We start from the raw sequence: 57,671 nt of genomic DNA, 5'->3' as shown, positions 1-57,671 counted from the left end.
GCCAGGAGGGCAACGCCTTCCCGGGCATGGGCGCGCCGTTCCAGGACCCGACGACCGTCTACCAGGCGAGCCTGCCGGGCCAGTACGCGAACCCGTGGAACACCTCCACGCCGGAGTTCCAGCAGGCATGGATGGATGCACTGTCCGGATCGGACAGACAGGCCCGGCTGCCTGCGATGCACCGGATGATCGAAGAGGAGAAGAAGATCCTCAAGAGCTTCCCGCTGCACGCGCACTTCCCACCCAGCGCGTGGACCGACACGGCCGTCTTCCCGGAGGGCTACCAGCCCGCCTACGCGCCCACGTTCCGCGGCGTCGGGGTCACCGGGTAGCCGCCGTGACGCATGGAGCACTGCACACAGCATGACGGGCAGGGGTGGACAGCGTTCCGTTGTCCACCCCGCCCCCGCTCACCAGACTCGGGAGCAGCGCACGCTCCGCCGCACCCACCTCTTCCAGCAGAAAGGACGAGACATGCGTCTCGACGGCAAGGTCGCCGTGATCACCGGGGGCGGCTCCGGGATCGGCGCGGCCACCGCACGCGCCTTCACCCGCGAGGGCGCCCGTGTCGTGATCGCCGACATCAACGAGAAGTCGGGGGACGCGGTCGCGCGGGAGATCCGCGAGAACGGCGGAGTGGTCGACTTCCTGCACGCCGACGCATCCGACCCCGCCGAGATCGAGCGCGTTGTCACCTTCGCGACCGACACCCACGGCACCCTGGACGTGCTGCACAACAACCACGTCGCCTTCGAGTCAGGCCGCATCGGCGATCTCACCCTCGACGGCTTCCGCCGCTCGCTCGACGTCGGGCTCACCGCGTACTGGTACGCGATCAAGTGCGCGCTCGTGCCGATGCTGGCCCAGGGCCGCGGCGCGATCGTCAACACGGCGTCGGTCTCGGGCCTGGCAGGCGACTACGGGCTCGGCGCCTACAACGTGCTCAAGGCCGGCGTGGTGAACCTGTCGCGGGTCACCGGGATCGAGTACGCCCGCAAGGGCATCCGCTGCAACGCCGTGTGCCCCGGCCCGATCGGCACCCCGCCGATCGACCGCCTGCACGACGCCGCCCCGCAGATCTGGGAGGACATCCGCGACGCCATCCCGATGGGCCGCTACGGGCGGGCCGAGGAGATCGCGAACGTGGTGCTGTTCCTGGCCTCCGACGAGGCCGCGTTCGTCACCGGGACGCACGTGGTGGCCGACGGCGGGCTGTGGGCCCACTCCGGGATGCCGCCCATCGGCGGGCTCGGCCCGGACTTCTGAGGGGCCGAGGTGAAATACCACTGGTTCGCCGAGGCGACCTACGACGGTCTCCCGGAGACATACCCGCAGAAACATCCGAGCGGCAGCGTCGACGTCCCGGCGTCGCTCGTCGACTCCCTGCACGTCGGCGCCCACTACCGGATGTTCATCCGGCTCATGCAGCAGGCCGACCGCCTCGGCTGGGACGGCCTGGCGGTCAACGAGCACCACCAGACCACGTTCGCGATGACACCGTCGCCGAACCTGCTGGCCGCAAGCCTGGCCTCCAGCACGGAGAACGCCGCGCTGCTGGTCATCGGCAACTCGCTCGCGCTCTACAACCCGCCGATCCGGGTCGCTGAGGAGATGGCCTACCTCGACTGCCTGTCCGAGGGCCGGCTCATCGCGGGGTTCGTCTTCGGCACCCCGATGGACACCGCGTTCGCCTACGGCGTGCCGCCCGCGGAGCTGCGGGCGCGCTTCCACGAGGCGCGGGAGCTGATCACCCGCGCGTGGACCGAGCCCGAGCCGTTCACGTTCAACGGCACGTACACGAAGCTGCGCTACGTCAACGTACTCCCGCGACCGGTGCAGACGCCGCCGCCGATCTGGGTGCCCGGCACCGGCAGCATCGAGACCTGGGACCTCGTGCTCGACGAGGACTACTGCTACGGCTACCTGTCCTTCTTCGGGCTGGCCAACGCCCGTCCGATCGTCCGGGGGTTCTGGGACCGCGTCGAGCAGCGCGGGCTGGACGTCAACCCCAACCGGATGGCGTTCACCCAGATCATCTGCGTGGCCGACACCGAGGCGGAGGCGGAGCGGCAGTACGGCGACGCCGTGCGCTACTTCTTCACCCGCCAGCGCGCCCCGCTGCACTTCGCCGCCCCGCCCGGCTACACCTCGATCGCCTCGCAGCGCGAGATGCTCGAGCGGGCCCGCGGCGTCAGCACCGAGGACCGGCTGCGCGCCACCCGCGGCGAGCTGTCCTTCTGGGAGTACGACGACCTCGGCTTCATCATCGCCGGCACCCCGGAGCGGGTGCGGCAGCGCCTGCGTGAGCTGGCCGTCGAGCTGCGGGTCGGGCAGCTGATCACCTGCATGCACATAGGTGACCTCCCGGAGGAGACCGCGGCGATGAACAACGAGCTCTTCGGCCTGCAGGTGGCACCGCACCTGCGCGATCTGTGGGCCGATCACGAGGACCCCTGGACCCCGTCCGTGAGCAAGGCACGCGTCGCCGCCAACGCCGCGGCCGTCCCCGTTACGACCCGCTAGGAGGAGGCACGTGACCACCCTGGAGATCCCTCACGTCGGCCGGTTCGACGTCGAGCTGTGGGAGTCGGGCAGCGGCGATCCGCTGCTCTACCTGCACGGCTACGAGCGTCACCCCGGCGGCGCCGGATTCCTCGAGCGCCTGGCACAGAGCCGTCGCGTCCTCGCCCCCGAGCAGCCCGGCTACGGCCGGTCGACCGGGTTCGAGTCGTTCACCGACGTGCTCGACGTGACGCTGTACCACCGCGAGCTCGTCGAGTCGTGGGGCATCGAACGCATCGACGTCGTGGGCCACTCCCTCGGCGGCATGTTCGCCGCTGAGCTCGCCGCCGTCGCCCCGCAGATCGTGCGCAAGCTCGTCCTGGTCAACGCTTACGGCCTGTGGCTGGACGACCAGCCCACGCTCGACCCGTTCGGCCCGGCCGACGAGGTGAAGAAGGCGAAGTGGCACGGCGAGCCGCCGAAGTCCGAGCCGACGAACTTCGTGCCCGACCCCGACAACCCGCACGCGGCGATCCTGTTCGCCGCGCAGAACCTCGGCTCGGCGACCAAGTTCATGTGGCCGATCGCCGACCGCGGGCTGCGCAGGCGGCTGCCGCTGATCGACGCGCCGACGCTCGTCGTGCACGGCACGTCCGACGGTCTGCTGCCGCTGTCCTACGCCGAGGAGTTCGTGCGGCTGATCCCCGACGCGAAGCTCGCGCCGATCGAGGCGGCGGGCCACTACCCGATGATCGAGCAGGAGGACGCGTTCGTGTCCGCCGTGACGACGTTCCTGGAGGCGTGATGGGCAGGGTCGAGGGCAAGATCGCACTGGTCACCGGCGGCGCGGCCGGTATCGGGCGCCAGACGGCGATCACGCTGGCCCGTGAGGGCGCGCAGGTGGTGATCGCCGACATCAACCTCGACGGGGCCAAGAAGGTCGCCGAGGGTATCGGCGGCGGTGCCACGGCGATCCACTTCGACGCCACCGACCAGCAGTCCATACAGGACCTGGTTGCCGCGGTGATCGCCCAGCACGGCCGCGTCGACGTGATCCACAACAACGCCGCGCTGGTGGGTCCGGACGCGTGGTTCACCGACGGCTCGGTGATCGACACCTCGATCGAGATGTGGGACCGGGCCTTCGCCACCAACGTCCGCAGCATCTTCCTGATGTGCAAGTACGCGCTGCCGCACATGGTGGAGAACGGGGGCGGCTCGATCGTCAACATGGCGTCCATCGGCGGTTTGAAGGGCAGCTCGGCGCTCACCGCCTACGGCAGCACCAAGGCCGCCGTGATCGGACTGACCCGCTACGTCGCCGCACAGCACGGCAAGCAGGGCGTGCGATGCAACGCCATCGCACCGGGGGTGATCCGGACGCAGCAACTGCTCGACGCCGTCCCGGACCTTCCGCAGCAGGCGCTCGCCGGGGTCGCGTCGCCGCGGGTCGGCGAGCCGAGCGACATCGCCAACATGGTGCTGTTCCTCGCCTCGGACGAGTCGGCGTTCGTCAACGGCGAGGTCTACCGCGTTGACGGCGGCGGCATGGCCGCCGGACGCTGACGGAGGAGATCATGATGAAGCTGACCGTGCTGTACGACACTCCCGCCGACGTCGAGGCGTTCGACGCCCACTACATGGGCACGCACATCCCCCTCGCCAAAGCGGTGCCAGGCATCCAACGCGTCGAGGTCACCCGGTTCTCCCCCGGCGCGGACGGCTCGGCGCCCCGCTACCACCTGATGGCCGAGCTCTACTTCGCCGACGCGGCAGCCATGCAGGCCGCCCTCGGCACGCCCGAGGGCAAGGAGCTCGGCGCCGACGTCGTCAACCTCGGCGGCACCCCGGCCACACACCTCGTCGGCACTGTCGCCTGAGCGGCACGACACCCCCGCGGAGAGGAATCCCGTGAAGTTCCACTGGTTCGCCCAGCAGTACTACACCAAGCTGCCCTCGGACTACGGCGACACCGTCCACAGCTCCTGGGTCACACCGCCGGCGGCTGTGGCCGACCCGGTCCAGGTCGGCGAGGACTACCACATGTACATCCGGCTGATGCAGCAGGCGGACGGCCTGGGCTGGGACTCCCTGCTGCTCAACGAGCACCACCAGACGTCACTGGCGATGACGCCGTCGCCGAACCTGATCGCCTCCGTGCTGGCGGCCACCACCGAGAACTCCGCGATCGCGTTGTGCGGCAACTCGCTGGCTCTCTACAACCCGCCGATCCGCGTGGCCGAGGAGATCGCGATGCTCGACTGCCTGTCGGGCGGGCGGGTCATCGCCGGGATCGTGTTCGGCACCCCCATGGACACGGCGTTCTCCTACGGCGTGCCCCCGATCGAGCTGCGTGACCGGTTCCACGAGGCGCGCGAGCTGATCACGAGGTCGTGGAAGGCGCAGGAGCCGTTCGCGTTCAACGGCAAGTACACGCAGCTGCGCTACGTCAACCCGTGGCCGCGGCCGGTGCAGCAGGAGATCCCGGTCTGGATCCCCGGCAGCGGGAGCCCGGAGACCTGGGACGTGGTCAACGACCTCGACTACTGCTACGGCTACCTGTCGTTCTCCGGCAGGCAGAGCGCGGCGCCGATCGTCGGCGGGTTCTGGGACTACACCGAGAGCCAGGGCGCCAACATGAACCCGAACCGCATGGCGTTCACGCAGATCATCTGCTGCGCCGACTCGGACGCGGAGGCCGAGCGGCAGTACTCCGACGCGGTGAAGTACTTCTACCGGCAGAACCCGATCGGTCTCGAGTTCGCCACACCGCCCGGCTACAACACGCTGCCGTCCATCCAGGCGAACCTCACCCGGGCCAAGACGCAGTCGGCCGAGGAGCGGATGAAGGCCCAGCGCGGCGAGCTCTCGTTCTGGGAGTACGACGAGCTCGGCTACATCATCGCCGGCACCCCGGAGCGAGTGGAGCAGCGCGTCCGCGCACTCGCGACGGATCTCCGGATCGGCCAGCTCATCACCTGCATGCACGTCGGTGACCTGCCCGAGGAGGTGGCCGCGCAGAACAACCACCTCTTCGGGTCGGCGGTGATCCCGAAGCTCCGCGACGTGTGGGCCGACGAGGAGGACCGCTGGACGCCGAAGGTCAGCCAGGAACGCGTCGCGGCGAAGTTCGGCAGCGCGGCCGGGCTTCCGGCGTGACGGCCCGCGGGACGGTGCGGTGCATCAGCACCGTCCCGCGCGGCGGAAAGTGACACTCCCGCAGGCGCCACCGCGTCGCCTAGCGTTTCGACGATCAATGAGTGATGACCTGCCGGACAACGGCGTACCGGACGGGAGACGTGAGCTCGATGATCCTGGGCGGAATGGGGATCCCGGCAGCGGACCAGACGATCGCCCGGCTGCTGCACCTGCTGGCCACGGAGGCACCGGGCGAGGCGTTCGACCAGCTCGCCGAGATCGTGGAGGCGAGCGCCCCGGGCCCCGAGCGCGACGAGATGCTCATCGCGATCGCCCGCTCGGGTCGCATCCGCGACCTCCTCGCACACCGCAAGCGGCGGGAGAAGGAGACCCACGCGCTGATCGAGACCGCCCGGGACCTGGCGTCGCTGCGTGACGTGGACGAGGTGCTCGACGCGATCGTGCACCGCGCCCGCCAGCTGCTCGGCACCGACGCCACGTACCTCGCCCTGCTCGATCCCGTTCGCGGCGACGTCTACATGCGCATCACCCTCGGCACCGTCACCCGGGCCATCGAGTCGATCCGGCAGCCGGTCGGGCGCGGCATCGGGGGCCGGATCATCGCGACCGGCGAGCCCTTCGCGACGTCGGACTACGTGAACGACGCACGGCTGAACCGCTACCCGTCCGTCACGGACGCCGTGGTCGAGGACGGGATCGTCAGCATCGCGGGCGTGCCGTTGCGAATCGGCGACGCCGTGATCGGTGCGCTGTTCGTGGCCAACCGGTACGAGCGGTCCTACGACCGCACCGAGATCGAGCTGCTCAGCTCGCTGGCCGACCACGCCTCGATCGTGATCGAGAACGCCCGGCTGTTCGCGCACGCCGAGGTGGCAGCGGGGCGGCTCAGGGAGACCAACGCGGAGCTCTCCCGGCAGGGCGAGGGCCTGGAACGGGCGAGCATCGCCCACGAACAGCTGATCCCGCTGGTGCTGCGCCGGGCGGATCTCGGCGAGCTCGTCGATGCCGTCGCAGCGATGCTCGACGGCACGGTCGCCGCGGTGGGGGTCGACGGTTCCGTGCTCGTGACCGGCGGACGCGGGACGCTGCCCGATACCCTGCCGGCGCCCGCCCGCGGGGCGGTCGCCGCTGCACGGGTAACGGGTACGTCCCGCACCTGGACGGTGCCGGTGCAGGCAGGCGAAGAACGCTTCGGGCACCTCGTGCTCGTCGCGACCACACAGCTGCTCGACCCGGACGTCCGCACGCTCGAGCGCGCTGCGCAGACCGCGGCGCTGCTGATGTTGATGGACCGGCAGGTGTCGACGGCGGAGCAGCAGGTCCGTGGCGAGCTGATCGACGACCTGCTGGCCGAGCGGGAGCCGGACTGGACCGCGTTCGAGCGGCGTGCGCGCCGCGCGGGCGCCGTCGACCTCCGCGCCGCGCACACCGTGCTCGTGCTGTCGGCCACCGGCGTGCCGCGGCGGCACCTCCTGCGTGCGGCGGCGGACCTCGCCTCCCGCCACGGCGGCCTGGCCACCGAACACGCGGCCCAGGTGGTGCTCCTGCTCCCGCACATCGACCCCGGCGAGGCGGCGCGCACGGTGCCGGCGACGCTCGGCCGGTCGGCGGGCGGGGTGGTGACCGCAGGCGTCGCCGGTCCGGCGCGGTCCGCGCAGGAGGTCCGCCGGATGCATCGTGAAGCCGAGCGGTGCCTGCGCCTGCTGCTCGCGCTGGGACGGGAGGGCGAGGGAGCCGGGCTGGCGGAGGTCGGGGTGCTGGGACTGGTGCTCGAGTCGACCTCGCAGAAGCAGGTGCGTGCGCTCCTCGCGCAGACCGTCGCACCACTGCAGCGCTACGACGAGGAGCACAACACGCTCCTCCTGGAGACCATCGACGCCTACTTCGCCGCCGGAGGGAACCCGCGCGCCACCGCGAAGGCGATGCAGGTGCATCCCAACACGATCTACCAGCGGCTGGAGCGCATCGACAACGTGCTCGGACACCGCGGCTGGCGCGAGCCGGACGGCGCGCTGAGCATGCAGCTCGGCCTGCAGCTGCAGCGCATCCTCGAGCAGATTCCCGTCGAGGAGCTCTTGCCGGCGGCCGGTGGCTAGCCCCCTCCCGCTGGATCACCTGGCGGATTGACCACCGCACGGCCCGTACTTAGTGTCGACTAACGAACGATCATTTGCCCCGGGAGGGCCAGAAATGACAGCGATGTTGAACCGGTTCTCGCTTGCGGGGCGCGTCGCGATCGTCACCGGGGCGTCCTCCGGCCTCGGCGTCGCGTTCGCGCAGGGCCTCGCCGAGGCGGGCGCCGATCTCGTCCTGGGCGCGCGCCGCGCGGACCGGCTGGACATCACCCGCAAGCTCGTCGAGGCCGCCGGACGGCGCGCGATCACCGTGCCGACGGATGTGTCGAGCCCGAGCGACTGCCAGGCGCTCGTCGACGCGGCGATGGCCGAGTTCGGACGGGTCGACGTCCTGGTCAACAACGCCGGCATCGGCACCGCCGTGCCGGCGGTACGGGAGACCCCCGAGGAGTTCGAGCAGGTCCTCGACGTCAACCTCAACGGTTGCTACTGGATGGCCCAGGCCTGCGGGCGCGTCATGGCCCCGGGCAGCAGCATCATCAACATCTCGAGCGTCCTCGGGCTCACCACAGCCGGCCTGCCCCAGGCCGCGTACTCGGCGAGCAAGGCGGGGCTGATCGGCCTCACGCGCGATCTCGCCCAGCAGTGGAGCGGGCGCCGCGGGATCCGGGTGAACGCCCTGGCCCCGGGCTTCTTCGACTCGGAGATGACCGAGCAGTACAGGCCCGGCTACCTCGAGCAGCAGATCCAGCGGGTGCCGATGGGGCGCATGGGCGACCCGGCCGAGCTCGCCGCTGCCGTTGTGTTCCTCGCGAGCGACGCCGGTGGCTACGTCACCGGGCAGACGCTGGCCGTGGACGGCGGGATGACGATCACCTGAGTCCGCGGTCCGGCCGCGCCCGTGCGACAGGAGGTCACCGATGTCCCTCACCGCCGACGCACCCGCCGGGAGCTCCACCGTCACCGGCGTGCTGTCCCGCGTCATGCAGTTCCTCTCCGAGGAAGCGCCGATCGAGGAGCTCGAGGCGCTGGTTCGCGACGCGACCCCGGACGGGCCCGACGGTGACCTGCTCGCGCGGGCGGTCACCGACGCCCGGCGGATCCGCACCCTGCTCGACCGGCGGGCCCGTCAGGAACGGGAGGCGCAGGTCCTCTACGAGACCGCCCGCGACCTCACCTCACTGCGCGGCAGCGACACCGTGCTCACCACGATCGTCGAGCGCTCCCGCACGCTGCTGGCCTGCGACTCCACCTACATCGCGCTGATCGACCAGACCACCGGCGACGCCTACATGCGTGTCACGTCCGGCACCCGGACCCGCCCGATCGAGTCGGTGCGCCAGGGCCCGGGCTTCGGTGTCGGCGGCTACGTCATCCAGTCCGGCCAGCCCCTCGCCACCGCGAACTACCGGACCGACCCGAGGATCCGGCGCGACCCGCTCGTCGCGGCGGCGGTCGCGGAGGACGACATCGTCGCCATCGCGGGCGTTCCCATCAAGCTCGGCACAACGGTCGTCGGGGCGCTGTTCGCCGCCAACCGCCATGAGCGCACCTTCGACCTGGCCGAGATCTCGATGCTCACCTCGCTCGCCGCCCACGCGTCCATCGTGATCGAGAACGCCCGCCTGTTCGAGCGGGTGGAGGCCGCATCAGCGGAGCTGCGCGCTGCGAACGCGCAGCTGCGATCGCAGCGGCAGGCATTGGAACGCGCCGGACGAGTACACGAGCAGCTGATGCCGATGGCGCTCACCCGCGTCGGCATGCCGGAGTTCACCCGCACCCTGGCCCGCATCCTCGACGGCGCGGTCGCCGTCGTGTCGAGCTCGGGCGCCGTGCTCGCGACGGCGAGCGTTCCCGGCGCGCCACGCTCGGAGGACGTGCTCGCCGGACGCGTCGAGCCACCCATGGAGATCCGGGACGTCCCGGTCCGCGCCGGAACCGAGACGTTCGGCCGGCTGGTGTTCGGCCGTTGCGGGCCACTCGCCGAGGCCGATACACGCACGCTCGAACGTGCCTCCCAGACCGCCGCGCTGCTGCTCCTGATGGAGCGCCAGACCGCTCTCGTCACGCAGGAGCTGCGGGCCGAGCTGGTCGAGGACCTCCTCGCCGAGCGGGCCCCGGACTGGACGGCGTTCCGGCGGAGGGCCGACCGGCTGGGCGGGATCGACTTCACCCGCCCGCACGCCGTCGTGGTGGCCGCCGCCCCCGGCGTCCAGCGACGGGCCATGGCCACCGCGGCCGCCGAGTTCGCGGCAGCACGCGGCGGGATCGCCGGAGAGCACGGCGGCCACACGGTGCTACTCCTACCGGACATGACCCCCGGCGCCGCGGCACGCGAGGCGGCGGCCGAGCTCGGCCGGGCCACCGGATGCACGGTGACCGCCGGTGGAGCGGGTCCGGCCGACTCCGCTCCCGCTGTCCGCAGCCTGCACCGCGACGCCGCGCGCTGCCAGCTTCTGCTGCTCGCGCTGGGGCGCGAGGGCGGCGCCGCGGACATCGCGGAGCTCGGAGTGCTCGGCACGGTGCTGGAGGATCCCGAGCCCGCGCAGGTGCAGGAGCTGCTGGCACGCACCCTGGGACCACTCCGGCACTACGACCACGAACACCACGCGCAGCTCGTCGAGACGGTCCGGCAGTACTTCGCGTGCGGCCAGAACCCACCCGCGGCCGCCCGGCGTCTCGGGGTGCACGTCAACACCGCCTACCAGCGGCTGGACCGCGTCGACCACGTGCTCGGCGGCTCCGCCTGGCGGTCGCCGAGGGGCGCTCTGGAGATGCAGGTGGCGCTGCAGCTGCATCGGCTCCTGGAGTGCATCCCCGATGTGCCCCTCGATCAGAAGATCGAGTAGCCCCCGTCGACGACTATGGAGTCACCGGTGTGGAAACCACCGGTGCCCGACGCGAGGTAGACGGCCAGCCGGGCGAAGTCCCGCGGCTCGCCCCAGCGCCGGTGCGGCATCCGCTTCATCACGTTGCGCTCGAACGTCTCGTCGTGCAGCTTCGGCGAGGCCAGCGGGGTCTCGGTCCAGCCCGCGACGATCGAGTGCGCGTTGATGCCGTACCGCGCGAGCTCGACAGCGCATGCCTTGATCATCGCGGTGAGGCCCGACTTGCTCGCGGCGTAGGCCTGGCCGCGGGGCGCCCCGTGGATCGCCGACACGCTCGAGGTACCGACGAGCACTCCCCCGCCGCCGCGCTCGACCATGTGCGCGGCCGCTGCCCGCAGCGTGAGGAACGCACCGTCGAGATTGACGCGGGTGACCGCGCGGAAGTCCGCCAGGCTCGTCTCGACGAACCTCGTGCCCGAACCGCCCACGCCCGCGTTGGCGAAGCACGAGTCGACGCGGCCGAAGTGCTCGATCGTCTCGGTGAAGCCTGACTGCACGTCCGTCTCGTCACCGACGTCGCACCGGATCGCCCGCACCCGCGTGCCGTGCTTCTCCAACTCCTGCACAGCGGCCTCGTTGCGTTCGGCGTTCGTGCCCCAGATGCAGACGTCGGCGCCGGTCTGGGCGAGCCCGTGCGCCATGCCGAGCCCGATCCCCGAGTTGCCTCCGGTGACCAGCGCGACGTGCCCGGTCAGATCGAACAGCGGCGCGGTCACGGCATGTCCGCCGGACGGGCCGGCCACGCCGGCACGACGTCGAGGTAGTCGCCGACCCGGCCCGGGAACTTCGGCGGGCGCTTCTCCAGGAACGACGTGACGCCCTCCACGGCGTCCGGGGCCTGGCCGAGCCGGAAGATCGCCGCCGAGTCGACACGGTGCGCCTCCCACGGCGTCGACGCGCCGAGCATCGACCACAGCATCTGCCGCGACAGCGCCACCGACACCGCGGAGGTGTTCTCCGCGATCTCCGCGGCGATCGAGCGGGCGGTCGCCAACAGCTCGGCGTCCGGCACCACCTGGGAGACCAGTCCCCCGGCCAGCGCCTCGGCCGCCGGGAACACCCGGCCGGTGGCCACCCACTCCATCGCCTTCGAGATCCCGACCACCCGCGGCAGGAACCAGCTCGACGCGGCCTCCGGCACCAGGCCGCGGCGGGCGAACACGAACCCGAACCTCGCCGACTCCGCTGCCAGCCGGATGTCGGCCGGAAGGATCATCGTGGCGCCCACGCCGACGGCCGGGCCGTTGACCGCCACGATCACCGGCTTGCGCGACGCCGCGATGCGCAGCGACACGATCCCACCGCCGTCGCGCGGCACGCCGTCGACCGTCTCGAAGTCGGCCCGCTCGGCAGCCCTGGCCTCGTCGGTGGCGTCGAAGGTGCTCCCCCCGCGCCCCAGGTCGGCACCGGCGCAGAAGCCGCGGCCCGCGCCCGTGATGATGACGACCCGGACCTCGTCGTCGGTGTCGGTGGCGTCGAACGCCGCCACGAGCTCGCGGAGCATCGTGGTGGTGAACGCGTTGAGCCGGTCCGGCCGGTTCAGGGTGATCGTGGCGACGCCGTCGGCCACGTCGAGCAGGATCTCGCTGTACTCCGTCATCGGACCGCCCACTCCCCGGTGAACACCGGGTCCGTCTTCGCCTTGAAGGCCTCGAAGGCCGCGGGCGCGTCCGCGGTGGCGAAGTTGATCGTCTGGGTGCGCGCCTCGCTGGAGAGCGCGTCGCGCATCGTGCGGTCGGCGCCCTCGTTGAGCAGCGCCTTGGACTGGGCGATCGCCACCGGCGGAGCGGCGGCCAGCCGCTCGCCGAGATCGGTGACGAAGGCGTCGATCTCCTCCGGCTCGACCACCCAGGTCACCAGTCCCAGCCGCTGCGCCTCCGCGGCGTCGATCATCTCGGCGAGCAGCGCGAGCCGCTTCGCCTGCTGCAACCCGACCAGCTTCGGCAGGAGCCAGGAGCCGCCGAAGTCCAGGGAGAGCCCGCGCCGGGCGAAGATCTGCGAGAACCGCGCGCGAGGGGTGGCGACCACGAGGTCGCAGCCCAGCGCGAGGTTCCAGCCGGCGCCGACCGCGACCCCGTCGACCTTCGCGACCGACGGGATGGGCAGCTCGTGCAGCAGCAGGGCCACCTCGTTGATCCCGCGCATCCGGTCCAGCGGGTGCCCGGCGCTGACCCCGCCGGAGAGGTCCGCCCCGGAGCAGAAGTCCCCGCCCGCTCCGGTGATCACGATCGCGCGCACGCCGGGGTCGTTGCCTGCGGCGGTGAGGTTCTCGCGCAGAGCGGTCCACAGGTCGGCGTTGATCGCGTTCTTGCGTTCCGGCCTGTTCAGCGTGAGGGTCAGCACGCTGCCGTCGCGGCTGGTGAGCAGGACCTCGTCGCTCATTCGATCTCCTCCCTCACACGCCGAGCCGGTCGGCGAGCCGGGTGCGGTGCAGCGCCGGGCCCCCGAACAGCAGCTCGGAGCTCTTGGCCCGCTTGTAGTAGAGGTGGGCGTCGTGCTCCCAGGTGTAGCCGACCCCGCCGTGGTACTGCACCATCCCGGTCGCCGTCGCGAAGTAGGCCGGACCGACGTAGGTCTGGGCGAGCGCGGCAGCCAGCGGCAGCTCGGGGCGGTCGTGGTCGGCCACCCACGTCGCATACCGCACCACCGACACGGCGTGCTCCCACGCGCTGTACATGTCGGCGCAGCCGTGCTTCACCGCCTGGTAGGAGCCGATGAGCCTGCCGAACTGCACCCGCACCTTCGCGTAGTCGACGGTCAGCTCCATCGCCCGCCGCATTCCGCCGACCTGCTCGGCGGCCAGTGCGACGGCGGCGAGGTCGGCCACGAGATCGAGCGCCGCCGCCGGGTCGGCGCAGGCCAGCGGGCGTGCCGGGGTGGCGACGAACGTGAGCCGGGCGAGCCGCCTGGTCGGGTCGAGGCCGGTCAGGGCCGTGCGGGTGAGGCCTCCGGCATCGCCCTCGACGGCGAACCAGCCCGGGCCGCCCGGCGTGCGTGCGTAGACGAGCACCAGGTCGGCGGTGTCGCCGGCGAGGACGGGCGCCTTGGTGCCGTCGATCTCCCAGCGACCGCCGCGCTCGGTAGCGGTGGTGGCGCCGCCCTCGCGATCCCAACCGGCTCCGCCTTCGGCAACCGCGACCGTGGCCACGAGCTCGCCCGCAGCGAGGAGCGGCAGCAGCTCGGTGCGGGCGGCGTCGTCATCGAGCGCGAGCAGGGCGTCGGTGGCGAGCACCGCCGAGGCGAGGAACGGCGACGGCGTCAGCGCCCGTCCCAGTTCCTCCAGCACCACGGACCGCTCGACGTGCCCTGCCCCTGCGCCGCCGAGCTCGTCGGGAACGACCAGCCCGAGCACTCCCAGCCCGGCCATCCGGTTCCACAGGTCCGCGTCGTAGCCGCGGTCCGACACCATCGCCTCACGCACCTTCGCCGACGGCGACCGGTCGGCGAGGAACCTGCGGACGGTGGAGCGCAGCTCCTGCTGCTCCGGTTCGAGGACGAGCTTCACCGCACACCGCCCTGTCGTTGCGTGCCGACCTTGAGTTCCGCGAAGGGGACGTCCCGATCGACCTGCGGCTCCTTCGGCAGGCCGAGGATCCGCTCACCGATGATGTTGCGCTGCACCTCGTTGGTGCCGCCCGCGATGCTCGACGCCGGCGCGGAGTTGATCCCCAGCGCCAGCTCGGCCGCGCGCGGGTCGTCGGGATCCCAGGCAATTGCGTCGGCGCCGGCGAGCTCGCTCGCGGTCTCGATCGCGCGGCGCAGCAGCAACGCGCCCGCCAGCTTGGCGACCGAGCCACGGGCGCCCGGCGGGTTGCCGGCCGCGGCCTCCTGCCGCATCCGCGCGTTGAACAGCTCCAACGCACGCTCGTGCGCGTACAGCTCCGCGAGCCGCTCGCGCTGCGCAGGATCGCCGGCGACGCCCTCGTGCCGGGCGAGCTCGACGAGCGAGGCGAACTCCAGCGGGTTGCTCCGCGGTCTGCGGGTGGCCCCGATCGAGACCCGCTCGTGGCCGAGCATCGTCACCGCGGCCTGCCAGCCCCGGTTGACCTCGCCGATCACCGCGTCGCCGGGGATCCGGACGTCGTCGAAGTAGACCTCGTTGAACGGCGCACGCCCGGACATGTCCTTCAGGGGCCGCACGGTGACGCCCGGCGCGTGCATGTCGACGATGAACATCGTCAGGCCCGCGTGCTTCGGCCGCTCGGGATCGGTGCGGGCGAGCAGCGCACCGAAATCGGCCCACTGCGCGTTCGTCGTCCACACCTTCTGCCCGTTGACCACCCAGCCGTCCACGTCCCGCACCGCGCGCGTCTGCAGGCTCGCGACGTCCGACCCCGCGCCGGGCTCGGAGAACAGCTGGCACCAGATCTCCTCGCCGATCAGCAGCTTGGGCAGGTACCGCTGCTTCTGCTCCGGCGTCCCGAGGTCGACGAGGGTGGGGCCGCACATACCCATGCCGATGATGAACGGGTACGTCGGCAGATCGAACTCGGCGGCCTCCTCGCTGAAGATCTGCTGCTCCGCGGTACCCAGCCCCTGCCCGCCGGCCTCCGTCGGCCAGGTGATGCCGGCGTACCCGGCGCCGTAGAGCGCGGCCTGGAACTCCCGGGCCCGGCGCAGCTGCTCGTCGGGCGGGAGTCCGGCGGCCGAACCGGGGGCGTGGTCCCTGAGCCAGGCACGCACGCTGCTGCGGTAGCTCTGGGTCGCGTCGACCACGGTCATGCGCGCATCCCTCCACGACGTCGAGAGGCAGAGATCCTGAACCTACCGATCACTCGTTAAGTTGACAACGGGCCAGGAAGGCGCCCAGCGCACGTCCCGCCCATATGCTGACGCCCGTGAGCACCGCTTCCGACCTGCCACCCGGCGCCGTCGACACCCGCGCGGGCCCGGTCATCCCCCGCGGTGGCGGCCGCGACGCCATCACCGGCGCCGCCCGCGAGATCTTCGCCGAACGCGGCTACCACGGCACCTCGATCCGTGACATCGCCAAGCGTGCCGGGCTCAGCCTCTCCGCCATGTACTACTGGCATCCCAGCAAGCAGCACCTCCTCGCGGCGCTGATCGAGGAGAGCACCTACGACTACTTCCACCGGTGCGACGAGGCACTGCGCGAGGTGGGCGACGACCCGGCCGACCGCTTGCGCGCGCTCGTCCGGGCCACTGTGGAGTACCGGGTGCAGCGCCGCATCGAGAGCAACATCGGCGCACAGGAGTGGCGCAACCTGGAGCCCGACAACCGGGAGCGCCTCGCCGGGCTGCGCCGCTCCGCCACCCAGCTGTGGGCCGACATCATCAACGACGGCGCGGCGCGCGGCACGTTCCGATGCGCGCACCCCGAGGACGCACGACGGTCCATCGTGGCGGCCTGCAACGCGATCGCGCAGTGGTACGAGCCCGCGGGCGAGATCGGCCTGCCCGACCTCGTGGAGCGCTACACGGAGATCGCGCTGCGGATCGCCGACCACCGCGGCTGAGCTCACAACCAGCCGCGCAGCTGCTCCAGGTCGGCGAGCGGGTCGGGCCCGACGGGCCGGACGTTGAGCATCGTCACCCCGGCCGCGCGGTAGGCCTCCACGCGCTCCTTCACGTAGCTCGCGGGCCCGATCAGCGACGTCCGCTCGAGCAGGTCGGCGGGCACCGCGGCGGCGGCCTCGTCCTTGCGGCCGGCGAGGTAGTGCTCCTGGATGCGGAGAGCGGCGTCGGTGTAGCCGTAGCGGCAAGCAGTGTTGAAGTAGAAGTTCCGCTCGCGCGCGCCCATGCCGCCGATGTAGAGGGCGTAGTAGCCGCGCGCCAGATCGCGCAGGTGCTCCACGTCGTCGCCGATCGCGAGCGGGCCGCCCGCCACGACCTGCAGCGGTCCCAGTTCGGCCGGGCGCTTCGCCGCGCCCGCGGCCCGCGCGTCGCCCCAGATCTCGCCCGCCTGGTCGGGGACGAACATCGCGGGGATCCAGCCGTCCGCGATCTCGGCGGTGAGAGCGACGTTCTTGGCGCCGAGCGCGGCGACGTAGATCGGGATGCTCGACCGGACGGGGTGGGTGATGAGCTTGAGCGGTTTGCCGAGACCGGTGCCCTGCCCGTCCGGCAATGGGATCGGGTAGAGCCCGTCGTTCACCAGCCGCTCGCGCCGCCACACCCGCCGGCAGATCTCGATCACCTCGCGGGTGCGGGCGATGGGCTTGTCGAAGGGAACGCCGTGCCAGCCCTCCACCACCTGCGGACCGGACGAGCCGATGCCGAGGATCGCGCGACCTCCGGAGACGTGATCGAGGCCCGCCGCGGTCTGGGCGAGCAGCGCCGGTGTCCGGGAGTAGAACGGCAGGATCGATGAGCCGATCCGCACCCGCTCGGTACGCCCGGCGAGATATCCCATCACCGTCGGCGCGTCGTAGCCGTAGGCCTCGGCCACCCAGACGGCATCGAGACCGGCCCGCTCCCAGGAGCGCACCTGTTCCGCGGTCTCGCGGACGTCTCCCGCGTAGCCCACTGCCGAGCTCAGCTGCATCAGACCCTCCCGGTCCTGCGTGATCTGACTGTACGATCGTTAAGTTACCGTCGAATCCGCGACGAAGGGGAGATCCGGTGGCTGAGGCCTACATCGTCGGAGCCGTCCGCACGCTCGTCGGCACGCGCAAGGGGGCGCTCGCCGGCGTCCATCCCGCCGACCTCGGAGCGCACGTCCTGCGTGAGCTCGTCGACCGCACCGGGATCGACCCATCCGCGGTCGAGGACGTGATCATGGGTTGCGTGGTGCAGCTCGGCCCGCAGGCAGGCGACATCGCCCGCACCGCGTGGCTCTCCGCGGGCCTTCCGCAGAGCGTGCCCGGGGTGACGATCGACCGGCAGTGCGGCTCGTCCCAGCAGGCGCTGCACTTCGCCGCGCAGGGCGTGATGTCCGGCACGCAGGATCTCGTCATCGCGGCAGGCGTCGAGAACATGGCGATGGTGCCGATGGGAGCCAACGCCGCCGTCGTCAAGGAGCTCGGGGTCTCGACGAAGGGCGGCGGGTGGGTCGAGCGGTACGGAGACCAGGAGATCTCGCAGTTCCGCGGCGCACAACTGATGTGCGAGAAGTGGGGCTACGGCCGCGCCGACCTGGAGCGATTCGCCCTCGAGAGCCACCGGCGGGCGATCCGGGCGATCGACGAGGGCCGCTTCGCCGGGCAGATCACCCCGGTCGCCGGTGCCGACACCGACGAGGGCGCGCGCCGCGACACGTCGCTGGAGCAGATGGCGAAGCTCAAGGTCCTGCGCGAAGGCTGGGAGATCACCGCAGCCGTCGCGAGCCAGATGTCGGTGGGCGCGGCTGCGCTGCTGATCGCCTCCGAGGAGGCGCTGCGCACGCACAACCTCACCCCGCTGGCCCGGGTGCACACCCTCACGGTCGTCGGCGACGACCCGGTCTACATGCTCACCGGCCCCATCCCCGCCACTCAGGCCGCGTTGAACCGGTCGCGCCTCGGCATCGACGACATCGACCTGTTCGAGGTCAACGAGGCGTTCGCCCCCGTCGTGCTGGCCTGGGCGCACGAGACCGGCGCCTCGCTGGAGAAGACCAACGTCAACGGCGGCGCGATCGCGCTCGGCCACCCGCTCGGGGCCACCGGCGCGATCCTCGCCACGAAGCTGGTACACGAGCTGCAGCGCACCGGCGGACGCTATGGCCTGCAGACCATGTGCGAGGGCGGCGGCCAGGCCAACGCCACGATCATCGAGCGCGTCTGACCGGAGACCTGGACCGGCCCGTTCACCCCTCGAACGGGCCGGTCCCTTCAACGGCCTCCGCTCAGCGCGGTGCCATGCGCAGCGCGCCGTCGAGCCGGATCGTCTCGCCGTTGAGCATGGGGTTCTCGATGATCTGCACGGCGAGGCGGCCGTACTCGTCGGGCTGTCCGAGCCGGTGCGGGTGGGGCACCTGCGCGCCCAGCGCCGCCTTCTTCTCGTCGTCCATCCGGCCGAGCAACGGCGTGTCGAACAGGCCGGGCGCGATCGTGCACACGCGGATCCCGCGGCTGGCGAGGTCACGGGCCGCCACCAGCGTCATGCCCACCACCCCTGCCTTCGACGCCGAGTAGGACGCCTGACCGATCTGGCCGTCGAACGCGGCGATCGACGCCGTCATGACGACCACGCCACGCTCCTCACCGACCGGCTCGAGCCGGGCCATCCGGGCCGCGGCGAGCCGGAGCACGTTGAACGAGCCGATCAGGTTGAGCTCCACGATCTGGCGGAACCAGTCGACGTTCGCCGGGTTGCCGTCCCGGTCGACGATCCGCTGGGCACGGCCGCTGCCCGCCGTGTGCACCACGGCGCGCAGCTCCCCCACCTCCGCGACGGCGTCGAGCGCAGCCTCGATCTGCTCGGGCTCGGTGACGTCCGCGGCGACGAACGTGGCGGCGGCGCCGAGCTCCTTGGCCAGCTCCGCGCCCGACGACGTCGGCAGGTCCGCGATCACCACCCGGCCGCCACCCTCGACGAGCCGCCGGGCGGTGGCCTGGCCGAGGCCGGAGGCCCCACCGGTCAGCAGGGTGGTCGTGTCCGCGATCTCCATGGTCAGCTCCTCATGCGACAGTGGACGGTGCCGCCTCGCGGCAGTCGTGCGTGGCAGGTGGACTTACCTGCCCGCCAGCTCCGCGGCCACGGGGCCGCGCAGGTCACGCTTGAGCACCTTCCCGCTGGACGTGCGTGGCAGCGGCTCGTCGCGGAACAGGACGTGCGCCGGCACCTTGAACGACGCGAGCCGCTCTCCGACGTGCGCACGCAGGTCCGCCGCCGTCGCCGGCCCGGGCCGGCCACCCGGGCGCAGGTGCACCACGGCGACCGCCTCCTCGCCCAGGGACGCGTGGGGCACCCCGACGATCGCCACATCGGCCACCGCGGGGTGCTCGAACAGCGCGGCTTCGACCTCCGCGCAGTAGATGTTCTCCCCTCCGCGGATCACCACGTCCTTCATGCGGTCGACAACGTAGATCCAACCGTCTTGGATCCGGCCCAGGTCACCGGTGTGGAACCAGCCGTCGGTAAATGCCGCCGCGGTGGCTTCCGGGTTGTTCCAGTAGCCGCGCACGACGTTCGGCCCGCGGAACCACAGCTCCCCGACCTCGCCCTCGGGCAGGTCCTGCCCGTCGACCGGGTCGACCACCCGCACATCCGCCCCGGGCATGCACCGCCCGACGCTGTCGGGACGGGCCACGTAGTCGGCCCCGCTGTTGGACACGACCGCGGACGTCGTCTCGGTCAGGCCGTACCCGTTGGCCGAGCCCACCAGCGAGGAGAAGCCCGTGTCGATACTCCCGATCAGGTCCGGCGGCACCGGCGTGCCGCCCATGCTGATCCCGGTCAGCGTCGGGACCCGGCCGGGGTCGGCCGCGGCGTCCTCGGCGAACTCCCGCATGACGGTCGGCACCCCGGACACGTTGGTGAGCTTCTCGCGCTGCACGAGATCGAGGGCCTCGGCCCGATCCCACTTGTACTGCGTGGCGAGCTTCTCGCCGGTCAGCACCGAGTAGCAGATCCGGGTGATCCCCGCGATGTGGAACAGCGGGAAGGCACACAGCGCGCCCTGCTGCGGCGCGTCCGGGCGGCGTGGGGCCGGTTCGCCGCCGCCCGCGATCGCGGCGGCGACGTAGGCGCCGAGCTGGATGTTGCGGATGTTCGTGCAGTGGTTGCGGTGGCTGCCGATCGCGCCCTTGGGCCGTCCGGTGGTGCCCGAGGTGTAGAGGATCGTCGCGTCGTCGTCGGGCGCCACCTCGACGTCCGGGGCGCTCGCGTTCAGATCGAGCGAGTCGAGCAGCTCGGACCACCGGCGCACCCCCGGCGCCGTCCTGGCCTCGCCGCGCACCTCCACCAGGGGGATGCCCCCGAGGTCGGTCAGCTGAGGCGCGATCAGCGCGGTGCGCTCGGCGTCGGCCACGACGAACCGCGCGCCCGAGTCGACGAGCGCGTACCGCAGTTCCGGCGCCGTCCACCAGGCGTTGAGCGGGACCAGCACGAGACCGGCCAGGTGAGCGGCGTAGAAGATCGCCGACCACTCCGGATAGTTGCGCATGGTCACCGCGACCCGGTCGCCCCGGCGCAGGCCGTACTCCTCGATCAGGCACCGCGCGAGCCCGGTGGCCTGCCGTAGGTGCTCCGCGAAGGTCCACCGCTGCGAGCCGTAGACGAGATAGTCGCGATCACCGAACGCCGCGCTCGCGAGCACGAGCTCGCGCAGCGTCTGCGGACCACCGGAGAACACCCGCATGGGAATTCCCCAGACGGTCTTCTCCACGATCTCGAACTCCGCCCCCTCGGCGGTGAACCGGGCCACCAGCTCGGCCCGTCGAGCAACAGCGCTACTGGCGGTGGTCATGCCGAGAATGCGAGGTCGATACCTGTGGTGTGCCACTGGGTGGCGTAGAGGAGCCCGCGCCCGGAGGAGGTGACGTACGCGGTGCGCGAGCCGGCTCCCGCGAAGCAGATGTTGGTGACGAACGGGTCGGGGTCGGGCACCGGCACCTGCCGCACGAGCGTGCCGTCCGGGGCGATCACGCTGACCGCCCCGGTGATCAGGGTGGCGACACACACGTTGCCGTCGCCGTCGACGGCGAGCGAGTCGAGCAGCTGATATCCGGCGAAGCCGTGCAGCAGGGTGGCACCGCCGGGGCCGATGCCCCCGTTCGCGGGCCGCACCTCGGCAGGCCCTGCGACGTCCCAGCACCAGACCCGGCCTGGCCCGGTCTCGGCCACGTAGACCCGGGAGCCGTCGGGCGAGAGGCCCACGCCGTTCGGCTGCGTCAGAGGGTGCACCACCTCCGTGATCGACGAGCCGTCGGGCAGGGCGTAGTAGAGCGAACCGGTGTCGTTGTCACGGGCGCGGCTCTTGCCGAGGTCGGTGAACCAGAACCCGCCCTGGGCGTCGAACACGATGTCGTTGGGGCCACGAAGCGGCCGGCCGTCGCACTCGGTGTACAGGTCGGTGACGGTGCCGGCGTCCGGTCCGTCGAGGACCACACGCTGGATGCGCCCACCGATGTAGCCGGCGGGCTGGTGCCCGGGCGCGGTGATCCCGCCCCGGTCGTGCCACTCGAAGCCGCCGTTGTTGCAGACGTACGCGGCACCGTCGGGGCCGATCGCCGCGCCGTTGGGGCCGCCGCCGAGCTCCGCCACGACGGTGACCTTGCCGTCCGGGGCGACCCGCGAGAGGGTGCCCCTCTTGATCTCGACGAGCAGGACGCTCCCGTCCCGCAACGCGATGGGGCCCTCGGGGAATTGCAACCCGGAGGCGACCACGCGCAGCTCAGCGGCTCGGGGATCAACGCTGACCATGTTCCAGCCCTTCGTCGGAGGAAACGATTTACTGGCTGAACGTTCGTTAAGACGCTACGAAGGGGCCAGTGCGTTGTCAATGTCGTCGCGGACCAGCTCCCGCAGCTCCCGCTTGAGCACCTTGCCCACGGTGTTGCGCGGCAGCTCGGGCACGAACATCACCTGCCGCGGGCACTTGTAGCCGGCGAGCCGCGGCCGGCAGAACGCGCGGATCTCCGCCTCGGTCGGCTCCTGGCCGGCGACGGGCTCGATCACGGCGACCACCCGCTCGCCCCACATCTCGTCCGGTGCCCCGACCACGGCCGCGGCGGCGACCCCCGGGTGGTGGTGCAGCACCTCCTCGACCTCGCGGGAGTACACGTTCTCCCCGCCCGTGAGGATCATGTCCTTCAACCGGTCGACGATGTAGAAGTAGCCGTCGGCGTCCCTGCGGGCGAGGTCGCCGCTGTGGAACCAGCCGTCACGGAACGCGTCGCCGGTGGCGTCGGGCCGGTCCCAGTATCCCGAGCACACCTGCTCGCCCCGGATCACCAGCTCGCCGACGACGCCGGGGGCGCACTCGGCGCCGGTGTCGTCGACCACGCGCACCGCGGACAGCGCCATCGGCCTGCCGACCGAGGCCAGCAGGTCGGTGCGGCCCTCGACGGCGGCGACGTGGTCCTCGGCGCTGTGCACGAGCACGTTGCCCGCCAGCTCGGTCATCCCGAAGCCGGTCTGGAACATCGCGTTCGGAAAGTGCGTCATCGCCTCCCTCAGCGTCGCCACCGGCATCGGGGCCGACCCGTACCCGATCCGCGTGATCGACGACGTGTCGTAGCGGGCGAGCGAGGGATGGCGCAGGAGCATCGCCAGCATCGTCGGCGCCACCGTGGTGGCGGTGACCCGGTGCTGCTGCACGGCGGCGAGGAAGCCGTCCGGGTCGTAGCGGCGCAGCAGCACCACGGTGTCGGCGTGCAGGTGCGAGACGACCACCGCGTAGCCTGCGATGTGGCACAGCGGCCACGGACACAGCGACACCGCGGGCCACTCGTCGCCGGTCTCCCAGCTCACGCCCGCGTTCGTCACGGCGGCCGTGACGTTGCGATGGGTGAGCACCGCGCCCTTCGCCCGTCCCGTCGTGCCGGAGGTGTAGAGCAGCCAGGCCGGGGCGTCCTGGTCCGGGGCCGCGGGCTCGCTCACCGGCCGTCCGTCCATGAGGGACGCGAGGGACACCGTCCCCGGCGCCGCGGAGTCGACGCTGACGATCGTGGTGACCGACTCGACGGCCTCGGCCGCCGCCCGCGCCGTCCGCAGGAACTTCTCCTCGGTGATGAGCACGGCCGGGCGCGAGTCCAACAGGACGTCGACGACCTCCCGCGGCGAGAGCCGGTAGTTCACGAAGACGAGGGCCATCCCGGCGAGCGGCACTCCGTAGTAGGCCAGGACGTACTCCGGGTTGTTCTCCGTCAGCACCGCCACCCTGTCGCCGGGGCCGGCGAGCTCGCCGAGGCCGTGCGCGAAGCGGCACACGTCCGCGTAGAGCTCCCGGTAGCTCCACGAACGGTTCTCGAACGTCAGCGCGGTCACCTCAGGGGCGCGCTCCGCGGAGAACGCCAGCACGTCGGAGATCCTCATCGATCCACTCCGCTTGTTCGGTCGGTGTTTCGGCCGTCCCTCCCGATCAGCCCGGGTGGGACAGGTAACGCGGGTTCGCCACGGCGAGCCGGTCGGTCACCGCAGCCCGGACGGCGGCGAGCAGCGCCGGATCGTCCGCGTCGATCTCGCCGGAACGGATGGCCGCGGCCAGCCCGCCTGGTCGGTGACCCCGAACCGGGCGAGCCGCTCGGCGTGACGGCGCTCCTGCTCCGGCCCGAGCCGCAGCTCACGGCCGACACCGTCGAGCACGTTGGCGGCCACGCGCGCCAGGAAGTTCAGCCGGCCCTCGGTGCCCGGCATCAGCTCCTCACGCAGGAAGTGCACGACGGCGCCGACCAGGTCGGCGGAGGTGGGGCTGCCGTGCAGATCGGACTCGACGGCAGGCGGCCCGTACTCCGCGGGTTCGGCAGGCAGCCCGAGGGCGAGCAGCAGGTCGTGCTCCTGCTCGCAGACCCGCCTGCCGATGGCTGCCATCTCCACCGAGGGCGTCCGGCCGGACAGGTGCCGCTCGGCCATCGCCCGGCAGCCCACGGCCCAGCGTGCGGTGCCGTAGATCTGCCACCACAGCACGGCCTGCGGGTCGGGCCGCGTGCCCGCGACCTCCGCGTAGCCGTCGAGCAGTTGGTCGACGGTGCCGAACCCACCCACCGGCAGCTCCGATCCGAACCGCCAGCACTTCACGCACAGCCAGCCGAGGTCCTCGCGTGGGTCACCGCGATGCACCAACTCCCAGTCGAGCACGGCGCGCAGCCCGTCGGGGCCGATGATCAGGTTTCCGGTGCGGAAGTCGCCGTGCACCACGGTCTCCGCCACCGGCTCCGGCCGGTGCCGGTCGAGCCACCGCAACGCGATCTCGATGGTCGGCAGCGGCTCGCCCACCGCGTCGTAGCTCGCCAGCAGGTGCTCCAGAGGGTCGTGGGACTCCAGGTCCGGCACGGCATCGAGGGGCACGCTGTGGATCCGGGCGAGGGTCCGGCCGAGCTCGGCGGCCATCGACTTCCGCGCGCTCGCGTACTGCGGTTCGCGCAGCAGCCTGCGCGCGATCGTCTCGCCGTCGACGTACTCGGTGACCAAGTAGGGCGAGCCGAACACGGCCGGGTCGGTGCCGGAGTCGACGAGCAGCGGCACGGGCACGGCCGCGGTCTGCGCGGCGGCGATGGCGGCGGCCTCCCATGCCATCCCGTCCGGATGCCCGCCCAGGAATCGTCCGGCACCGGGCGGGTCACGACGCAGCACGAGCCTGCGGCGCGCGTGGCCGGTGCGTGCGGTGAACGACCACGTCTCCCGGCTCGCTCCGCCGGTGAGGCGGGTGAGCTGCTCGACCGCGACGTCGGCACCCAGCACCGCGGTGAGCCGGCGCGCGAGCAGGCAGGCGAGCACGTCCGGGTCGCACGCGTCGACGGGACGCCCGTCGAGGATCGCGGCGGCCGTCATCGCGGCCACCCCGACCCGGGCGTCAGGACTCGTGCGCTCCCACCATGTCGAGCGCGAGCCGCTGGTAGCGGCGCACCACCTCGGCGCGGCTCATCCGGCCTCTCGGGGAGAACCAGCTCGCCACACCGGTGCACATCACGACGATCGCCCGGGCGGCCTCCAGCGGGATCGGCGTCGTGAACACACCGCGTTCCACGCCCTCGGTGACCACCCCGTCGAACAGGCGCTGCTGCTGCTGGCGCTTGGCGATGTGCCGGCTGCGCACCGGCTCCTCCAGCGCTCGCAGCTCGCTCGTGCCGAGCAACGTGCCACGCTGGTCCTGGAGGTGGAACAGCACCTGCACGTCGACGAGCGCCCGCAGTCTGGCCGCGGGCTCGTCGCCCGCGTCCGCCAGCGCCGCATGGGTGCGCTCCAGCAGCGCCTTGATCCCGCGCTCCATGATCGTGGCGAGCACCTGCTGCTTCGACGTGAAGTGGTGGTAGAGCGCCGCCGGGCTCACCCCGGCGCGCTCGGCGATGTCCCGCACCGACGTGCCGTGGTAGCCGTGCTCCGCCATCACCGCGAGAGCTGCGTCCAGGATCCCCGCCTCGCCCACCGGGCGTGCCGGCGTGGGCGCGGCCCCGCGCGCGCCGGGTCGCTCCGGCAGAGCTGGGCTCGCCACGCGGCCACCTCCTCTGCACCGCCCCGGTGGGGCGGGTCGACCAGGTTACCCGCACGTAGGTCCCCTTACTTGATCGCCAGCGGGTTGATGGGTGAGCCGACCGCGCGCCGGAACTTGATGGGCGGCGCCGTCAGGAGGAACTCGTAGCGCCCGTCGGCCGCGCAGTCCTCGGAGAGCTCCTCGAAGTCGAGGATCTCGCCGAGCGTCATTCCCATGTCCCGGATCAGCACCATGTGCACGGGAAGCATCTCTCCCTCGACCTCACCGGGGAGCACCTCGATCGCCCAGTTGTCCGAGCACACCGCGGCGACGTCGTGGCCGTGCAGCCACTCGCAGCACGCCAGGCCGAGCCCGGGCTCCCCCGCCATGAACGACGCGGCGTCGCCGTCGGAGAGGAACTTCCGCCGCCACCCCGTGCGCACCGCAACGATGTCGCCACCACGCAGTTCGGTGCCCTGCGCGGCCAGCGTCGCGTCGAGCTCTTCGGGCGTTATCACCTCACCCGCCTCGAGCCACTCGACGCCGCGCCTGCGCGCGACATCCACCAGCACCCCGCGCCCCACGAGGCCCTTGGCCTGGTTCTCGATGGACAGGTGCTTCGCGCCGTGCGGCGAGACGTCGGATGCGGGAAACCCGTTGTAGAGCAGGTCGTCGTAGAAGACGTGTGCGAGCCCGTCCCACTGCGACGCGCTCTGCAGCGGCATGAAGACGTAGTCGTCGGCGTAGTGGAAGGCGCCCGGGTAGTTCTGGTCGGCGCCGGTCTCGGAGAACAGCAGTACCGGGTTGATGCGCCCGCCGCCGGGCTGCGGGCCGCCCGGCCCGAACGGGATGCCGAGGTCGAACACCTTGCCGTCACGCACCAGGCCGGTGGCGGCGGCGATCCGCTCCGGCGTCAGCAGGTTCGTCGTGCCCCGCTCGTCACGGCGCCCGTCGACGTCCCAGCGGCCCCAGTTCGACAGCCGGCGTCCGATCTCACGAAAGTCCTCCACCGTTCTCAGCCCTGTCCCTTCCGTGGTCCTGCGAAGCCGAACAGATAACCCGCGACCTTGCGCATCTGGACCTCCTCCGCGCCCTCGGTGATCCGGTACCGGCGGTGGTGGCGATAGATGTGTTCGAAGGGCGTGTGCCGCGTGTAGCCGAGCCCGCCGTGCACCTGCATCGCGCGGTCGGCGGCGTCGCACACGAACCGGTTCGCCCGGTAGTTGCACATCGAGACCTTGTCGCTGATCTGCATGTGCGGCACCCGGTCGAGCTCCCACGCGGTCTTGCGCACGAGGCCGCGGAGCATCTCGGCCTCGGTCTGCAACTCCACGAGCGGCCACTGAATCGCCTGCCGGGTCGCGAGCGGCTGCCCGAACGTGATGCGCTTGCGCGCGTACTCGACGCTGCGGTCGACGCAGTACTGCCCGGCGCCGACGCCCGATGCCGCCTGCCGGATCCGGTTCTCGTGCACGAAGGTCTGCGCCACCGCGAGCCCCTGGCCCTCCTCGCCGAAGATCGCGGAGTTCGGCACCCGCACGTCCCGGATGGTGACCTCGGCGTGGTCGGTGGGCATGTTGAAGGTCCACCAGTGGAAGTCGACGGAGAAGCCGGGAGCGTCGACGGGCGTGAAGAACGCGGTGATCCCCCGCGCGTCACCGGGCTTGCCCGACGTCCGCGCGAAGATCACGTCATGGGTGGCCGAGTGCATTCCTGAGTTGAACCGCTTGCCGCCGTTGAGGATCCAGTCGTCCCCGTCGCGCACCGCCGTGGTCTCCATCCACGTCGCGTCGCTGCCGTGCTCGGGTTCGGTGAGCCCGAACCCGATGCGCTTCGTGCGCGCGAGCATCGGCTCGAGGAACTCCTCCTTCTGCTCACGCGTGCCGTACTCGAGCATCATGTGGACGAAGGGGAAGTTGCCGACCACGGACGACTCGTTCTGCAGGTCGTTGTGCAGCCCGAGGCCCTTGTGCGCCAGGTGCTCGCGGATCACCGCCATGTCGAGGTTGGTCCCGTCGGAGCCGCCCACCTCCTTCGGCAGCCCGAAGCGCAGCCATCCGGCGGCGTCGGCCCGGCGGAACATCTCGCCGAGCAACTCCTCCCACTCGCGCCGCGGCACGCCCCCGTTCTCGAAGTCGGTGCGGGAGTACTCACGGCGGTGGTCGAAGAATCGCTCGTTGTCGTCCTGCGCCTGCAGCGGCACGATCTCCCGCTCGATGAAGTCATCGAGGTCGGCGAGGCGCTGGGTCAGCTCGACGGGCAGTTCGAAATCCACAGGCCCTCCTTAACGATCGTTCAGCTAGCATGGCACCGCCGCCAGCGTCGGGGGAAGAGGGAGACGGCACGTGCGCGAGATCCGCTACGAGGTCGCCGACGGAGTAGCCACGCTGACCATCGACCGGCCCGAGAAGCGCGGCGCCATGACCTACGCGATGCTCGACGAGTTCTCCGCGGGGGTGTCCCGGGCGGGCGCCGATCCGGACGTGGCGGTGCTGCTGGTCACCGGCGTGCCCGGCAGCTTCTGCGCCGGGATCGACCTCGCCGACCTCGCCTCGCGCTCCCCGGCGGACCGGGGCAGCCGCCACGGGGACGACCCCGGCGACCCCCTGCTCATGGCCTGTCCGAAGCCGGTCGTCGCCGCCGTCGACGGCATGGCCGTGGGCATGGGGGCGGAGTTCGCCACCCAGGCCGACCTGCGCGTGATCTCCACCCGGGCGCGGTTCCGCTGGAACTTCGTACATCGCGGCCTGGTCTCCGACACCGGCGCGGGCACATGGCTGCTCCCCCGCCAGATCGGCATGACCCACGCGATGCGGCTGCTGTACACGGGTGCGGACCTCGGGGCCGACGAGGCGCTCGCGCTCGGGTTCGCCACGGCGGTCGTCGAGCCCGAGGCTGTGCCGCTGGCGGCGCTCGACCTGGCAGAGGCGATCGCTGCCGCGTCTCCGTTCGCGCTGGTCAGGACGAAGAAACTGATGTTGGACGGCGCGGGCGCTCCGCTGCGGGCGCACGTCCACGCCACGCGCACGGCCCTGGCCGAGTGCTTCGCGTCGGCCGATCATGCAGAGGGCGTCGCCGCCTTCCTGGAGCGGCGTCCCGCTCGATTCACCGGACGTTGAGATCAGGGAGGAACTGCATGCCCGACGAGGAGCAGCGGGTGTCCGTCAGCGTGACGGACGGGATCGCCGACGTACGCCTGAACCGTCCGGAGAAACGCAACGCGCTCGATCCCGCGATGTTCGCGGCGCTCGTCGAGGCGGGTGAGCGGCTCAGGTCCGACGCCGGGGTGCGGGTTGTCGTGCTCTCCGGCGAGGGACCCGACTTCTGCGCCGGCCTCGATTTCACCTCGTTCCGTGCGATGACGGCGGGAGAGCGGCTCTCGGCCTCCGCCCAGCTCCCGCCGTCGGACGGGCCGGCCAAGGCGACAGGCCAGCGGGCGGCGTACGTGTGGGCGGAGCTGCCGGTCCCGGTGATCGCCGCCGTGCACGGGAACGCGCTGGGCGGCGGCCTGCAGATCACCCTCGGCGCCGACATCCGCATCGTGGCGCCCGACGCGCGGCTGTCGGTGATGGAGATCAACTGGGGGCTCGTCCCCGACATGACAGGCAGCCAGCTGCTGCCCGAGCTCGTCGGCCGCGACGTCGCCAAGGAGCTGACGTACACCGGCCGCGTGGTCAGCGGGGAGGAGGCCGCCGCGCTCGGGTTGTGCACGCGCACCGACCCCGATCCGCGCACTGCCGCCCTCGCCCTGGCTGCCGAGATCGCCGCACGCAGCCCGCACGCCGTCCGCGCATCGAAGCGGCTGCTCGACCTGGCCGGACGGGTGGACCTGGAGGCCGGGTTCGCCGCGGAGCAGAAGGAGATCGGTGCCCTGATCGGCAGCCCCAACCAGGTGGAGGCCGTCACCGCCCGGTTCGAGAAGCGCGCCCCGAACTTCGAGGACGGACGATGACCGCGGCGCAGGACGGCGCGGTCATCGCCGCGGCCCGGCGGATGTCCCACGGCGAGCAGCTCGCACGCACCGCGCGCCTGTATCCCGGCCGGGTCGCGTTCCAGTTCGAGGAGCAGCACCGCACGTACGCCGAGCTGGACGAGCGCGTGACCCGCCTGGCCAGGGCACTCGCGGCCCGCGGTGTCGGCCGCGGCGACCGGGTGGCGGTGTTCATGCAGAACCGCCTCGAGCTCGTCGAGGCCTACTTCGCCGCGTGCCGCCTCGGGGCGATCGCGGTGCCGGTGAACTTCCGGCTGGTCGCCGACGAGGTCGCCTACATCCTCGGCGACGCCGAGGTCGCTGCGCTGCTCGTCGACCACGAGCTCGCCGCCACCGCGGCGGCCGTACGCCCGAGGGTGCCCGGCCTCCGCACCGTCGTCGCCACCGGAGACGCCGAGACGACACCCGGCCTGGATGCCGAGCCGTACGAGCAGCTGATCGCAGGCGCGAGCGCGGAACCCCTGGTGATCGACGTGCCGGAGTCCGACGCGGCCTTCCTGATGTACACCTCCGGCACCACGGGCCGCCCGAAGGGCGCCGTGCTCACCCACCACAACCTGGTGACCAACAGCGTCAACTGCGCCATGACGCAAGGCATCCGCGACCCCGACGAGGTATGGCTCTCGGGGCTCCCGCTGTTCCACATCGGCGGGCTCAACGGAATCCTGTTCCACCTCCTCGTGGGCGGGCGGTCGATCATCACGCGCTCGGGCAGCTTCGACGCCCGCGAGGTCGTCGACCTCATCGAGCGCGAGCGGGTCACCGGCTGCTACTTCGTGCCGACCCAGTGGAAGGCGATCTGCGAGCTGCCCGGCCTGAAACAGCGTGACCTCGCGCTGCGGCGCATCTCGTGGGGTGCGTCCGTGGCACCGCCGTCGGTGCTGCAGGCCATGGCCGCCTCGTTCCCCGGGGTGCCCAACTTCAACATGTTCGGCCAGACCGAGATGAGCTCCGTGACCTGCGTGCTCCGCGGGGAGGACGCGATCCGCAAGATGGGCTCGGTCGGTACGCCGATCATCAACGTCGAGGCACGCATCGTGGACACGGAGATGAACGACGTCCCGGTCGGCGAGATCGGCGAGATCGTCTACCGGGGCCCCACGGTGATGCGCGAGTACTGGCGCAATCCGGAGGCCACCGCGGAGGCGTTCGCCGGCGGGTGGTTCCACTCGGGCGACCTGTGCCGGATGGACGACGACGGGTTCATCACGGTCGTCGACCGCGCGAAGGACATGATCGTCTCGGGTGGGGAGAACATCTACTGCGCCGAGGTCGAGGCCGCGATCGACGCGCACCCGAAGGTCGCCGAGGTCGCCGTGGTGGGCGTCCCGCACAAGACGTGGGTCGAGACACCCCGTGCGGTCGTCGTTCCCGTCGACCCGGCCGACCCTCCCACGCTGGAGGAGATCGTCGAGCACTGCCGCACGCGGCTGGCGTCGTACAAGAAGCCCACCTCGCTGGTGGTCCTCGACGAACTGCCACGCACGGCGTCCGGGAAGGTGCAGAAGTTCCGGCTACGGACCGCGCATACGGCCGTGTCGGATGCCTGAGCCCGTCATGGCGAGGCCCGCCGTCGAGATGCCACCGCAGCCGTCACAGTGGAAGGAGTGTCGATGAGTCGACCCAGCTCTCCTGATGTGGTCGTGGTCGGGGCCGGAGTCGCCGGTCTCTATCAGCTCCATCGCCTGCGTGACCTGGGACTGAGCTATCGGGTCTTCGAAGCCGGAAGCGGCATCGGCGGCACGTGGTTCTGGAACCGCTACCCCGGCGCCCGTTGCGACGTGGAGAGTCTGGAGTACTCCTACTCGTTCTCCGAGGAGCTCGAGCAGGAATGGGAATGGACCGAGCGTTATCCCGCGCAGGCGGAGATCCTCGAATACATCGAGCACGTCGCGAAGCGGTTCGATCTCGACCGGGACGTCGAGCTGGACACGCGCGTGATGTCGGCGGTGTGGGACGGCGCGCGCTGGGCGGTCACGACGGACCGGCCCGAGACCGTCTCGGCCCGCTACGTCATCTTCGCCACCGGCTGTCTGTCGCAGCCGAAGGAGATCGACATCCCCGGGATGGAGGGCTTCCGCGGAGATGTCTGGTCGACAGCCCGCTGGCCGCACGACGGCGTCGACTTCACCGGCCGGCGGGTGGCGGTGATCGGCACAGGTTCGTCCGGCGTGCAGTCGATCCCGGTGATCGCGCAGCAGGCCGCCGAGCTGACCGTCTTCCAACGCACGGCCAACTACATCCTCCCGGCGCGCAACGCACCGCACTCCCCGCAAGCGCAGCAGGAGCACAAGGCGAACTACCCCACCCACCGCCGGCTCGCCCGCGAATCACCAGCCGGCCTCCTGGGTGTGCAGGGCGAAGCCTCGGCCATGGACGCGACCGCCGAGGAGCGCCGCGAGGTGTACGAGCAGGCCTGGAACATCGGAGGCCTGGGAGCGCTGCGCCGCGCCTACAACGACATCTCGCTGAACCTCGACGCCAACCGCACGGTCACCGACTTCCTCGCCGACAAGATCCGCAGCATCGTGCGCGACCCGGAGACCGCGCAGGCGCTGGCCCCGTCGGACCACCCGTTCGGCACCAAACGACCCTGCCTGGACACCGGCTACTTCGAGACCTACAACCTCGACCACGTCCGCCTCATCGACCTCCGCACGACCCCGATCACCACGATCACCGCCGAGGGCATCCGGACGACGGACCGGCTCGTCGAGGTCGACGACCTCGTACTCGCCACCGGCTTCGACGCCATGACCGGAGCCCTCCTCGCCATCGACATCCGCGGAACGAACGGACTGCGGCTGGCCGACGCCTGGGCCGACGGCCCCACGACCTACCTCGGACTGCAGGTCGCCGGCTTCCCGAACATGTTCACCATCACCGGCCCCGGCAGCCCCTCCGTACTCAGCAACATGATCGTCTCGATCGAACAACACGTCGACTGGATCAGCGACTGCCTCGCCCGCATCGACAGTCAGGTGATCGAGGCCTCCCCCGACGCCCAACAGCGGTGGGTCGCCCACGTCACCGAGGCGGCGGACCAGACCCTGATGAACCACGCCAACTCCTGGTACGTCGGCGCCAACATCCCCGGCAAGCCACGGGTCGTCATGCCCTACGTCGGCGGGGTGGGCCGGTACCGGGAGATCTGCGACGGCGTGTCCGCCGCAGGGTACGAAGGCTTCGTGCTGACCCGGGGGATCAGCCCCGGAGCGTGATCACGGCTGGCGGCGCGTGAGCCGGACGGTGGTGCTCACGTGCCGCTCCACACCGGCGGGCGCTTCTCGGCGAACGCCGTTGCGCCCTCGATCGCGTCCTTCGAGGTCGAGACCGGGCCGGCGATCTCGGCCTGCCGCTCCCACGCCTCGTCGTCCGACCAGGAAGCGGCCGACGCCACGATCTTCTTGCTGGCCGCCACGGCGAGCGGACCGTTCGCGCTGATCTCCGCGCCGAGCGCCAGCGCGGCGTCGAGGGCTGTGCCGTTCGGCACGAGGCGGTTGACCAGGCCCAGTTCGCGCGCACGCGCGGCGGGAATGTGACTTCCCAGCAGCGCCAGCTCCATCGCCTGGTGGTACGGGATGCGCTTCGGCAGCCGCAGCAGCCCACCGGCCGCGGCGACGAGGCCGCGCTTGACCTCGGGAATGCCGAACACTGCGCCCTCCGCGGCCACCACGAGGTCGCAGGCCAGCACGATCTCGAAGCCCCCGGCGAGCGCGTAGCCCTCGACGGCGGCGATCAGCGGCTTGGCCGGCGGCCGCACGGTCACCCCGGCGAACCCCCGGCCGGCCACGATCGGCCGCTCGCCGCGCACGAAGGCCTTGAGGTCCATGCCTGCGCAGAACGTGCCGCCCGCGCCGGTGAGCACCCCGACACGGAGGTCGTCGTCGGCGTCGAGTCGGTCCATCGCCTCGGCGATCCCCTGCGCAACGGCCGCATTGACGGCGTTGCGCGCCTGCGGACGGTCGATGGTCACGACGAGTACGCCGTCGGCGGGCGTGCTCATGAGCACCTCGGACAACACATCTCCTGTCGGTCGGTGGATCCGGTCGGTATCGGTCGTCATCCTCGCGGCGCGGGCGCGGGCCCGCGCACGAGCCTGCCCGGCAGCGCGTCGGTCGGCTCGCCGTCCCGGTAGGTCTCCAGCCCGGCGACGACGGTGTGCCGGTAACCGTCGGCGCGCTGGAGGAGCCGCCGCCCACCCGCGGGCAGGTCGTAGCGCACCTCGGGCCGGTGCAGCCGCAGCGCGTCCATGTCGATCACGTTGAGGTCGGCCCGGTACCCGGGTGCGAGAACCCCGCGGTCGAGCAGCCCCACCGCCCGGGCCGTGTCGCGCGCCTGGCGCTGCACAACGAACGGCACGTCGAGGCGCGCGCCGTCGCGGTCACGGGTCCAGTGCTGCAGCAGCGTGGTCGGGAAGCTGCCGTCGCAGATCGTGCCGACGTGCGCCCCACCGTCGGAGAGTCCGGGCACGGTGTGCTGGTGGGTGAGCATCTCGTGCGCGGCATCGAGGTTGCCGTCGGCGTAGTTGAGGCTGGTCAGGTAGAGCATCCCGCCGCCCGCCACCACGTCGTAGGCGATCTCGACGGGTGACACACCAGCCCGCTCCGCCCGGGCAGCGATGGAGTCCGACGCGGACGGTTCGTAGTTCGGCGGGTCGGTCAGCTCGTACATCAGCTCGTACCTGTGGATCAGGGTGCCGCCGAGACGGCTGCGGTCCTTTTCCCCCGTCTGCGCGGCGACGATCTCCGATCGCACCCGCGGCTGCGCCATCCGCGCGGCCTGCTCCTCCGGAGACAGGTCGGCCAGCTGCCGCCAGACCGGGTTGGTCATGAACGGGTTGAGCGTGTTGTGCAGGCCAAGCAGCATCCCGACCGGACGGGCCGCGACCTGCGCCAGGATCGCTAGCCCGTCGGCCTGCGCGGCGTCGATCAGGCGCAGCACCTCACGGTGCATCGCAGGCGCGACCGGCGACTGCACGAGCGACGCGGAGAGCGGCCGCCCCGACCGCGCCACCATCGCCCGGATCAGCGCGAACTCCGCTTCGGGATCCGGGAAGTCGCTGACCAGCTGGAACACCCCGCGGCCGGTCTCCCCGACCGCCGTGGCGATCGCGACCAGCTCGTCGGCGCCCACGGCGTAGGACGGCGTGAGCTCACCGCTGATGCTCTTGTGGTTGAGCGTGCGCGACGTCGAGAAGCCGAGCGCGCCTGCCTCCACGCCCTCCCGCGCCAGCCGCGCCATCAGCGCGATCTCCTCCGGCGTGGCCTCCTCGTGCGCGGCGGCCCGCTCCCCCATCGCCTGCACCCGGAGCGCGGCGTGCGGCACCTGGGCGGCCATGTCGACGTCGTGGGGCAGCGCGTCGAGCGCGTCGAGGTACTCGGGGAACGTCCGCCAGTCCCAGCGAAGGCCCTCGTGCAGGGCGATGCCGGGGATATCCTCCACGCCTTCCATCAGCTCGATCAAGCGGTCGTGGTGCACCGGTTCGACGGGTGCGAAACCGACCCCGCAGTTGCCCATGACGACGGTGGTGACCCCGTGCCACGACGACGGCTGCAGTCGCGACTCCCATGTCGCCTGCCCGTCGTAGTGCGTGTGGATGTCGACGAACCCCGGCGCCACCACCGCACCGTCGGCGGTGATCTCCCGGCGCCCGCGCCCGCTCACCCTGCCGACCTCGGTGATCCGGCCGTCCCGTACGGCGACGTCCGCGGTACGCGGTGGGCTCCCCGTCCCGTCCACGACGGTGCCCGCCCGGACCACCAGGTCGTGCTCAGCCATGCCGTCCTCCTTCGTACGTCGGCTCAGGGTTTGTCGCTCATCGACCGGTATGGAGCACGTCGTCACGGAGCCTGATCCGGCTGAGCTTGCCGGTGGAGGTCCGTGGAAGCTCCCGGAACTCGACGGAGGTGGGGCACTTGAAGCCGGCGAGCCGGCCCCGGCAGTGCTCGATCAGCTCGGCAGCCAGCCTGTCCGCGGACTCCCCTGTGAGGTCACCGCCTGAGCGCGGCTCGATCATCGCCACCGGGCGCTGTCCCCACTCCTCGTCCGGCATCCCGATCACGGCGGCGTCCGCCACCGCGGGGTGGGTGAGCAGCACCGACTCGATCTCGGCGGGATAGATGTTCACCCCGCCCGAGATGATCAGGTCCGACCGCCGGTCGCTCAGGTAGAGCCGGCCCTCGTCGTCGAGGTGGCCCAGGTCGCCGACCGTGAACATGTCACCGCGGCGGGCGGCAGCCGTCTTCTCCGGTGCCTTGAAGTACTCGAACCGGTCGCCGCTGCGGAAGTAGATGTTCCCGATCTCGCCTGCGGGCAGTGCGTTGCCGTCGTCGTCGAGGATCACCACCTCGCTGCCTGCCCAGGCGCGCCCGACCGTGCCCGGATGTTGCAGCCAGTCCTGCGGGCCGACGTAGGTGCCGCCGCCCTCGGTGGCCGCGTAGTACTCGTGCAGCACCGGACCCAGCCAGTCGATCATCCGTTGCTTGACGGCCACCGGGCACGGCGCTCCGGCGTGCACCACCCGCGTCAGGGACGAGACGTCATGGGCGGCCCGCTCGTCTGCGTGCAACTGCAGCAGCCGGTGGAACATGATCGGCACCATGTGCGTCGCGGTCACCCGATGCCGTTCCACGATCTCCAGGAACAGCTGCGGGGTCCACTTGTCCATCAGCACCACGGTGTGCCCGATCTGCAGGGCCAGGCTCCCGTAGGCGTTCGGCGCCGCGTGGTAGAGCGGCGCCACCACCAGGTGCACTCCGGAACCCGCGGTGCGGCCGAGCATCCGCGGAATCACGGGCACCCGCGCCGCGTGGCTCTGTTCGGGAGTCAGGTCGGAGAGCGGTTTGCGCACTCCCTTGGGTCGACCGGTCGTCCCGGACGTGTAGAGCATCACCGACCCCTGCCGCCGCCTCTCCGGTGCGGTGGCCGGCATCCCGTCGACGAGGTCGTCGAGGCTGCGGAAGCCGGGGAACGCGGGCATCCCGAACCGGCGCTGCGCCGGAAGACCGGCCTCGTCGGCCGCGGCCACCGCGGCGTCGCCCAGCCGCGGACCGGCGAGGAACAGCTTGGCCTCGCTGTCGATCAGGATGTAGGCGAGCTCGGGTGCGGTCAGGTGCCAGTTGAGCGCCGTCAGGTAGAGGCCGAGCTGCCCCGTGGCGAGTTGCAGCGCAAGGAAAACCCGGTGGTTGGGCAGCGCGACGGCCACGGTGTCGCCGTCGACGAGCCCGTGTGCTCGCAGTCCGTGCGAGATGCGGTTGGCCAGGTCCCGCAGCTGTCCGAACGTGGTCTCCGACCCGTCGACGTCGATGACCGCGATCCGGTCGGGATCGGCGTCGGCGATCTCCCAGAAGCCGAGGGCCCCGTTCACCCGGTAGGCCTCGATCAGGTCCGCCGCATCCTCCTGCACCGCGCAGCTCCCCTCGTCTCAGTGATCGGCGACCTCAGCGCGCGTTGGCGTCGGCCCCGTGCCGGCGAGCTGCTCGCGCAGGCGGAACTTCTGAACCTTGCCGCTGGCGTTGCGGGGTAGCGCATCCGTGATCACGACGGAGGTCGGCTTCTTGTACGAGGCGAGCCGGGTGCGGCAGTGCTCGATGATCTCCTGCTCGCCCGGTGGGTCGGCCGGGTCCACGGGCACGACGACCGCGCACGGTGTCTGCACCCACTTCGGGTGCGGGATGCCGACCACCGCCACCTCGGCGACCTTCGGGTGGGAGTCGATCGCGTCCTCGACCTCGGCGCAGTAGATGTTCTCCCCGCCGGAGATGATCATGTCCTTCTTGCGGTCGACGACGTAGATGTAGCCCTCGTCGTCCATCCGGCACAGGTCACCGGAGTGGAACCACCCACCGGCGAACGCGGCCGCGGTCTCCTCCGGCTTGTTCCAGTAGCCGAGCATCATCGTCGGGCCCCGGTAGACCACTTCGCCGACCTCGCCGACGGGGACGTCACGCATCTCCTCGTCCACGATGCGAACCTCGATGCTCGGCAGCGGGGTGCCCACCGAGCCCATCTTCCGCACCGCGTCCTCGCTGCGGAGCAGTGTTGTGGTGGGGCTCATCTCGGTCTGCCCGAAGGCGCAGTAGGCCGGTGCGTCCGGAAAGGTGTCCTGCAGCGCCTGCAGCACCGACGGGGGCGCGGGCGAGGCACCCCAGACGAGGTTGCGCAGCGCCAGCCGCCGGTCCTTCACCCCGGGCACCGCACAGATGGCCTGCCACTGGCTGGGCACGAAGAAGCAGTTGGTGATCTGCTCGCGTTCCAGCACGTCGACGACGCTCACCGGGTCGAAGTTCGCCGCGCTGTGGATCACCACGCGCCCGCCGTCGATGAGGCCGCGGATGGACGTGCTCAGCCCGGCGATGTGGAACATCGGCACGCCGAGCAGCGACACGTCCACGCCGGAGCGCAACCCACCGGAGACCGCAAGACCCGTGAACGCCGCCATCACCAGGTTCAGATGGCTGAGGACCGCGCCCTTGGGCCTGCCGGTGGTGCCCGAGGTGTACATGATGAACGCGGGCTCGTTCTCGGCCACGTCGATGCCGGGTGGCGTGGTCGACGCGGACGCCAGAGCGTCTTCGTAGGACTCCGCGTGAGGCCCGGCGTCGGCCTCTCGCCCACCCGTCGCCAGCACCGTGCGCAGCTCGTCCATGCCGGTCATGGCCTTCGCCGCCACGCCGGCGAGCTGCTCGTCCACCAGCATCGCGGCCGCGCCGCAGTCGCCGAGGATGTAGGCGATCTCGTCGGGCACCAGGCGGAAGTTCAGCGGCACGGCCATCGCGCCGAGCCGGCAGGCGGCCAGGTAACCCTCCACGACCTCGATCCGGTTGTGCATCAGGATCGCGATCCGGCTCCCCCGCTCGACGCCGCGCTCGCGCAGCGCGTTGGCGAGCCGGGTGACTCGCTCGTCCAGCTCGGGGAACGTGACCGCGCGCGCCCCGTGCTGGAACGCCACGCGGTCCGGGAACTTCCGGGCGCACCGGGCGAGCTGCTCCCCGTAGGACATCCGGCGAGCGGCGGACACGACCTCGACGTCGTGGGCCGGCATGCGCTCCTCCTTGTCGCTCCACTCGACGATGAATGGCTGATCGGGCTGCGCAGGCCGGTGGCCCGCTGCTCGCTGGGAGGCCGGCAGGCACGGAGTCCTGCTCGGACCGGTTCGCCGGAACTGATCGATCGTTAAGTCGAGCCGATCGCATCACGGCCACCCAGTGCTGTCAAGGAGCCGTGACGGCCCCACCGACGGCCGCGAGGTGCCGGGTCACATCGTCTCCCGGCGGCATGACGTACATCAGCACGGGAGTGGTCACGCCGGCGTCGACGTACCGCTTCACCCCGGCCCGGATGTCTGCGGGGCTGCCGTGGAGGAACAGCTCGTCGACCAGCGCGTCCGGCACCGCCTCCACCGCGGCCGCGCGGTCACCCCGGCTCCACGCCTGCCACATCGGTTCGAGCTGGTCCGCCCGGCCGAGCCAGCGGTGGAACTCCGCGTACACGGGGACGTTCAGGTACGCCGTGACCATGCGTTTCGCCGTTGCCCGCACCGCCTGCACGTCCTCGCCCGGGACCACGAACAGCCGGGCGACGATCTCCGCGTCGGCGTTGCCCTTCAGCACGTGGGGCAGCACCGTGTGCATGTCGTCGGGCGAGAGCCAGTTGAGGATCACCCCGTCGGAGATCGCGCCCGCCAGCCGGAGCATCCCCGGCCGCAGCGCCCCGATCAGCAGCTTGGGTGGCCGGGCCGGCACGCGGGCCAGGCGGAATCCCGTGATGGTGAAGCTCTCCGACTCCATGTCCACCCGCTCACCGGACAGGGCCCGCCGCACGAACGTGGTGACGTCCCGCACCCGCTGGTAGGGCCGGTGGAACTCGAGCCCGTGCCAGCGCTCGACGATCACGTCCGAGCTCGTGCCGATCCCCACCAGCACCTCGCTCGTGGCGACCTCCGCCAGGGCGGCGGCCGACATCGCGATCAGCCCGGGACTGCGGGTGTAGGCGGAGACGATCGCCGTGCCGAGGCGGAACCGGGGGTGCGAGACGGCGGCGGCGACCAGCGGCGTGAACGCGTCGGCGCCCGTGGCCTCGCCCGTCCACAGGTCCGTGTAGCCGGCGTCGGCCACGTCGTTCAGCAGTGCGGCCTGCTCGGCCAGCGGCACGCCGTCGAGCGGGATGGTGAGTCCGAGCCGTGTCATCCGTCCCCCATCTCTGCCCATACCGGTTCGATCACGCGTAGCCTCTCGAAGTAAACGATCGTTCAGGAAGGATCACGTCGGTTCGTACCGGTGTCAACGCGTCGTGCGGCGCAGGCTCCTCGGGTCGGCCCGGCGGCCGGCACCGGTGCGGCCGGGTGTTCGTTTCTCGAAGCGCGACGAGAATGAGGGGTAATGACAGTCAGGTTGCGTCACGGAATCTTCATGGCCCCGTTCCACAAGATGGACGAGAACCCCACACTGCTCTTCCAGCAGGACATGCAGCTGATCGAACTGCTGGACAACCTCGGATTCCACGAGGCGTGGATCGGCGAGCACCACTCGGCCGGCATGGAGACGATCTCGTCGCCGGAACTGTTCATCGCGGCGGCGGCCGAGCGCACCAAGAACATCCGGCTCGGCACAGGCGTGGTGTCGCTTCCGTATCACAACCCGCTGATGGTCGCCGACCGCATCGTGCAACTCGACCACATGACGCGCGGTCGCGTCATGTTCGGTGTCGGCCCCGGGCTGCTGGCCTCCGACGCGCTCATGCTGGGAATCGACCCGTCCGTCCAGCGCGACAGGATGGCCGAGGGCCTCGACGTGATCCTGCGCTTGTTCCAGGGCGAGGTGGTCACGGAGTCCACCGACTGGTACACGCTCGTCGAGGCCTCCTTGCACCTGCCGCCGTATTCGAACCCCTACCCCGAGGTGTGCGTCGCCAGTGCCGTCACGCCGTCCGGTGGACGGCTGGCCGGCAAGTACGACCTGGGCATGCTCTGCGTCGCCGCAGGCGAGAACGCGGGCTTCAACGCCCTCGACGTGAACTGGCGGATCGCCAACGAGGTGGCAGCCGAGCACGGCCGCACCATGGACCCGAGCAGGCTGCGCCTCGTGGTCGGCATGCACCTGGCCGAGACGCGGGAGAAGGCCATGGAGCAGGCCCGGTACGGCCTGCAGGAGCAGATCGACTACCTCAACAACAACATGCCGCGCATATCCATCCCGGACGGCGCCGACACGGTGGAATGGTATGTCGAGCAGGGCATCGGAGTGATCGGCACACCCGACGACGCAATCGCCCGCATCGAGCGGCTCTACCAGAAGACGCCCGAGATCGGCGCCATTCTGCTCAACGCGCACGACTGGGCCGACTGGGCCGACACGAAGCACTCCTACGAGCTGTACGCGCGGTACGTGATCCCGCACTTCGAGGGCTACAACAAGCCGCGCCAGGATTCCTACCGATGGGTCACGGTGCACCAGGGCGAGCTGACCGAGAAGCGCACCACCGCGGCGAAGGCGATGTTCGCCAAGCACGAGGCCGAATGGGCCGAGAAGCGCAACTCCGGCACGAGCCGCCCTGCCGAGGGCAAGGAGTCGACGTTCGGCTGATCATCTCGTCACGGTTCTCCTTCTGCGCTCTCCGGGCGGGGTCGGTGAAGCCCGGCTAATGTGACCGTTCCCCGATGTGCACACGAGTCCACGGGGAGGAGCGGTGAGCGAGCGCGCTGTGACGTCTACCGCTGGGCCGGCCGAGCGCAGCGGGTACGTGCGGTGAGTCGTACGAGGCAGGAGACCGCCGCGTCCATCGACGCGGCGGATCCGCAATCCGCCGAACTGCGCCGCCTCTACGCACGCCACACCCCTGCCGCTGCTCTCGGATCCGACGATCCGGCCGGCGCCACCGCCGCCCTCGCCGAGGCCGCCCGCACCCATCTGCGGCTGGCCAGGCACCGGGAGCCCGGCGATCCGATCGTCGACATCCGCGGCGCGGTTCCCGCAGGTACCGCGGTCGTCGACGTGATCAGCGACGACGTGCCCTTCCTCGTCCAGTCCGTGCTGGCAGGGGTGGGCCGGGTCGGCTTGCGGGTCCGCCGGGTCATCCACGCGATGGTCGTGGTGCGCCGCACGAGCCGGGGCGAGCTCGCGGAGGTGCTGCCCGCCGTCGCGTGGGAGGAGCCGCCCGCGGGAACCCTCGTCGAGGAGTGGATGCGGCTCGAGCTGGACCCGATCTCGACCGAGGAGAACGAGGACCTCGGTGCCGAACTGCACGACGTGCTCGGCGTACTTCGCGAGGTGGCGCAGGACCGCGAGCGAATCGCCGCGACAGTGCGGCAGGTGGCAGCCGAGCTGGTCGGACGCCCCGGGTCGCCCGGCGACGAGCGGCAGGACGTCGCCGACCTGCTGGCATGGCTCCACGACGGTCGCTTCCTCTTCCTCGGGTACCGGCGCCACGAGGTCGACCGTGCCGTCGACCCGCCCCGGTTCCGCGCGGTGCCGGGGTCCGGCCTGGGTGTCCTGCGCCGCGACGACGTCCACGACGGCGTCGCCCGCGATCCCTGGCTGCCGGGCACTGCTCCGCCGGTGGTCCTCACCCGGTCCGACGCACCGAGCCGCGTGCTGCGCCCGGAGCATCCCCACCACCTCGATATCGCGATCGTCGACGCCGGCGGTGACGTCGTCGGCGAACACCGGTTCCTCGGGCTGTTCACGGCGGCTGCCCTTCACGAGAACGTGCTGGACACCCCGGTCGTCGAGCGGCGGGTGCGCGCGGCGGTGCGGCTCGCGGGTGTCCCGCTGGAGTCCTGGTCCGGGCAACGGATGCTCGACGTGATCTCCCGGCATCCGCGCGACGAGCTGTTCTGGGCCACCGCGGAGGACGTGCACGAGACGGCGGTCGGCGTGCTGGGCCTCACCCAGCCCCGGCGGCTGCGCCTGTTCCTCCGCCGGGAGCCCTACGGGCGGTTCATCTCCTGCCTGGTCTACCTGCCGCACGACCGGTACTCGCCCCAGGCCCGCTCGGCCATGCAGACGGTGCTGCTGCGCGAGCTGGGCGGGTGGCGCATCGACCACAGCGTGGAGCTCGGTGAGTCGGGGCCCGCGCTGGTCCACTTCACCGTCCAGGTCGAGCCCTCTGCTCTGGCGCCGGACCGGGACCGGCTGCAGGCGCAGCTCGCGGCGGCCATCCTGACCTGGGACGACTGGGTCCTCGACGCTGCGGGTGCCGACGACGACGAGATCGCCGACGAGCTGGCCGGCGTCCCGCAGGGGTACCGGGACGACGTCGACCCCGTCCGGGCGCTCGCCGACCTCCGGCGCATCCGGGAGCTGGGCGACGAGCCCCACCTGGAACTGTCGAGCGAGCTCGGCGGCGGCGGTGACGAGCTGCATTTCCGCCTGTTCCTGCGCGGCACGGGGATCTCGCTGTCCGCGGTGCTACCGGCACTCCAGAGCCTCGGCGTCGAGGTGCTCGACGAGCGGCCCTACGAGATCATCCGCCCGGACGGGCGCCGGTGCTGGATCTACGACTTCGGACTCGGGGTCGACGCCGCCACCGCACGCGGCATGGTCGGGCGCCGTCGGCGGGAGACACAGGAGCGGTTCTGTGCGGCCTTCCGGGCGGTGTGGGACGGCGACGCCGTGGCCGACCGGTTCAACGCACTGGTCCTGCACGCCGGGCTCGACTGGCGCGACGTGGCGGTGCTGCGGGCGTACGCGCGCTACGCAGCGCAGCTCGGAGGACCGTTCGACCCCCCGTACATCGCCGACATCCTCCTCGCCCATCCCGCCGCGGCACGGGCGCTGGTCGGGCTCTTCCACGCCCGTTTCGACCCGCTCCCCCGGCCCGATGAACGGGCGGAGCGCACCGCGGCGGCCCTGGCCGAGGTCGCCACTCTGATCGAGGACGTCACCGGCCTCGACGCCGATCGGATCCTGCGCGGACACCTCGCGCTGATCACCGCGACGGTGCGGACCAACTGGTTCACCGCGCAGTCCCACTTCTCGTTCAAGATCGACCCCGCGGCGGTGCCCGACATGCCCGCGCCACGGCCGCGGTTCGAGATCTTCGTCTACTCACCGCGGCTGGAAGGCGTCCATCTGCGGTTCGGTCCCGTCGCACGCGGCGGTTTGCGCTGGTCGGACCGCCCGCAGGACTACCGCACGGAGGTACTGGGGCTCGTCAAGGCACAGGCGGTGAAGAACGCGGTGATCGTGCCTGTGGGGGCGAAAGGCGGGTTCGTGGTCGCGGCGGCGGCGCCGGGACCGGACGAGGTCGAGGCGTGCTACCGCACCTTCGTCTCGGGGCTGCTCGACGTCACGGACAACGTGGCGAGCTCCGCGGACGGCACCGTGACCACGACACCTCCGCCTGCCGTGGTGCGCCACGACGGCGACGACCCCTACCTGGTCGTCGCGGCCGACAAGGGCACGGCCCGCTTCTCCGATGTCGCCAACGACGTCGCCGCCCGATACGGGTTCTGGCTGGGGGACGCGTTCGCCTCCGGTGGGTCGGTCGGATACGACCACAAGGCCATGGGGATCACCGCCCGCGGTGCCTGGGAAAGCGTGCGGCGCCATTTCCGGGAGCTCGGGGTGGACACGCAGACCCAGGACTTCACAGCGGTCGGGATCGGGGACATGTCCGGCGACGTGTTCGGCAACGGGATGCTCCTGTCGGAGCACATCCGATTGGTGGCGGCGTTCGACCACCGGCACGTGTTCGTCGACCCGGACCCCGATCCGGTGCGCAGCCACGCCGAGCGTCGCCGGTTGTTCGACCTGCCGCGCTCGTCGTGGGACGACTACGACCGGAGCGCGATCAGCCCGGGCGGCGGTGTGTGGCTGCGCACCGCGAAAGCGGTGCCCGTCGGGCCGGAGATACGGGCGGCGCTCCTCCTCCCCGGCGCGGTGACCGCGATGAGTCCGCCTGAGCTGATCCGCGCGATCCTGCTGGCCCCGGTCGACCTGTTGTGGAACGGCGGCATCGGTACGTACGTCAAGTCGAGTGCCGAGACCCACGCGGACGTCGGGGACAAGGCCAACGACGCGATCCGCGTCGACGGCGCCCGGTTGCGGGCGAAGGTGGTCGGCGAGGGCGGCAACCTGGGGGCGACCCAGCGCGGGCGGATCGAGTTCGCCCGCAGCGGCGGGAAGATCAACACCGACGCCATCGACAACTCGGCAGGCGTCGACTGCTCCGACCACGAGGTCAACATCAAGATCATGCTCGACCGGCTGGTGGCGGCCGGCGAGCTCGACCGCGCAGGCCGTGACGCGCTGCTCGTGGAGATGACCGACGACGTCGCCGGGCTCGTGCTCGCCGGCAACCGGGCACAGAACGCGGAGCTCGGCATCGCACGCGCGTACGCCTCCACGATGCTTCCGGTGCACGCGCGGATGATCGACGCCCTGGTGCGGCGGCGCGGGCTGGACCGCGCGCTCGAGGTGCTGCCCGGTCCCGACGAGATCGCCGAGCGGGAGCGGGCCGGCGAGGGGCTCAGCTCACCCGAGCTGGCCGTCCTGCTCGCCCACGCGAAGCTCGACCTCAAGGCCGAGATCCTGCGCAGCGACCTGCCCGACCTGCCCGAGTTCGCGCACCGGGCCGCGGGCCTGTTCCCCTCGGTGCTGGTCGAGCGCTTCCCCGAGGCCGTGACCACACACCCGCTGCGTCGCGAGATCGTGACCACGGCGCTGGTCAACGAGATGGTCGACGGCGGCGGGATCACCTACGCATTCCGGCTGGCCGAGGACACCTCGGCAACGCCGACGGACGCGGTGCGCGCGTACGAGGTGGCCACCGCGGTGTTCGGCCTCACCGGCCTCTGGGCCGAGATCGCCGCACTCCCGATCACGGCCGCGTTGACCGACGAGATCGTCCTCGAGTCACGCCGGCTGCTGGACAGCACGGCGCGCTGGTTGCTCACCAACCGTCCGACCCCGCTCCAGGTCCGCGCCGAGACCGACCGCTTCGCGCCGCTGGTCGACCGGCTGATGCAGCGACTGCCGTCCCTCCTGCGCGGGCGGGAGGCGGAGTCGGCCGCCGAGCGGGCTGCGACCCTGACCGAGCAAGGGGTGCCGAGCGGTCTGGCGGAGCGGTCGGCCGCTCTCCTGCACGGCCACGGGCTGCTCGACGTCGTCGAGGTGGCGGCATTGGCCGAAGGGCAGCGGGAGCGGCTGCCGATCGAGGAAGTCGCGAGCCTCTACTACGCGCTGTCCGAGCGGCGCGCCCCCGCTCGCTGACCGCGACCCACCGGGAGCTGCTCGCGGGGCTCGTGACGCGGTGACCTGGGGCTGTCCCTACCCGTGTTCGGGGGTTCTCACCGGCAGGTGGCGGGCCTGCTCGATCGTGCGGACGGCTGCCGGAGCCGAAGCTGGTTCGTGACCAGACAGCCGGCACCACACCTCGATGACTGAGGAGTTCGCGTGAGCACCCTGAGGCAGGCCCCCCGCTCGCAGGTCATGAGCGATCTGCAGGGCTCACGCTCGGTCGACCCTATGACCGGCCGGGAGCTCGTGCCGATGTCCGAGCTCGTGCTCGTGGACAAGCACGAGGCGCAGGGCTGGCGCGTCCGCCAGGACGAGCGCCTGGACCACCTGTTCGAGGCGCGCTGCGACTGGGTCCGGACCTACGGCCGGGCAGGCCAGCTCGCGGTCGACTCCGACGAGCTGTCGCTCACCTACGACGAGCTGGACGCGCGGGCGAACCAGGTGGCCCGCTACCTGCGCCTGCACGGCGCCGGCGCCGGAGACCGCATCGGCCTGCTGTTCGACCGTCCGGCCGACTCCTACATCGCGATGCTCGCCGTACTGAAGATCGGCGCCGCGTACGTCCCGCTGGACACCAGCTTCCCGACCGACCGGATGGCCTACATCGTCGAGGACGCCCACGTCCGCACGGTTCTGACGGCGTCCGACGTGGCCGACCGCATCGACCAGCCCGAGCTGCTGACCGGGCGCGGCACCGAGTTCGTGAGCCTCGACCTGGCCGAGCGGCTGATCGACGAGCAGAACTCGCGCAGGCTCATCGACGCCGAGCGCGGGATCCTGGACGACCAGCTCGCCTACATCATCTATACGGCCGGCGCCAACGGCCGCCTGCGCGGCGTCGCGGTCGACCACCCCAGCATCTGCAACTTCGTCAAGGTCGCCGCCGAGGTGTACGGCATCCAGGCCCGCGACCGGGTCTACCAGGGGCTGACGATCGCGTTCGACCTGTCGGTCGAGGAGATCTGGGTGTCGTGGGCCTGCGGCGCCACGTTGGTGCCCCGGCCGTCCGGCGCGAGCCTTCTGGGCCGGGACCTGCACGCATTCCTCAGCGAGCGCCGCGTCACGGCGATGTCGACCGTTCCGACGCTGCTGGCCACCATCGAGGACGAGCTGCCCGACCTCCGGTTCCTGCTGGTGGCAGGCGAGCCCTGCCCGCAGGAGCTGATCGCGCGCTGGCACCGTGCCGGTCGGCGGCTGCTCAGCGTCTACGGTCCGGCCGAGGCGACGGTGACGGCCACCTGGACCGAGCTGCACCCCGGCAAGCCGGCGACCATCGGGATCCCGCTGCCCACCTACAGCACGGTCATCCTGGACGTCGAGGACCCCCACCACGCACTTCCGCACGGCGAGATCGGTGAGATCGGAATCGCCGGGATCGGGCTCTCCTGCGGGTACCTGAACCGCGACGACCTCACCGACGCGGCGTTCATCCCGGACTTCCTGGGACTGCCGGCGAACCCGTCGGGCCGGATCTACCGGACCGGCGACCTGGGCCGGGTCAACGTCGACGGGGAGATCGAGTACCACGGCCGGGTCGACCAGCAGGGCGCGATGCGTGGCTACCGCAGCGAGCTGGCCGAGCTCGAGCTGTTGCTGCAGGTGCCCGGGCTCGCCCAGGCCGTGCCCGCCATCTCCGAGCCGGCCGTGGCCCCCTCGCCCCCGAGCACCGTCGTCGAGCCGACCGGCGCGGAGAAGCTCCTCGCGGAGGCGCTGGCCGAGGTCCTGGGCGTCGAGCACGTGCCCACCGACGCCAACTTCTTCGACGACCTCGGCGCCGACTCCATGGTCATGGCCCGCTTCTGCGCACGAGCCCGCAAACGCGCCGACCTCCCCACCGTCGCGATGCAAGACATCTACCAGCACCCCACCATCACCGACCTCGCCACCGCACTCGCACCAGCACCGGCCGCACCCGCCACCAACCCTGCCGCCGGACTCCTCGCCGAGGCGCTGGCCGAGGTCCTGGGCGTCGAGCACGTGCCCACCGACGCCAACTTCTTCGACGACCTCGGCGCCGACTCCATGGTCATGGCCCGCTTCTGCGCACGAGCCCGCAAACGCGCCGACCTCCCCACCGTCGCGATGCAAGACATCTACCAGCACCCCACCATCACCAGCCTCGCCACCGCACTCGCACCGGCGCCGGCCGCTGAGGCGCTCGCACCTGTGCCTGCCGAGTCCCCGGCTCCCGAAGAGGTGGTCGAGGCGCTGCCCGACGTGGTGGCTCCGGTCGGCAGGTTCCAGTACTTCCTCTGCGGGCTGCTGCAGCTCCTCGTCTTCCTCGGGTACTCCTTCCTCACCGCGGTGGGCACCGATCGTGGCATCGACTGGGTCTCCGCCGGCGTCGGTCTGGCCGAGATCTACCAGCGGTCGGTCCTGTTCGGTGCGGCCACCTTCCTCGGTCTCTCCCTTCTGCCGATCCTCGCGAAGTGGGTGCTGATCGGACGGTGGAAGCCCCAGCAGATCCGCGTCTGGAGCCTGTCCTACGTCCGCTTCTGGACCGTCAAGCTGCTGATCAAGACGAGCCCGCTCGCGATGTTCGCCGGCTCGCCGATCTACCTGCTCTACCTGCGCGCGCTGGGCGCGAAGGTCGGTCGAGGCGTCGCGATCTTCTCCAGGAACCTGCCCGTGTGCACCGACCTGCTCACGATCGGCGACGGCACCGTCATCCGTAAGGACTCGTTCTTCTCGGGCTACCGCGCGCACTCCGGCGTGATCCAGACGGGCGCCGTCACCCTCGGCAAGGACGTGTTCGTCGGCGAGCAGACGGTGATCGACATCGGTGCCTCGATGGGCGACGGATCCCAGCTCGGCCACTCCTCCTCCTTGCACACCGGGCAGTCCGTGCCCGCAGGCGAGCGCTGGCACGGATCCCGTGCGCAGCGGACCGAGGTGAACTACCGGCGGGTCGAGACGGCCGACAGCAACGGCCTGCGCAAGGTCGGCTACACCGCCCTGCAGCTGCTGAGCTTGTTGCTGGTGGGCCTGCCGCTGCTGATCGGCGGTGCGGTCGTGCTGTTCATGAACGTCCCGCAGCTCGGCACCGTGCTGGACCCGGGTCCGATGGCCTTCACGACGTGGACGTTCTACCGCGACGCCGCGGCCGCGTCCGTCGTGCTCTTCGTCGGCCTTCTGATCGTCGGCCTCCTACTGCTGGTCGTCGCCCCGCGCCTGCTCAACCTCGCCATCACGCCGGACAAGGTCTACCGCTTGTACGGCTTCCACTACTGGGCCCACAAGACGATCACGGCGCTGACCAACCTGAAGTTCTTCCCGTATCTGTTCGGTGACAGCTCCGCCATCGTCAACTACCTGCGCGTCATGGGATACGACCTTTCCCGCGTCGAGCAGACCGGGTCGAACTTCGGCCAGCGGGTGAAGCACGAGAGCCCGTTCCTGAGCTCCGTCGGCACCGGAACGGTGATCGCCGACGGACTGTCGATCCTCAATGCCGACTTCTCGAGCACATCCTTCCGCGTGTCCCGCGCGTCGATCGGCGCGCAGAACTTCCTCGGGAACAACATCGCCTATCCGGCGCAGGGCAGGACAGGCGACAACTGCCTCCTCGCGACGAAGGTCATGGTCCCGATCGACGGAGAGATCCGAGAGGGAGTCGGACTCCTGGGTTCCCCGAGCTTCGAGATCCCGCGTTCGGTCCAGCGCGATATCGGATTCGATCTGGAGAACGCAGGCGAGCTGCGCAGCCGGCTTACCGCCAAGAACTGGCACAACACCGTCACGATGGGGTTGTACCTGCTGGTGCGCTGGTTCTACGTCTTCGCGATCGTCACGGTCGGCGCGGTCGCCGCAGAGCTCTACCACGTCTTCGGACCGTCGATCGTCGCAATCGCCAACCTTCTCGTACTGCTGACCGGCGTCGCCTTCTTCGTGCTGGTCGAACGTGGCGTCAGGCGGCTCCAGGCCCTGCGGCCCGACGGTTGCTCGATCTACGACCGGAGCTTCTGGCGGCACGAACGGTTCTGGAAGGTGCCGGCCACGGCGTATCTGCAGATCTTCAACGGCACCCCGTTCAAGAGCATGATCTGGCGACTGCTGGGCGTCCGAATCGGCCGCCGGGTCTTCGACGACGGCTGCGCATTCGTGGAGAAGACCTTCGTCAGCATCGGGGACCACTGCACGCTCAATGCCGGAAGCATCGTTCAGTGCCACTCGCAGGAGGACGGCGCATTCAAGTCCGACCTCACCAAGATCGGTTCCGGCGTCACACTCGGGGTCGGCTCCTTCGTCCACTACGGAGTGACGATCGGTGACGGCGCGGAGATCGCGGCCGACTCCTTCCTCATGAAGGGCGAAGAGGTCCCTCCGCGAACGCTCTGGGGTGCCAATCCGGCCAGGGAGCTGCGGGGCGAAATGCCGGTCCTGCCGGAAAGCAACCCCAACTGAACCGCCCGTGGACGGCACACGTTCATGCACCGTGAGACGGAGGGAAGACCATGGGAAAGCTGACTGAGAGCGACCGGGAGTTCTGGCGTGGTGTGATCGTCGCAGGTGGGTTCACCGCGATCCCCCGGTGGCCTGCGGATACGGCCGCCACTATCGCCGAGCACGAGGCACCGATCGCGGACGACCTCGTGGAAGAGCTGCGCCGTGCGGCCGAGGACCTGGCGACGCCGATCAGCTCACTACTCCTGGCCGCACACGCCAAGGTGCTGGCCACACTGTCGGGCGAGCGGGAGGTCGTCACCGGCTACGTCGCGACGGCGACCGGACGACCTGTGCCGTGCCGGCTGACGACGGAGCACGCGTCGTGGCTGGCGTTGGTGCGTGAGGCGCGCCACACCGAGTCGGGGCTGCTGGCGCACCGCGGCTTCCCCGTCGACGACCTCAGGAAGGAGCTGGGCCTGTCCGGCGCTCCCTTCGAGACCGTGTTCGACCCGGCCGGCGCCGGCGGCGATCTCGCCGCGGACACGGTGCTGTGGGTGGGGGTCGCGCGGCGGGCCGGCCGATGGGCGCTGCGGCTGCGGTACCGCACCGACGTGCTCGACGCGGACTACGCGGCCAGGGTGGCGGGCTACCACCTCACCGCGCTGAGCTTGATCGCCGCCGACCCGGATGCCGAGCACGGGCGGCAGAGCTTGCTGTCGGCCGAAGAGGCGCGCTACCAGCTCGAGGACCTGGTCGGGGCGCGGCGTGAGCTGCCGCCGTTCCGGTTCCACGAGCTGTTCGAGCAGCGGGTGCAGGCCCACCCGGACGCGGTCGCGGCCGTGCACGGTGAGCGGGAGTGGACCTACCGCGAGCTCAACGCCCGGGCCAACCAGCTGGGGCGGGCGTTGCTGGCGCGGGGGCTGCGCCGCGAGGACGTCGTGGCCGTGGTGACCGAGCGCAACCTGGACTGGATGGCCTCGGTGCTGGCGGTGTTCAAGGCCGGTGGCGCCTACCTGCCGATCGAGCCGCACTTCCCGGCCGATCGGATCGCGACCACCATCTCACGCGCCGAGTGCCGGCTCGTGCTGACCGAGCCGGGCAGCACCACCACCCTGGACAAAGCCCTCGAGGCACTGCCCGGCGTGCAGACAGTCTTCGTCGACACCGCCTACGCCGAGGACCACGCCCAGGCCGACCTCGGCATCACCGTCACGCCGGACCAGCTCGCCTACATCTACTTCACCTCCGGCTCCACAGGGCAGCCCAAGGGCGCGATGTGCGAGCAGGCCGGAATGCTCAACCACCTCTACGCCAAGATCGACGCCTGCGAGATCGGCGAAGGACAGGTCGTCGGCCAGATCGCACCGCAGTGCTTCGACATCTCACTGTGGCAGCTGATCTCCGCACTGATGGTCGGCGGCCGCACCGTGATCATCGAGCAGGACGTCATCCTCGACGTCCAACGGTTCGTCGACAAGGTCATCGACCAGCGCATCGCCGTGCTGCAGGTCGTGCCCTCCTACCTCGAGGTCGTGCTGACCTACCTGGAACAGCACCCCCGCGAGCTGACCGAGCTGCACTGCGTGTCCGCCACCGGTGAGGCGCTGAAGAAGGAGCTGACCGAGCGCTGGTTCGCCGCCGAGCCCGGGATCAAGCTGGTCAACGCCTACGGGCTCACCGAGACCTCCGACGACACCAACCACGAGGTCATGGACCGCGCACCCGACGGGGACCGCGTCCCGCTGGGTCCCGCGTCGCCCAACATGAACGTCTACGTGCTGGACGAGCAGCTTTCTCCGGTGCCGCTGGGCGCCCCCGGGCTGATCGCGTTCGCCGGCGTGTGCGTCGGGCGCGGCTACGTCAATGACCCCGACCGCACCCGGGCCGCCTACATGGCGGACCCGCACCGGCCGGGCGAGCGCCTCTACCTCGGTGGTGACTACGGGCGGTGGCTGCCGGGCGGGAAGCTGGACTTCCTCGGCCGCAAGGACTCCCAGGTCAAGATCTCGGGCTTCCGGATCGAGATCGGCGAGATCGAGAACACCCTGCTGCGAGTCCCCGGCGTCCGTGACGGCGCGGTGGTGGTCGCGGAGCGGCCCGACCAGAGCAAGCAGCTGGTGGCCTTCTATGCCGGCACGCAGCCGCTCGAGGTCGACCTGCTGCGCGAGCGGCTCGGCGCCTCGCTGCCGCACTACATGGTGCCCGCCGCGTTCCACTGGCAGGAGAACCTCCCGCTGACCGCCAACAGCAAGATCGACAAGAAGTCGCTGACCGCGCTCGCCGGCGAGCTGGAGACCGTCGAGCAGGGCTACGAGGCACCCCGTACCCCGACCGAGGAGCGGCTGGCGGCCGCGTGGGCGAAGGTCCTCGGTGTCCCGGCGGACCAGATCGGCCGCGCCGACCACTTCTTCGACCGGGGCGGCAACTCGCTCTCCGCGGTCAAGCTGGCGATCGCGCTGGGGCGCATCGTGTCGCTCAAGGACGTCATCCGCTGCCCCGTCCTCGCTGACCTGGCCGAACTGGTCGACGTCAAGTCTCAGCCACCCGTCGGGCTGCTTCAGTCCCCGTCGGAGGCAGAAGACACGCAGACTGGCGGGGTCGAACCGATGGCCTCTTCACGAGCGAACTGAGAAAGGAGATCGTGATGTCGTCCTCTTTTTCGCCGTCGCCGCTCGACGTCAGTCTGCGGCCTGGCGCACCTCCGATGCTGCAGGTCCCACCCACCGGTGACGCCCCGGGCTGGGCAGACGCGAACCGGCAGGCGCTGTACGGGATCGTCGCCGAGCACGGTTCGGTCCTGGTCCGGGGTCTCGGGCTGAGCGACGCGAACACGGTGGGTTCGGTGTTCCAGCGGATCGGCCGTGGGCTGATGGCCGAGCGCGAGGCGTTCGCGGCCCGGCAGGTCTACTCCGAAGGTGTGTACTCCTCGGCCAAGTGGCCGTCGAACCAGCCCATGTGCATGCACAACGAGCTGAGCTACACGCTCGACGTTCCCAGCCTCATGCTGTTCGCCTGCCTGACCGCACCGACGGAGGGTGGCGCGACCGGAGTGGCCGACTCGCCGACAGTGCTCGATGCGCTGCCGGCCGAGCTGGCCGCCCGGTTCGAGCGGGAGGGCTGGCTGCTCGCCCGCAACTACAACGACGACATCGGGGCGTCCTACGCCGACGCGTTCGGCACCGACAACCGTGCCGCCGTCGAGAACTACTGCCGGGCCAACGCGATCGAGTTCGAGTGGCAGCCCGAAGGCGGCCTGCGCACCTGGCAGCGACGCAAGGCAGTGGTCCAGCACCCGATCACCGGCCGGCGCTGCTGGTTCAACCAGATCGCGTTCCTCAACGAGTGGACCCTCGATCCCGAGGTGCGCGAGTTCCTCGTGGACGTCTACGGCGAGGACGGGCTGCCGTTCAACACCCGCTTCGGCAACGGCGACCCGATCGGCGACGACATCGTGCAGCTGCTGAACGGGGTCTACGACGCCAACACCGCACGTGAGCCATGGCAGGCGGGCGACCTGATGCTCGTCGACAACATCCGCAGCGCGCACAGCCGCGAGGCCTTCAGCGGACCACGCGAGGTGCTCGTCGCGATGGCCGCCCCGGTCCGCATGACCGACACCCCCCAGACACCGAGGTGACGAACTGATGACCACCACCGTGCCACCGTTCGCGGTGATCCCCGGCGCACAGGTCCAGCAGGCCCTGCAGGGCCATGAGAAGCAGGTCATGGAGGTGGTGGAGGCCACCTACCGGCTGCACGGCGCCGGCGACTCGGTGAACCCACCGTCCTACTTCCTGCGCTTCCCCGACCGCCCGTCCTCGCGCATCATCGCGCTGCCCGCCTCCATCGGCGGGCAGTCACGGGTGGACGGCATCAAGTGGATCTCGAGCTTCCCGGACAACGTGGCCGCGGGCATCCCGCGAGCGTCGGCGGTGCTGATCCTCAACGACCACGACACCGGCTACCCGTTCGCCTGCCTGGAGAGCTCGATCATCAGCGCCACCAGGACGGCTGCGTCGGCGGCACTGGCAGCCGACTGGCTCAGCCGCGGCCGGGAGCGCCCCACCCGCGTCGGATTCTTCGGCGTGGGCCTGATCGCCCGCTACATCCACACGTTCCTGGCCGGCACCGGCTGGTCGTTCGACGAGGTCGGCGTCTTCGACCTGTCCGCCGACAGCGCGGCCGGATTCCGCGGTTACCTGGAGCAGTCGGGCACCACCGGCCGGATCACCCTGCACGACACGGCCGAGGATCTGATCCGCTCCAGCGACCTGGTGGTCTTCGCGACCATCGCCGGGAAGCCGCACGTCACCGACACGTCGTGGTTCGACCACAACCCGCTGGTGCTGCACGTCTCGCTCCGCGACCTCGCGCCGGAGATCGTGCTGGCCTCGACCAACATCGTCGACGACGTCGAGCACTGCCTCAAGGCAGACACCTCGCCGCACCTGGCCGAGCAGCTCACCGGTAACCGGGACTTCCTGCAGGGAACCCTGGACGACGTGATGGCCGGGCGGGTGAGCCTGCCGACGGACCGTCCGGTGGTGTTCTCGCCCTTCGGCCTCGGCGTGCTCGACCTCGCGGTCGGCAAGTACGTGTACGACCAGGTGAGCCGCTCCGGTGATCTGAACGTCATCGACGACTTCTTCCACGAGCTGCGCCGATACGGCTGACCAGCCGAGCCCTACCAGATGATGCCTGCCGCGGTGGTCGCGAGGACGAGTCCTCCGACCACCGGCAGGCGCCTCGGTCGAGGCCTCAGCGCGGGCCGAGGCCGGTTTTCCCGTCCAAGAGCTCGCGAACGATGTCGAGGTGGCCGGCGTGGCGGGCGGTCTCTTCGATCATGTGAAGGACGATCCCGCGCAGGTCGGTGATCTGCTCTCCCAAGGCGCCGGGATGGCAGGCACGCGGGGGCGACGAAAGCGGCAGGGCCGTGAGGATCGCGTCGGAGCGCTCGCACTGGTCGCGGTAGAACTCGAGGACCACTGACGGCGGCCGCACGGTGACCAGGGGCGTGTCGTCGTCGGGCCAGGGCAGCGGATCGGCGGAACCGGTGGCGATCTCCTGGAACCAATGCCGCTCGGCATGGCCGAGATGCTCCACGAGTCCGAGCGGAGTCCAGCCCGACGGCACGACCGACGTGGTCAGGGCTTCGGTGTCGAGCCCGTCGAGGATCGCCAGAACGCTGGCACGCTGCCACTCCAGGAACGCCAGGAGAGCCTTTTTCTCGTCGTCCATCGGGACATGCCTCTCTCCTGGGATGAGAGGCGGACGCTAGCAGCCGGCACCGACAGCTTCGGCGACCTCAGCAGGCCCGTCGATCGTGGCACGACGCCGACCGGCCGGGTGTGCCCCGCTCAGAGCGACAGCGCCAGCGAACGCAGCACCAGCGCCGCGATGAACACGACCGTGAACGCGAGGTCGATCTGTACCGAGCCGACCCGCACGGGTTTCAACACGCGACGCACCGGCGCGAGTACCGGCTCGGTGAGCGTGTGGGACACCGAGCGAGCGCGTGCCGCCCAGCCGTCGCGCGCCGCGCCGAGCACGCCCGTCCAGTCCAGTACGGCGCGCACGACCATGACGATCAGGAACAGTAGTAGGACGAAACCGAGCAGAGCTCCGATGGCACTCATGGGCACCCCTCCACCCGTTCAGCATCCTCGCCCAGCCTGAGCTGCGCCTGAGACCTCCGACTTTCGTGGTCACTCTTGTCGGCGACGGGCCGGAAATCCCTGTGTACACCCCCGAGCAACCTCTTCACACGTTCTCAGGAGACGGTCCGGTGACCGGAGCGGCGGCCGCCATGATGCGGTCGATCGCGACGAGGTCGCTGCGGCTCAGCGAGAGATCCGCCGCGGCCAGGCTGTCCTGAACGTGGTCGGCGTGCCGTGCACCGACGATGGCCACGTGCACAGCCGGGTTGGCCAACGTCCAGGCGATGGCCAGCTGGCTCACTGTGGCACCCCGCTCCTCGGCGAACTTCTTCAGGGCGCGCACCGCGGCCAGGTTGTTCTGAAATCCGTCGCCGCTGAACATCGGACTGGTGGCGCGCCAGTCGTCACTGCCGAACGTGGTGTCCTCGGTCATCGTCCCGGTCAGCAACCCGTGAGCCAGCGGTCCGTAGACGAGCACGCCGACGTCGTGCGCACGGGCGTAGGGCAGCACATCGTGTTCGACCTCGCGCCGGCGGAACAGGTGATACGGCGGCTGCACCGTTTCCACCGGCAGCGTCGCAGCGAACTCGGCCATCTGCACCGCGGAGTAGTTGGACACGCCGACGTGGCCGATCTTGCCCAACGCGACCAGCTCTCGCAGCGCGCCGGCCGTCTCTGCAGCGGGAACCTTCGGGTCGGGCCAGTGCACCTGGTAGAGGTCGATGTGATCCACGCCCAACGCGGTCAGGCTGGCGTCCACACCGTCACGCAGCCCCTGCCGGCTCGCGTCGCGGACCAGACCCGCGTCGGTCATCCGCAGCCCACCCTTGGTGGCGATCACGAGTTGGTCCCGGTTGTTGGCCAGCTCGCTGCGCAGCGCCGTGCCGAGCAGCCGCTCGGACGCGCCGAAGCCGTAGGCCTGCGCCGTGTCGAAGAAGTTGACGCCCAGGTCGCGGGCCCGGCGGATCGCCGTGACGGCCACGGCTTCGTCGAAACGGCCCCAGTCCCCGCCCAACTGCCACGCGCCGAACGCGATGCGGGAAACCCGTAGCCCGCTTCTGCCCAAAGTGGTGGTCTTCATTCGTATCTTCTCTCTGCTGCAAGGTGGCGAGGAGGCGTGCAGCCCCAGGGGAGGTGCGACAGACCGGACGGTCACGCCGATTCGAATCGATCAATTTATGTTTCGCTCGATCGCGATCAATCAGGGGAGACAGGGGAGACGGAGGATCGGGGCCATTCCGCTTGCCGGCGGGGGGACCGCGGATCAGGGTCGACCGTTACGGACGACCCTTCTCGGCCCGTGCTTATCTGTTTGTTGATGTTCTTCCGGTATCGAAACCGCGGAGCACGAACTGCTCACTCACTCCGCCGAGCAGATGACCGGCTACGGTGAACACCAGGCCCTCGCAAACTGCGTTCGGGGCGGCGACTTCCCTGGCTTCACCGTGGCGTCAGTTCGGGGTGACGCTCTACATGCACTGGCCTCCTAGAAACTGAACGTCTAGTTTCCGATTCAGGCTAGCGCGGGCTTCCGGAGGCGGCCGCCGTCCGGGTGGTGAGGTCGGTCTCAGCAGGCCAGACCACGGACCGCCAGGTCGACGATCGCGTCGGCGGCATCGTCGTCCAGGGGCGCATGGGCCGCGACCAGCCGGTAGATCGCCGCCCCGAATATCAAATCGATCGCAGCCTCGGGATCGATGTCGGCACGGAGCTCGCCGCGTGCGATGCCGCGATCCAAGATCGCGCGACCCAGTTG

General features: G+C 70.8%; 44 protein-coding genes and 1 pseudogene (2 of these 45 only partly in view). 22 read left to right on the top strand and 23 right to left on the bottom strand.

Annotated features, from left to right (window positions below; all coding sequences use genetic code 11):
• The 10 genes from ACQPZQ_RS20025 to ACQPZQ_RS19980 form a co-directional block, all read left to right on the top strand.
• Window positions 1-332, top strand: the final stretch of a protein-coding gene (locus ACQPZQ_RS20025) for an ABC transporter substrate-binding protein (protein WP_433298048.1). The gene continues 1,240 nt to the left of window position 1, outside the view; only the last 332 of its 1,572 coding nucleotides appear in the window; its start codon lies off the left edge, out of view; it ends in the stop codon at window positions 330-332.
• Between the two features lie 142 nt (window positions 333-474).
• A complete protein-coding gene (locus tag ACQPZQ_RS20020; RefSeq protein WP_433298045.1) occupies window positions 475-1,266 on the top strand; it encodes an SDR family NAD(P)-dependent oxidoreductase in 792 nt (263 codons plus the stop codon).
• A gap of 9 nt (window positions 1,267-1,275) precedes the next feature.
• Window positions 1,276-2,523 (top strand): LLM class flavin-dependent oxidoreductase, encoded by a 1,248-nt coding sequence (locus ACQPZQ_RS20015; protein WP_433298043.1) that lies wholly within the window; start codon window positions 1,276-1,278, stop codon window positions 2,521-2,523.
• Between the two features lie 10 nt (window positions 2,524-2,533).
• Window positions 2,534-3,307, top strand: coding sequence for an alpha/beta fold hydrolase (locus ACQPZQ_RS20010; RefSeq protein WP_433298041.1), 774 nt, complete (start codon window positions 2,534-2,536; stop codon window positions 3,305-3,307).
• Window positions 3,307-4,068 carry an SDR family NAD(P)-dependent oxidoreductase gene (locus ACQPZQ_RS20005; protein ID WP_433298039.1) on the top strand — a complete coding sequence of 254 codons (762 nt, stop codon included), beginning with the start codon at window positions 3,307-3,309 and terminating at the stop codon, window positions 4,066-4,068. The genes ACQPZQ_RS20010 and ACQPZQ_RS20005 overlap by 1 nt, the downstream gene beginning before the upstream one ends.
• A gap of 11 nt (window positions 4,069-4,079) precedes the next feature.
• Entirely contained in the window at window positions 4,080-4,382 is a 303-nt protein-coding gene (locus ACQPZQ_RS20000) for an EthD family reductase (protein ID WP_433298036.1), read from the top strand.
• A gap of 31 nt (window positions 4,383-4,413) precedes the next feature.
• Complete coding sequence (locus ACQPZQ_RS19995) at window positions 4,414-5,661, top strand: LLM class flavin-dependent oxidoreductase (RefSeq protein ID WP_433298033.1); 1,248 nt, start codon at window positions 4,414-4,416, stop codon at window positions 5,659-5,661.
• Window positions 5,662-5,810: 149 nt separating this feature from the next.
• A complete protein-coding gene (locus ACQPZQ_RS19990; protein WP_433299295.1) occupies window positions 5,811-7,757 on the top strand; it encodes a helix-turn-helix domain-containing protein in 1,947 nt (648 codons plus the stop codon).
• A gap of 94 nt (window positions 7,758-7,851) precedes the next feature.
• The gene (locus ACQPZQ_RS19985; protein WP_433298030.1) at window positions 7,852-8,616 is read left to right on the top strand and encodes an SDR family NAD(P)-dependent oxidoreductase; all 765 of its coding nucleotides are present in this window, start codon (window positions 7,852-7,854) and stop codon (window positions 8,614-8,616) included.
• 40 nt (window positions 8,617-8,656) lie between these two features.
• Entirely contained in the window at window positions 8,657-10,585 is a 1,929-nt protein-coding gene (locus ACQPZQ_RS19980) for a helix-turn-helix domain-containing protein (protein WP_433298027.1), read from the top strand.
• Here the strand turns inward: ACQPZQ_RS19980 and ACQPZQ_RS19975 are convergent.
• Genes ACQPZQ_RS19975 through ACQPZQ_RS19955 form a run of 5 tightly spaced genes read right to left on the bottom strand, consistent with a single transcriptional unit; the run spans window position 10,570 to window position 15,346 of the window.
• Window positions 10,570-11,340 (bottom strand): SDR family NAD(P)-dependent oxidoreductase, encoded by a 771-nt coding sequence (locus ACQPZQ_RS19975; RefSeq protein ID WP_433298024.1) that lies wholly within the window; start codon window positions 11,338-11,340, stop codon window positions 10,570-10,572. The two genes, ACQPZQ_RS19980 and ACQPZQ_RS19975, sit on opposite strands and share 16 nt — an antisense overlap.
• On the bottom strand, window positions 11,337-12,224 hold the full coding sequence (locus tag ACQPZQ_RS19970; RefSeq protein ID WP_433298022.1) for a crotonase/enoyl-CoA hydratase family protein: 888 nt from the start codon (window positions 12,222-12,224) through the stop codon (window positions 11,337-11,339). The genes ACQPZQ_RS19975 and ACQPZQ_RS19970 overlap by 4 nt, the downstream gene beginning before the upstream one ends.
• A complete protein-coding gene (locus ACQPZQ_RS19965; protein WP_433298020.1) occupies window positions 12,221-13,006 on the bottom strand; it encodes an enoyl-CoA hydratase/isomerase family protein in 786 nt (261 codons plus the stop codon). Before ACQPZQ_RS19965 ends, ACQPZQ_RS19970 begins: the two co-directional genes overlap by 4 nt.
• Window positions 13,007-13,019: 13 nt before the next feature.
• Entirely contained in the window at window positions 13,020-14,129 is a 1,110-nt protein-coding gene (locus tag ACQPZQ_RS19960) for an acyl-CoA dehydrogenase family protein (RefSeq protein ID WP_433298017.1), read from the bottom strand.
• Window positions 14,126-15,346, bottom strand: a complete 1,221-nt coding sequence (locus tag ACQPZQ_RS19955) for an acyl-CoA dehydrogenase family protein (protein ID WP_433298014.1) — start codon at window positions 15,344-15,346, stop codon at window positions 14,126-14,128. The genes ACQPZQ_RS19960 and ACQPZQ_RS19955 overlap by 4 nt, the downstream gene beginning before the upstream one ends.
• 116 nt (window positions 15,347-15,462) lie before the next feature.
• On the opposite strand from ACQPZQ_RS19955, the gene ACQPZQ_RS19950 reads away from it, so the two are divergent.
• Window positions 15,463-16,101, top strand: coding sequence for a TetR/AcrR family transcriptional regulator (locus tag ACQPZQ_RS19950; protein ID WP_433298012.1), 639 nt, complete (start codon window positions 15,463-15,465; stop codon window positions 16,099-16,101).
• Between the two features lie 2 nt (window positions 16,102-16,103).
• On the opposite strand, the gene ACQPZQ_RS19945 is transcribed toward ACQPZQ_RS19950, so the two are convergent.
• Window positions 16,104-17,129: an LLM class F420-dependent oxidoreductase gene (locus ACQPZQ_RS19945; RefSeq protein WP_433298009.1), complete on the bottom strand. Its 1,026-nt coding sequence runs from the start codon at window positions 17,127-17,129 to the stop codon at window positions 16,104-16,106.
• 77 nt (window positions 17,130-17,206) lie between these two features.
• Here ACQPZQ_RS19945 and ACQPZQ_RS19940 point away from each other — a divergent pair, with 77 nt between their 5' ends.
• The gene (locus tag ACQPZQ_RS19940) at window positions 17,207-18,349 is read left to right on the top strand and encodes an acetyl-CoA C-acetyltransferase (RefSeq protein ID WP_433298007.1); all 1,143 of its coding nucleotides are present in this window, start codon (window positions 17,207-17,209) and stop codon (window positions 18,347-18,349) included.
• Between the two features lie 61 nt (window positions 18,350-18,410).
• On the opposite strand, the gene ACQPZQ_RS19935 is transcribed toward ACQPZQ_RS19940, so the two are convergent.
• The 8 genes and pseudogenes from ACQPZQ_RS19935 to ACQPZQ_RS19900 form a co-directional block, all read right to left on the bottom strand.
• Entirely contained in the window at window positions 18,411-19,175 is a 765-nt protein-coding gene (locus ACQPZQ_RS19935) for an SDR family NAD(P)-dependent oxidoreductase (protein ID WP_433298004.1), read from the bottom strand.
• A gap of 63 nt (window positions 19,176-19,238) precedes the next feature.
• A complete protein-coding gene (locus tag ACQPZQ_RS19930; protein ID WP_433298001.1) occupies window positions 19,239-20,975 on the bottom strand; it encodes a class I adenylate-forming enzyme family protein in 1,737 nt (578 codons plus the stop codon).
• Entirely contained in the window at window positions 20,972-21,931 is a 960-nt protein-coding gene (locus tag ACQPZQ_RS19925) for an SMP-30/gluconolactonase/LRE family protein (RefSeq protein ID WP_433297998.1), read from the bottom strand. Before ACQPZQ_RS19925 ends, ACQPZQ_RS19930 begins: the two co-directional genes overlap by 4 nt.
• A gap of 54 nt (window positions 21,932-21,985) precedes the next feature.
• Window positions 21,986-23,545, bottom strand: coding sequence for an AMP-binding protein (locus tag ACQPZQ_RS19920; protein WP_433297995.1), 1,560 nt, complete (start codon window positions 23,543-23,545; stop codon window positions 21,986-21,988).
• A 46-nt stretch (window positions 23,546-23,591) separates the two neighbouring features.
• A pseudogene (locus tag ACQPZQ_RS19915) lies at window positions 23,592-25,000 on the bottom strand (phosphotransferase family protein).
• Between the two features lie 22 nt (window positions 25,001-25,022).
• Window positions 25,023-25,661, bottom strand: a complete 639-nt coding sequence (locus ACQPZQ_RS19910; protein ID WP_241042147.1) for a TetR/AcrR family transcriptional regulator — start codon at window positions 25,659-25,661, stop codon at window positions 25,023-25,025.
• Window positions 25,662-25,726: 65 nt separating this feature from the next.
• Window positions 25,727-26,650: a cyclase family protein gene (locus tag ACQPZQ_RS19905; RefSeq protein WP_433297993.1), complete on the bottom strand. Its 924-nt coding sequence runs from the start codon at window positions 26,648-26,650 to the stop codon at window positions 25,727-25,729.
• A gap of 5 nt (window positions 26,651-26,655) precedes the next feature.
• Window positions 26,656-27,915 (bottom strand): acyl-CoA dehydrogenase family protein, encoded by a 1,260-nt coding sequence (locus ACQPZQ_RS19900; protein WP_433297991.1) that lies wholly within the window; start codon window positions 27,913-27,915, stop codon window positions 26,656-26,658.
• A 70-nt stretch (window positions 27,916-27,985) separates the two neighbouring features.
• Between ACQPZQ_RS19900 and ACQPZQ_RS19895 the strand changes: the two genes are divergently transcribed.
• The 4 genes from ACQPZQ_RS19895 to ACQPZQ_RS19880 all read left to right on the top strand — a co-directional run bounded on the left by ACQPZQ_RS19895 (window position 27,986) and on the right by ACQPZQ_RS19880 (window position 32,852).
• Window positions 27,986-28,759 (top strand): enoyl-CoA hydratase/isomerase family protein, encoded by a 774-nt coding sequence (locus ACQPZQ_RS19895; RefSeq protein ID WP_433297989.1) that lies wholly within the window; start codon window positions 27,986-27,988, stop codon window positions 28,757-28,759.
• A 17-nt stretch (window positions 28,760-28,776) separates the two neighbouring features.
• Window positions 28,777-29,592, top strand: a complete 816-nt coding sequence (locus ACQPZQ_RS19890; RefSeq protein WP_433297987.1) for a crotonase/enoyl-CoA hydratase family protein — start codon at window positions 28,777-28,779, stop codon at window positions 29,590-29,592.
• Window positions 29,589-31,181, top strand: a complete 1,593-nt coding sequence (locus tag ACQPZQ_RS19885; RefSeq protein ID WP_433297984.1) for a long-chain-fatty-acid--CoA ligase — start codon at window positions 29,589-29,591, stop codon at window positions 31,179-31,181. Before ACQPZQ_RS19890 ends, ACQPZQ_RS19885 begins: the two co-directional genes overlap by 4 nt.
• Before the next feature lie 63 nt (window positions 31,182-31,244).
• A complete protein-coding gene (locus ACQPZQ_RS19880) occupies window positions 31,245-32,852 on the top strand; it encodes a flavin-containing monooxygenase (RefSeq protein ID WP_433297982.1) in 1,608 nt (535 codons plus the stop codon).
• A 35-nt stretch (window positions 32,853-32,887) separates the two neighbouring features.
• Here the strand turns inward: ACQPZQ_RS19880 and ACQPZQ_RS19875 are convergent, their stop codons facing one another.
• The 5 genes from ACQPZQ_RS19875 to ACQPZQ_RS19855 form a co-directional block, all read right to left on the bottom strand.
• Complete coding sequence (locus ACQPZQ_RS19875; RefSeq protein ID WP_433297979.1) at window positions 32,888-33,652, bottom strand: crotonase/enoyl-CoA hydratase family protein; 765 nt, start codon at window positions 33,650-33,652, stop codon at window positions 32,888-32,890.
• A gap of 41 nt (window positions 33,653-33,693) precedes the next feature.
• Window positions 33,694-35,412: an N-acyl-D-amino-acid deacylase family protein gene (locus ACQPZQ_RS19870; RefSeq protein WP_433297976.1), complete on the bottom strand. Its 1,719-nt coding sequence runs from the start codon at window positions 35,410-35,412 to the stop codon at window positions 33,694-33,696.
• A gap of 37 nt (window positions 35,413-35,449) precedes the next feature.
• Window positions 35,450-37,039 carry an AMP-binding protein gene (locus ACQPZQ_RS19865; protein WP_433297974.1) on the bottom strand — a complete coding sequence of 530 codons (1,590 nt, stop codon included), beginning with the start codon at window positions 37,037-37,039 and terminating at the stop codon, window positions 35,450-35,452.
• An 18-nt stretch (window positions 37,040-37,057) separates the two neighbouring features.
• Complete coding sequence (locus ACQPZQ_RS19860; RefSeq protein WP_433297971.1) at window positions 37,058-38,677, bottom strand: long-chain-fatty-acid--CoA ligase; 1,620 nt, start codon at window positions 38,675-38,677, stop codon at window positions 37,058-37,060.
• 169 nt (window positions 38,678-38,846) lie between these two features.
• A complete protein-coding gene (locus ACQPZQ_RS19855) occupies window positions 38,847-39,821 on the bottom strand; it encodes an LLM class F420-dependent oxidoreductase (RefSeq protein ID WP_433297969.1) in 975 nt (324 codons plus the stop codon).
• A 192-nt stretch (window positions 39,822-40,013) separates the two neighbouring features.
• On the opposite strand from ACQPZQ_RS19855, the gene ACQPZQ_RS19850 reads away from it, so the two are divergent.
• The 6 genes from ACQPZQ_RS19850 to sbnB all read left to right on the top strand — a co-directional run bounded on the left by ACQPZQ_RS19850 (window position 40,014) and on the right by sbnB (window position 54,931).
• Window positions 40,014-41,216 carry an LLM class flavin-dependent oxidoreductase gene (locus ACQPZQ_RS19850; protein ID WP_433297966.1) on the top strand — a complete coding sequence of 401 codons (1,203 nt, stop codon included), beginning with the start codon at window positions 40,014-40,016 and terminating at the stop codon, window positions 41,214-41,216.
• 162 nt (window positions 41,217-41,378) lie between these two features.
• Entirely contained in the window at window positions 41,379-45,845 is a 4,467-nt protein-coding gene (locus ACQPZQ_RS19845) for an NAD-glutamate dehydrogenase (RefSeq protein WP_433297963.1), read from the top strand.
• Between the two features lie 183 nt (window positions 45,846-46,028).
• On the top strand, window positions 46,029-50,276 hold the full coding sequence (locus ACQPZQ_RS19840) for a Pls/PosA family non-ribosomal peptide synthetase (RefSeq protein WP_433297960.1): 4,248 nt from the start codon (window positions 46,029-46,031) through the stop codon (window positions 50,274-50,276).
• Window positions 50,277-50,326: 50 nt separating this feature from the next.
• The gene (locus tag ACQPZQ_RS19835) at window positions 50,327-52,888 is read left to right on the top strand and encodes a non-ribosomal peptide synthetase (protein ID WP_433297957.1); all 2,562 of its coding nucleotides are present in this window, start codon (window positions 50,327-50,329) and stop codon (window positions 52,886-52,888) included.
• 14 nt (window positions 52,889-52,902) lie between these two features.
• Window positions 52,903-53,895, top strand: coding sequence for a TauD/TfdA family dioxygenase (locus ACQPZQ_RS19830; RefSeq protein ID WP_433297954.1), 993 nt, complete (start codon window positions 52,903-52,905; stop codon window positions 53,893-53,895).
• A 7-nt stretch (window positions 53,896-53,902) separates the two neighbouring features.
• Entirely contained in the window at window positions 53,903-54,931 is a 1,029-nt protein-coding gene (sbnB, locus tag ACQPZQ_RS19825) for a 2,3-diaminopropionate biosynthesis protein SbnB (RefSeq protein ID WP_433297952.1), read from the top strand.
• An 85-nt stretch (window positions 54,932-55,016) separates the two neighbouring features.
• Here sbnB and ACQPZQ_RS19820 read toward each other — a convergent pair whose 3' ends face one another.
• From ACQPZQ_RS19820 to ACQPZQ_RS19805, 4 genes are all read right to left on the bottom strand, one after another.
• Window positions 55,017-55,496: a DinB family protein gene (locus ACQPZQ_RS19820; RefSeq protein ID WP_433297949.1), complete on the bottom strand. Its 480-nt coding sequence runs from the start codon at window positions 55,494-55,496 to the stop codon at window positions 55,017-55,019.
• A gap of 119 nt (window positions 55,497-55,615) precedes the next feature.
• On the bottom strand, window positions 55,616-55,894 hold the full coding sequence (locus tag ACQPZQ_RS19815; protein ID WP_241042297.1) for a YggT family protein: 279 nt from the start codon (window positions 55,892-55,894) through the stop codon (window positions 55,616-55,618).
• A gap of 124 nt (window positions 55,895-56,018) precedes the next feature.
• On the bottom strand, window positions 56,019-56,996 hold the full coding sequence (locus tag ACQPZQ_RS19810) for an aldo/keto reductase (RefSeq protein ID WP_433297947.1): 978 nt from the start codon (window positions 56,994-56,996) through the stop codon (window positions 56,019-56,021).
• 486 nt (window positions 56,997-57,482) lie between these two features.
• Window positions 57,483-57,671, bottom strand: partial view of a TetR/AcrR family transcriptional regulator gene (locus ACQPZQ_RS19805; RefSeq protein WP_433299293.1) — the 3' end only. It continues 417 nt past the right edge of the window; the window shows 189 of its 606 coding nt (coding positions 418-606); its start codon lies off the right edge, out of view — the gene reads right to left on this strand; the stop codon is at window positions 57,483-57,485.

Origin of the sequence: Pseudonocardia sp. CA-142604 (assembly GCF_050948475.1) — a bacterium.
Taxonomy (GTDB): Bacteria; Actinomycetota; Actinomycetes; order Mycobacteriales; family Pseudonocardiaceae; genus Pseudonocardia; species Pseudonocardia alaniniphila.
Note: the sequence above shows the minus strand (reverse complement) of the source record. Positions and strands in the feature narration are given on the sequence as shown.

Coding starts and splice junctions, on each gene's coding strand:
- ACQPZQ_RS20020 (WP_433298045.1), top strand. CDS start 475: ATGCGTCTCGACGGCAAGGTCGCCGTGATCACCGGGGGCGGCTCCGGG.
- ACQPZQ_RS20005 (WP_433298039.1), top strand. CDS start 3,307: ATGGGCAGGGTCGAGGGCAAGATCGCACTGGTCACCGGCGGCGCGGCC.
- ACQPZQ_RS20000 (WP_433298036.1), top strand. CDS start 4,080: ATGATGAAGCTGACCGTGCTGTACGACACTCCCGCCGACGTCGAGGCG.
- ACQPZQ_RS19990 (WP_433299295.1), top strand. CDS start 5,811: ATGATCCTGGGCGGAATGGGGATCCCGGCAGCGGACCAGACGATCGCC.
- ACQPZQ_RS19985 (WP_433298030.1), top strand. CDS start 7,852: ATGACAGCGATGTTGAACCGGTTCTCGCTTGCGGGGCGCGTCGCGATC.
- ACQPZQ_RS19980 (WP_433298027.1), top strand. CDS start 8,657: ATGTCCCTCACCGCCGACGCACCCGCCGGGAGCTCCACCGTCACCGGC.
- ACQPZQ_RS19970 (WP_433298022.1), bottom strand. CDS start 12,224: ATGACGGAGTACAGCGAGATCCTGCTCGACGTGGCCGACGGCGTCGCC.
- ACQPZQ_RS19965 (WP_433298020.1), bottom strand. CDS start 13,006: ATGAGCGACGAGGTCCTGCTCACCAGCCGCGACGGCAGCGTGCTGACC.
- ACQPZQ_RS19955 (WP_433298014.1), bottom strand. CDS start 15,346: ATGACCGTGGTCGACGCGACCCAGAGCTACCGCAGCAGCGTGCGTGCC.
- ACQPZQ_RS19945 (WP_433298009.1), bottom strand. CDS start 17,129: ATGCAGCTGAGCTCGGCAGTGGGCTACGCGGGAGACGTCCGCGAGACC.
- ACQPZQ_RS19935 (WP_433298004.1), bottom strand. CDS start 19,175: ATGGAGATCGCGGACACGACCACCCTGCTGACCGGTGGGGCCTCCGGC.
- ACQPZQ_RS19930 (WP_433298001.1), bottom strand. CDS start 20,975: ATGACCACCGCCAGTAGCGCTGTTGCTCGACGGGCCGAGCTGGTGGCC.
- ACQPZQ_RS19925 (WP_433297998.1), bottom strand. CDS start 21,931: ATGGTCAGCGTTGATCCCCGAGCCGCTGAGCTGCGCGTGGTCGCCTCC.
- ACQPZQ_RS19920 (WP_433297995.1), bottom strand. CDS start 23,545: ATGAGGATCTCCGACGTGCTGGCGTTCTCCGCGGAGCGCGCCCCTGAG.
- ACQPZQ_RS19890 (WP_433297987.1), top strand. CDS start 28,777: ATGCCCGACGAGGAGCAGCGGGTGTCCGTCAGCGTGACGGACGGGATC.
- ACQPZQ_RS19885 (WP_433297984.1), top strand. CDS start 29,589: ATGACCGCGGCGCAGGACGGCGCGGTCATCGCCGCGGCCCGGCGGATG.
- ACQPZQ_RS19880 (WP_433297982.1), top strand. CDS start 31,245: ATGAGTCGACCCAGCTCTCCTGATGTGGTCGTGGTCGGGGCCGGAGTC.
- ACQPZQ_RS19870 (WP_433297976.1), bottom strand. CDS start 35,412: ATGGCTGAGCACGACCTGGTGGTCCGGGCGGGCACCGTCGTGGACGGG.
- ACQPZQ_RS19860 (WP_433297971.1), bottom strand. CDS start 38,677: ATGCCGGCCCACGACGTCGAGGTCGTGTCCGCCGCTCGCCGGATGTCC.
- ACQPZQ_RS19855 (WP_433297969.1), bottom strand. CDS start 39,821: ATGACACGGCTCGGACTCACCATCCCGCTCGACGGCGTGCCGCTGGCC.
- ACQPZQ_RS19850 (WP_433297966.1), top strand. CDS start 40,014: ATGACAGTCAGGTTGCGTCACGGAATCTTCATGGCCCCGTTCCACAAG.
- ACQPZQ_RS19835 (WP_433297957.1), top strand. CDS start 50,327: ATGGGAAAGCTGACTGAGAGCGACCGGGAGTTCTGGCGTGGTGTGATC.
- ACQPZQ_RS19830 (WP_433297954.1), top strand. CDS start 52,903: ATGTCGTCCTCTTTTTCGCCGTCGCCGCTCGACGTCAGTCTGCGGCCT.
- sbnB (WP_433297952.1), top strand. CDS start 53,903: ATGACCACCACCGTGCCACCGTTCGCGGTGATCCCCGGCGCACAGGTC.
- ACQPZQ_RS19820 (WP_433297949.1), bottom strand. CDS start 55,496: ATGGACGACGAGAAAAAGGCTCTCCTGGCGTTCCTGGAGTGGCAGCGT.
- ACQPZQ_RS19815 (WP_241042297.1), bottom strand. CDS start 55,894: ATGAGTGCCATCGGAGCTCTGCTCGGTTTCGTCCTACTACTGTTCCTG.
- ACQPZQ_RS19810 (WP_433297947.1), bottom strand. CDS start 56,996: ATGAAGACCACCACTTTGGGCAGAAGCGGGCTACGGGTTTCCCGCATC.